The 43,308-nt window shown below is 74.0% G+C and carries 37 protein-coding genes and 3 tRNA genes; 30 read left to right on the plus strand and 10 right to left on the minus strand.

The features are described 5' to 3' along the window. Positions 1 to 4 precede the first annotated feature (4 nt). The 11 genes from A6V29_RS14720 (at position 5) to A6V29_RS14770 (ending at position 12,071) form a co-directional block, all read left to right on the plus strand. Positions 5 to 808: an ATP-binding cassette domain-containing protein gene (locus A6V29_RS14720; protein ID WP_137161030.1), complete on the plus strand. Its 804-nt coding sequence runs from the start codon at positions 5 to 7 to the stop codon at positions 806 to 808. Positions 809 to 818: 10 nt separating this feature from the next. Beyond that, complete coding sequence (locus A6V29_RS14725; protein ID WP_137160999.1) at positions 819 to 1,598, plus strand: enoyl-CoA hydratase/isomerase family protein; 780 nt, start codon at positions 819 to 821, stop codon at positions 1,596 to 1,598. A 10-nt stretch (positions 1,599 to 1,608) separates the two neighbouring features. Next, complete coding sequence (gene cds1 / locus A6V29_RS14730) at positions 1,609 to 2,709, plus strand: L-cysteine desulfhydrase Cds1 (protein ID WP_137161000.1); 1,101 nt, start codon at positions 1,609 to 1,611, stop codon at positions 2,707 to 2,709. A gap of 117 nt (positions 2,710 to 2,826) precedes the next feature. Further along, on the plus strand, positions 2,827 to 3,606 hold the full coding sequence (locus A6V29_RS14735; RefSeq protein ID WP_137161001.1) for an electron transfer flavoprotein subunit beta/FixA family protein: 780 nt from the start codon (positions 2,827 to 2,829) through the stop codon (positions 3,604 to 3,606). Between the two features lie 46 nt (positions 3,607 to 3,652). Continuing rightward, positions 3,653 to 4,615, plus strand: coding sequence for an electron transfer flavoprotein subunit alpha/FixB family protein (locus A6V29_RS14740; protein WP_137161002.1), 963 nt, complete (start codon positions 3,653 to 3,655; stop codon positions 4,613 to 4,615). Positions 4,616 to 4,748: 133 nt separating this feature from the next. Continuing rightward, positions 4,749 to 6,137: an MFS transporter gene (locus tag A6V29_RS14745; RefSeq protein WP_137161031.1), complete on the plus strand. Its 1,389-nt coding sequence runs from the start codon at positions 4,749 to 4,751 to the stop codon at positions 6,135 to 6,137. Beyond that, positions 6,134 to 7,324, plus strand: a complete 1,191-nt coding sequence (locus A6V29_RS14750) for a cysteine desulfurase family protein (protein WP_137161003.1) — start codon at positions 6,134 to 6,136, stop codon at positions 7,322 to 7,324. Before A6V29_RS14745 ends, A6V29_RS14750 begins: the two co-directional genes overlap by 4 nt. Beyond that, positions 7,321 to 8,394 (plus strand): tRNA 2-thiouridine(34) synthase MnmA, encoded by a 1,074-nt coding sequence (gene mnmA / locus A6V29_RS14755; protein ID WP_137161004.1) that lies wholly within the window; start codon positions 7,321 to 7,323, stop codon positions 8,392 to 8,394. The genes A6V29_RS14750 and mnmA overlap by 4 nt, the downstream gene beginning before the upstream one ends. After that, the gene (locus tag A6V29_RS14760) at positions 8,391 to 9,371 is read left to right on the plus strand and encodes a methionine synthase (protein ID WP_137161005.1); all 981 of its coding nucleotides are present in this window, start codon (positions 8,391 to 8,393) and stop codon (positions 9,369 to 9,371) included. The genes mnmA and A6V29_RS14760 overlap by 4 nt, the downstream gene beginning before the upstream one ends. Positions 9,372 to 9,424: 53 nt before the next feature. Continuing rightward, positions 9,425 to 11,566, plus strand: coding sequence for an NAD-dependent DNA ligase LigA (ligA, locus tag A6V29_RS14765; protein ID WP_137161006.1), 2,142 nt, complete (start codon positions 9,425 to 9,427; stop codon positions 11,564 to 11,566). Positions 11,567 to 11,579: 13 nt separating this feature from the next. After that, a complete protein-coding gene (locus A6V29_RS14770) occupies positions 11,580 to 12,071 on the plus strand; it encodes a GNAT family N-acetyltransferase (RefSeq protein ID WP_170977881.1) in 492 nt (163 codons plus the stop codon). 24 nt (positions 12,072 to 12,095) lie between these two features. Here A6V29_RS14770 and A6V29_RS14775 read toward each other — a convergent pair whose 3' ends face one another. The 3 genes from A6V29_RS14775 to A6V29_RS14785 all read right to left on the minus strand — a co-directional run bounded on the left by A6V29_RS14775 (position 12,096) and on the right by A6V29_RS14785 (position 15,540). Next, positions 12,096 to 12,530 carry a PaaI family thioesterase gene (locus A6V29_RS14775; RefSeq protein WP_137161008.1) on the minus strand — a complete coding sequence of 145 codons (435 nt, stop codon included), beginning with the start codon at positions 12,528 to 12,530 and terminating at the stop codon, positions 12,096 to 12,098. A 77-nt stretch (positions 12,531 to 12,607) separates the two neighbouring features. Further along, the gene (locus A6V29_RS14780) at positions 12,608 to 14,647 is read right to left on the minus strand and encodes an HNH endonuclease signature motif containing protein (protein ID WP_137161009.1); all 2,040 of its coding nucleotides are present in this window, start codon (positions 14,645 to 14,647) and stop codon (positions 12,608 to 12,610) included. Between the two features lie 212 nt (positions 14,648 to 14,859). Beyond that, entirely contained in the window at positions 14,860 to 15,540 is a 681-nt protein-coding gene (locus tag A6V29_RS14785; protein WP_137161010.1) for an ACT domain-containing protein, read from the minus strand. Positions 15,541 to 15,713: 173 nt separating this feature from the next. On the opposite strand from A6V29_RS14785, the gene gatC reads away from it, so the two are divergent. The 4 genes from gatC to gatB are packed head-to-tail and all read left to right on the plus strand — an operon-like array spanning position 15,714 to position 19,259. Then, complete coding sequence (gene gatC / locus A6V29_RS14790; protein WP_137161011.1) at positions 15,714 to 16,031, plus strand: Asp-tRNA(Asn)/Glu-tRNA(Gln) amidotransferase subunit GatC; 318 nt, start codon at positions 15,714 to 15,716, stop codon at positions 16,029 to 16,031. Then, positions 16,028 to 17,554, plus strand: coding sequence for an Asp-tRNA(Asn)/Glu-tRNA(Gln) amidotransferase subunit GatA (gene gatA / locus A6V29_RS14795; RefSeq protein ID WP_212719417.1), 1,527 nt, complete (start codon positions 16,028 to 16,030; stop codon positions 17,552 to 17,554). The genes gatC and gatA overlap by 4 nt, the downstream gene beginning before the upstream one ends. Continuing rightward, the gene (locus A6V29_RS14800; protein WP_137161012.1) at positions 17,551 to 17,754 is read left to right on the plus strand and encodes a hypothetical protein; all 204 of its coding nucleotides are present in this window, start codon (positions 17,551 to 17,553) and stop codon (positions 17,752 to 17,754) included. Before gatA ends, A6V29_RS14800 begins: the two co-directional genes overlap by 4 nt. Continuing rightward, positions 17,751 to 19,259: an Asp-tRNA(Asn)/Glu-tRNA(Gln) amidotransferase subunit GatB gene (gatB, locus tag A6V29_RS14805; RefSeq protein WP_137161013.1), complete on the plus strand. Its 1,509-nt coding sequence runs from the start codon at positions 17,751 to 17,753 to the stop codon at positions 19,257 to 19,259. The genes A6V29_RS14800 and gatB overlap by 4 nt, the downstream gene beginning before the upstream one ends. On the opposite strand, the gene A6V29_RS14810 is transcribed toward gatB, so the two are convergent. After that, positions 19,256 to 20,389: a PQQ-dependent sugar dehydrogenase gene (locus tag A6V29_RS14810; protein ID WP_137161014.1), complete on the minus strand. Its 1,134-nt coding sequence runs from the start codon at positions 20,387 to 20,389 to the stop codon at positions 19,256 to 19,258. The two genes, gatB and A6V29_RS14810, sit on opposite strands and share 4 nt — an antisense overlap. A gap of 60 nt (positions 20,390 to 20,449) precedes the next feature. On the opposite strand from A6V29_RS14810, the gene A6V29_RS14815 reads away from it, so the two are divergent. Further along, the gene (locus A6V29_RS14815; RefSeq protein ID WP_212719419.1) at positions 20,450 to 21,397 is read left to right on the plus strand and encodes a 2-hydroxyacid dehydrogenase; all 948 of its coding nucleotides are present in this window, start codon (positions 20,450 to 20,452) and stop codon (positions 21,395 to 21,397) included. Here the strand turns inward: A6V29_RS14815 and A6V29_RS14820 are convergent. Beyond that, positions 21,391 to 21,756, minus strand: coding sequence for a PH domain-containing protein (locus tag A6V29_RS14820; protein ID WP_249933251.1), 366 nt, complete (start codon positions 21,754 to 21,756; stop codon positions 21,391 to 21,393). The two genes, A6V29_RS14815 and A6V29_RS14820, sit on opposite strands and share 7 nt — an antisense overlap. 81 nt (positions 21,757 to 21,837) lie before the next feature. On the opposite strand from A6V29_RS14820, the gene ilvD reads away from it, so the two are divergent. From ilvD to ilvC, 5 genes are all read left to right on the plus strand, one after another. Next, positions 21,838 to 23,562, plus strand: a complete 1,725-nt coding sequence (gene ilvD, locus A6V29_RS14825; protein WP_137161016.1) for a dihydroxy-acid dehydratase — start codon at positions 21,838 to 21,840, stop codon at positions 23,560 to 23,562. Between the two features lie 75 nt (positions 23,563 to 23,637). After that, a complete protein-coding gene (locus tag A6V29_RS14830; RefSeq protein WP_137161017.1) occupies positions 23,638 to 26,262 on the plus strand; it encodes a putative bifunctional diguanylate cyclase/phosphodiesterase in 2,625 nt (874 codons plus the stop codon). Between the two features lie 277 nt (positions 26,263 to 26,539). Beyond that, positions 26,540 to 28,408 (plus strand): acetolactate synthase large subunit, encoded by a 1,869-nt coding sequence (locus A6V29_RS14835; RefSeq protein WP_137161018.1) that lies wholly within the window; start codon positions 26,540 to 26,542, stop codon positions 28,406 to 28,408. Continuing rightward, positions 28,408 to 28,935, plus strand: coding sequence for an acetolactate synthase small subunit (gene ilvN, locus A6V29_RS14840; protein ID WP_137161019.1), 528 nt, complete (start codon positions 28,408 to 28,410; stop codon positions 28,933 to 28,935). The genes A6V29_RS14835 and ilvN overlap by 1 nt, the downstream gene beginning before the upstream one ends. Before the next feature lie 68 nt (positions 28,936 to 29,003). Continuing rightward, entirely contained in the window at positions 29,004 to 30,029 is a 1,026-nt protein-coding gene (ilvC, locus tag A6V29_RS14845; RefSeq protein ID WP_137161020.1) for a ketol-acid reductoisomerase, read from the plus strand. Between the two features lie 64 nt (positions 30,030 to 30,093). On the opposite strand, the gene A6V29_RS14850 is transcribed toward ilvC, so the two are convergent. Further along, positions 30,094 to 30,636, minus strand: coding sequence for a DUF805 domain-containing protein (locus A6V29_RS14850; protein WP_212719422.1), 543 nt, complete (start codon positions 30,634 to 30,636; stop codon positions 30,094 to 30,096). Between the two features lie 151 nt (positions 30,637 to 30,787). Here A6V29_RS14850 and serA point away from each other — a divergent pair, with 151 nt between their 5' ends. Together serA and A6V29_RS14860 are read left to right on the plus strand one after the other, a co-directional pair. Continuing rightward, entirely contained in the window at positions 30,788 to 32,401 is a 1,614-nt protein-coding gene (gene serA, locus A6V29_RS14855; RefSeq protein WP_249933252.1) for a phosphoglycerate dehydrogenase, read from the plus strand. Positions 32,402 to 32,417: 16 nt separating this feature from the next. After that, complete coding sequence (locus tag A6V29_RS14860) at positions 32,418 to 33,440, plus strand: 3-isopropylmalate dehydrogenase (RefSeq protein ID WP_137161021.1); 1,023 nt, start codon at positions 32,418 to 32,420, stop codon at positions 33,438 to 33,440. Positions 33,441 to 33,443: 3 nt separating this feature from the next. Here the strand turns inward: A6V29_RS14860 and A6V29_RS14865 are convergent, their stop codons facing one another. Further along, entirely contained in the window at positions 33,444 to 33,839 is a 396-nt protein-coding gene (locus A6V29_RS14865) for a hypothetical protein (protein WP_137161022.1), read from the minus strand. Positions 33,840 to 34,019: 180 nt separating this feature from the next. On the opposite strand from A6V29_RS14865, the gene cimA reads away from it, so the two are divergent. The 7 genes from cimA to A6V29_RS14900 all read left to right on the plus strand — a co-directional run bounded on the left by cimA (position 34,020) and on the right by A6V29_RS14900 (position 39,445). Then, a complete protein-coding gene (cimA, locus tag A6V29_RS14870) occupies positions 34,020 to 35,606 on the plus strand; it encodes a citramalate synthase (protein WP_137161023.1) in 1,587 nt (528 codons plus the stop codon). 193 nt (positions 35,607 to 35,799) lie between these two features. After that, positions 35,800 to 36,618, plus strand: coding sequence for a fumarylacetoacetate hydrolase family protein (locus A6V29_RS14875; RefSeq protein WP_137161024.1), 819 nt, complete (start codon positions 35,800 to 35,802; stop codon positions 36,616 to 36,618). Positions 36,619 to 36,620: 2 nt separating this feature from the next. After that, positions 36,621 to 38,087 (plus strand): glutamate--tRNA ligase, encoded by a 1,467-nt coding sequence (gltX, locus tag A6V29_RS14880; RefSeq protein ID WP_249933253.1) that lies wholly within the window; start codon positions 36,621 to 36,623, stop codon positions 38,085 to 38,087. Then, positions 38,084 to 39,100, plus strand: a complete 1,017-nt coding sequence (locus A6V29_RS14885; RefSeq protein ID WP_137161026.1) for a CPBP family glutamic-type intramembrane protease — start codon at positions 38,084 to 38,086, stop codon at positions 39,098 to 39,100. The genes gltX and A6V29_RS14885 overlap by 4 nt, the downstream gene beginning before the upstream one ends. Positions 39,101 to 39,110: 10 nt before the next feature. Beyond that, positions 39,111 to 39,182, plus strand: a tRNA-Gln gene (locus A6V29_RS14890). Between the two features lie 13 nt (positions 39,183 to 39,195). Beyond that, positions 39,196 to 39,268: transfer RNA gene (locus A6V29_RS14895), tRNA-Glu, on the plus strand. 104 nt (positions 39,269 to 39,372) lie between these two features. After that, positions 39,373 to 39,445 (plus strand) — tRNA-Glu (locus A6V29_RS14900). Between the two features lie 59 nt (positions 39,446 to 39,504). Here A6V29_RS14900 and A6V29_RS14905 read toward each other — a convergent pair. The 3 genes from A6V29_RS14905 to A6V29_RS14915 all read right to left on the minus strand — a co-directional run. After that, positions 39,505 to 41,955: a glycoside hydrolase family 3 protein gene (locus tag A6V29_RS14905; protein WP_137161027.1), complete on the minus strand. Its 2,451-nt coding sequence runs from the start codon at positions 41,953 to 41,955 to the stop codon at positions 39,505 to 39,507. Positions 41,956 to 41,980: 25 nt separating this feature from the next. Then, positions 41,981 to 42,781 carry a M23 family metallopeptidase gene (locus A6V29_RS14910; RefSeq protein WP_137161028.1) on the minus strand — a complete coding sequence of 267 codons (801 nt, stop codon included), beginning with the start codon at positions 42,779 to 42,781 and terminating at the stop codon, positions 41,981 to 41,983. 54 nt (positions 42,782 to 42,835) lie between these two features. Next, positions 42,836 to 43,308, minus strand: a 473-nt coding sequence (locus A6V29_RS14915; protein ID WP_137161029.1) for an IclR family transcriptional regulator, incomplete at its 5' end; no start/stop codon positions are given.

Below are 43,308 nucleotides of genomic sequence, written 5' to 3' on the forward strand. Positions count from 1 at the left end.
GTCTCTGGGCAGTACATCTAGCGCAGGGGCCGTCGTCCGGATGACCGGTGTCGACGTCGTGCGGGGTGAGACCCACCTGCTGCGCGGCGTCGACTGGCAGGTGGAGGACGACCACCGGTGGGTGGTGCTGGGCCCCAACGGGGCGGGGAAGACGACGCTGCTGCAGCTGGCCGCCGCGCTGCTGCACCCCACCCGGGGCGAGGTGCGGCTGCTCGGGGAGACGCTCGGTGCGGTCGACGTCTTCGAGCTGCGGCCGCGCATCGGGCTCACCAGCGCGTCCCTGGCGCAGCGGATCAGCCCGTCGGAGACGACCGGCGACATCGTCGTCTCCGCCGGCTACGCCGTCGTCGGCCGGGGTCGCGAGCGCTACGACGTCCACGACCTCACCCGCGCCGGCATCCTCATGGAGCAGTGGGGCGTGGCGCAGTTCGCGCACCGGCCCTTCGGCACGCTGAGCGAGGGCGAGCGCAAGCGCGCCCAGATCGCCCGCGCGCTCATGCCCGACCCCGAGCTGCTGCTGCTCGACGAGCCGGGTGCGGGGCTGGACCTCGGCGGCCGGGAGGACCTCGTGGCCCGGCTGTCCGACCTCGCGCGCTACAGCTACGCGCCGGCGCAGGTGCTGGTCACGCACCACGTCGAGGAGATCCCGCCCGGCTACGACCACGCCCTGCTGCTGCGCGGGGGAGAGGTGGTGGCGGCCGGAGCCGCGGACGACGTCCTGACCGCGGCGAACCTGTCGGACACGTTCGGGCTGCCCCTGGAGCTCACCCGCACCGACGGCCGCTTCGCCGCCCGCCGCGCTCGCTAAGGTTCGAGGCATGCCCGACTTCGTGACGCTGCAGGTGGAGGACGGGGTGGGCACGATCCGCCTCGACCGCCCGAAGATGAACGCGATCGACGAGCAGCTCCACCTCGAGGTGCGCGCCGCCGCGGTCGAGGCGGGAGAGCGCGACGACGTCCGCGCCGTCGTCATCTACGGCGGGGAGCGGGTGTTCGCCGCCGGGGCCGACATCAAGGCCATGTCGCAGCTCGACGCCGCCGGCATGCGGACGTGGGGCACGGAGCTGCAGGACTCGTTCCGGGCCGTCGCGGGGCTCGCCAAGCCGGTGATCGCCGCGATCACCGGCTACGCCCTCGGTGGCGGGTACGAGCTGGCGCTGTGCGCCGACTTCCGGGTGCTCGGCACGAAGGCGAAGATCGGGCAGCCCGAGATCCTGCTGGGCGTCATCCCGGGCGCCGGCGGAACCCAGCGGCTGGCCCGCCTGGTCGGCCCGGCCAAGGCCAAGGACCTCGTCTTCACCGGCCGGCACGTCGGTGCCGAGGAGGCGCTCGAGATCGGCCTGGCCGACGCCGTCGTCCCGGACGCCGAGGTGTACGAGACCGCGCTGGCGATGGCCCGCAAGTTCGCCGCCGGCCCTCCGCTGGCGCTGGCCGCCGCCAAGCGGGCGATCGACCAGGGGCTCGACCTGCCCCTCGACGAGGCGCTGACGCTGGAGACCCGGCTGTTCGCCGAGCTCTTCGACACCGAGGACCAGAAGACCGGCATGACCTCGTTCCTCGAGAACGGGCCCGGCAAGGCCACGTTCACCGGCCGCTGAGCAGGCGGGCGTGAGCGACGTCGTCGACAGGTCCGACCCGGCCGGCCGGGCGTGGGTCGACCGGGCCGTCGCGACCGTCGAGGCCGATGCCCGGCGCAGCGCCGACACGCACCTGCTCGCCTATCCGCTGCCGCCCGAGTGGGGCATCGACCTGTACCTCAAGGACGAGTCGACCCACCCGACCGGCAGCCTCAAGCACCGGCTCGCGCGCTCGCTGTTCCTCTACGGGTTGTGCTCGGGGCAGATCAGCGAGGGCAGCACCGTCGTGGAGGCCTCCAGCGGCTCGACGGCGGTGAGCGAGGCCTACTTCGCCCGGATGCTCGGCCTCCCGTTCGTCGCGGTCATGCCGCGCTCGACCAGCCGGGAGAAGGTCGCGCTCATCGAGTTCCACGGGGGCGTGTGCCACTTCGTGGACCGGGCCTCGGACATGTACGACGAGGCGCGCCGGCTGGCCGCCGAGTGCGGCGGCCACTACCTCGACCAGTTCACCTACGCCGAGCGGGCGACCGACTGGCGGGGCAACAACAACATCGCCGAGTCGATCTTCGAGCAGCTCTCCGCCGAGCGGCACCCGGTGCCCGAGTGGGTGGTCGTGGGTGCGGGCACGGGCGGCACGAGCGCCACGATCGGCCGGTACCTGCGCTACCGACGCCACCGCACCCGGCTGGCCGTCGTCGACCCGGAGAACTCGGCCTTCTTCCCCGGCTACGAGGCCGGGGAGCCGGACCGGACCACGGGCACGCCGTCGCGGATCGAGGGCATCGGCCGCCCGCGGGTGGAGCCCTCGTTCGTCCCGACGATCGTCGACCGGATGATCCGGGTGCCCGACGCCGCCTCGCTGGCGGCGGTGCGCCACCTGGAGACGACGACCGGCCGGCGGGCCGGCGGCTCGACCGGGACCAACCTGTGGGGCGCGTTCTCGCTGGTGGCCGAGATGCTCGCCGCCGGGCGCAGCGGCAGCGTGGTCACCCTGCTGTGCGACGGCGGGGAGCGCTACGCGCACACGTACTACTCCGACGCGTGGGTGGCGGCGCAGGGTCTCGACCTCGCTCCGCACGCCGCCACGCTGCGGCGATTCGCCGAGACGGGGCGGTGGGAGGAGGCCGCGTGACGTGGCTCACCCAGCCCTGGTGCGGCGACTCGTCTACCTGCAAGTAACCTCGCAGTCCGGAGCTGGGCGGGCCGACTGCCCGCACCCCCTGACCCCGTCGCGGAGGTAGGTCTGACGATGAACATCGTCGTGCTGGTCAAGCAGGTCCCCGATTCCGGGAGCGAGCGCAAGATGGACCCGGCGGACAACACCGTCGACCGCGCCGCCGCGGACAACGTCGTCAACGAGATCGACGAGTACGCCATCGAGGAGGCGCTCCAGGTGCGCGACCGGGAGGGCGGCGAGGTCACCGTCCTCACCGTCGGCCCGGACGGCGCCACCGACGCCATCCGCAAGGCGCTGTCGATGGGCGCCGACAAGGCCGTGCACGTCTCCGACGACGCCATCAAGGGCTCGGACGCCGTGCAGATCAGCGCCGTCCTGGCCGGCGCGCTGCAGCAGCTGGAGTACGACCTCATCATCTGCGGCGCCGAGGCGACCGACAGCCAGATGAGCGTCATGCCGGCCCTGCTCGCCGAGCGGCTCGGCCTCCCGCAGCTCTCCGGTGCGCGCAAGCTCACCGTCGAGGGCGGCGTGGCCAAGATCGAGCGGCAGACCGACGGCGGCTACTGGGCCGTCGAGGCGCCGCTGCCGGCGATCGTCTCCACCTGGGACACGATCAACGAGCCGCGCTACCCCTCGTTCAAGGGGATCATGGCCGCCAAGAAGAAGCCGGTCGAGACCAAGACGCTGGCCGACATCGGCGTCGATGCCTCGGCCGTCGGGCTGGCCAACGCCACCACCCAGGTCCTCGACTTCGCCGGCCGCCCGCCCAAGGGCGAGGGCGTCAAGGTCACCGACGAGGGCGACGGCGCGCAGCAGTTCGTCGACTACCTCGCCAGCCAGAAGATCGTCTGAGTACGGCCCGGTTCCACAGACCGATTGCAGAGGAGAGCAACTAGTTATGGCAGAGGTCCTGGTCCTGGCCGAGCTCGACCCGGCAGGCGGCGGAGTCCGCAAGACCACCCTGGAGGCCCTCACCGCGGCGCGCGCGCTCGGTGAGCCGTCGGCCGTCGTCATCGCCGCCCCCGGCACCGCCGCGGGCGTGAAGGACAAGCTGGCCGAGTACGGCGCGGCCACCGTCTACGTCGCCGAGGCCCCCGAGATCGACGAGTTCCTCGTCGCCCCGAAGGCCGAGGTGCTGGCCCAGCTCGTCGGAGAGAAGTCCCCGGCCGCCGTCGTCATCCCCTCCTCGCCCGAGGGCAAGGAGATCGCCGCCCGCCTGGCGCTCAAGACCGGCAGCGGCTTCCTGACCGACGTCACCGAGATCGCCGAGGACGGCACCGCGACGCAGGTCGCGTTCGCCGGCGCCGTGATCGTGCACTCGAAGGTCACCACCGGCACCCCGATCTACACCCTGCGCGGCAACTCGGTCGCCGCCGAGCCGGCTCCGGCCGCGGGCGCCGAGCAGGCCGTGTCGGTGTCGATCTCCGACGCCGCCAAGGGCGCCAAGGTGACCGACCGGGTCGTCGAGCAGAAGAGCAGCCGCCCCGAACTCACCGAGGCCGGCATCGTGGTCTCCGGTGGCCGTGGCGTCGCCAGCGCCGAGAACTTCTCGATCATCGAGGCGCTGGCCGACTCGCTCGGTGCCGCCGTCGGCGCCTCGCGTGCCGCCGTCGACTCCGGCTTCTACCCGCACAGCTTCCAGGTGGGGCAGACCGGCAAGACCGTCTCCCCGCAGCTGTACGTGGCCGTCGGCATCTCCGGTGCCATCCAGCACCGCGCCGGCATGCAGACGTCGAAGACGATCGTCGCCATCAACAAGGACCCGGAGGCGCCGATCTTCGAGCTCGCCGACTTCGGTGTCATCGGTGACCTCAACACCGTCGTCCCGCAGGCCACCGAGCTGATCCAGGCCCGGAAGTAACGGCCCGCAGCACGGCCGGTCGTCGAGCGCCGGTCCCCGTACGGGGACCGGCGCTCGACGCATTTCCCGGGGGAAACCGGTGCCACGGAGCGGGAAGCACCGGGGCGACCGCGCGGTTGGGCGCTGCGTGGGAATGTCGGGCTCGCGGGCGAGCATCTGGGACGCGGACCACCGTCGGGCGACGGTCGGACTGCTCACCCTCATCACCCTGGTCGCCTTCGAGGCGATGGCCGTCGGGACGGCGATGCCGACCGCGGTCGACGAGCTCGACGGCGTCGCCTGGTACGCCTGGACGTTCAGCGCCTTCCTCGTGGCGTCGGTGGTCGGCATGGTCATCGGCGGCGAGGTGGGCGACCGGCGGCCACCGCGGCCCGGCGTGCTGACCGGGGTGGCGCTGTTCGCCGCCGGCCTGCTGATCGCCGGGCTCGCCCAGAGCATGGCGGTGCTCGTGCTGGGCCGGGCGGTGCAGGGCCTGGGCGCCGGCATCGTGATCGTGCTGCTGTACGTCATCGCCGGGCAGGCGTTCTCCTCCGAGCTCCGCCCGCGGCTGTTCGGTGCCTTCGCGGCGGGCTGGGTGCTGCCCGCGCTGCTCGGGCCGCTGGCCTCCGGGGTGGTGACCACGCACATCGGCTGGCGTGCGGTCTTCCTCGGGCTGCTGCCCCTCGTCGGCGCCGGGCTGGCGATGCTGGTCAGCGCCGGACCGGGCCACGCCCCCGATCCGGACGCCGTCCGTGCCCGGTCGAGCAACGTCCCCTGGGCCCTGCTGGCCGGGGCCGGCATCGCCCTCTGCCTGTACGCCATGCAGCGCCTCGACCTCGTCGCCGCCGGGCCGGCCGTCGTGGGTGCCGTGGCGCTGGCCGCCGGACTGCGGCGGTTGCTGCCCCGCGGCACCGTCCGCGCGCGGCCTGGCATCCCGGCCGTGATCGCGAGCCGGGGGCTGCTCGCCGGTGCCTTCTTCGGCATGGACGCGCTGCTGCCGTTCGTGCTCACCGAGCAGCACGGCTGGAGCGCCTCGACCGCCGGGCTGCCGCTCACCGCGGGGGCCGTCGGCTGGGTGACCGCGGCCCAGCTGCAGAGCCGCCTCTCGACGATGCCGCGGCCACGGGTGCTGCGGGCGGGTTTCGTGGTGCTCGCCCTGGGGCTCGCCGCGACCGCCACCGTCGCGGTACCGGCCCTGGGCGGGTGGACGACCTACCTCACCTGGGCGGTGGCGGGCATCGGCATGGGGCTGGGCATGCCGAGCGTCGGCGTCCTGCTGCTCGACCAGTCGTCCGAGGCCGAGCGGGGCGCGAACTCCGCGGCCTTCCAGATCTCCGACGTCACCGCGTCGGCGCTGTGCGTCGGCCTGGCCGGCGTGCTGGTGGCCGCGGCGGCCGACGGCGGCGGTGCCCTGTGGGCAGCGGTGCTCACCGCGGTCGCCGTCCTCACCCTGCCCGCGCTCGTGGGCGTGGGGGTGGCCGGTCGCACGGTGCCCGCGGACCAGGGCGCCCCGGCGCCCGCGACTACCCTGGCGGCGACATGACCTACCTGGACCACGCGGCGACGACCCCGGTGCTGCCCGAGGTGCTCGCGGCGATGACCGAGCAGCTGGGCCGCGTCGGCAACGCCTCCTCGCTGCACGCCAGCGGCCGGGACGCCCGCCGGGTGGCCGAGCAGTCGCGCGAGCGGCTGGCCGAGGCGCTGGGCGCCCGCCCGTCGGAGGTGCTGTTCACCGGCGGGGGCACCGAGAGCGACAACCTCGCGGTCAAGGGGCTGTTCTGGGCCCGGCGCGCGGGTGACGCGCAGCGGCGGCGGCTCGTGGTCAGCCCGGCCGAGCACCACGCCGTGCTCGACAGCGTCGAGTGGCTGGTGAAGCACGACGGCGCCGAGGTCACCTGGCTGCCGATCGACACCGCCGGGCGGGTGCACCCCGAGGCGCTGGCCGACGCGCTCGGCGACGGACGCGACGTGGCGCTCGTCAGCGTCATGTGGGCGAACAACGAGATCGGCACCGTCAGCGACCTCGCCGCGCTGGCCGCGGTCGCGCACGCCGTCGGGGTGCCGCTGCACACCGACGCCGTCCAGGCCGTGGGCCAGGTGCCGGTCGACTTCGCCGCCAGCGGGGTGGACGCCCTCACCATGACCGGGCACAAGCTCGGCGGCCCGATGGGCGCCGGCGCGCTGCTGCTGCGCCGGGACGTCGAGTGCACGCCGCTGCTGCACGGTGGCGGCCAGGAGCGCGACGTCAGGTCGGGCACCCTCGACGTCGCGGCCATCGTGGGGCTGGCCACCGCCGCGGTCAGCGCCGTCACCACGCGCGAGGACCGGGTCGCCCGGCTGGCCGCGCTGCGCGACAGGCTGGTGGCCGGGATCACCGAGCAGGTGCCCGACGCGCAGCTCAACGGCGCTCCGGTGGACGACGTCGTCGCCGGGGGGCCGGGGCGGCTGCCCGGCAACGCGCACCTGTCTTTCCCGGGGGCCGAGGGCGACGCGCTGCTCATGCTGCTCGACGCGAAGGGCATCGAGTGCTCGACCGGCTCGGCCTGCAGTGCCGGGGTGGCCCGGCCCAGCCACGTGCTGCTGGCCGTCGGCGCCGACGCCGAGCGGGCGCGCAGCTCCCTGCGGTTCAGCCTCGGTCACACCTCCGCCGACACCGACGTCGACGCCGTCCTCGAGGTCATCGGGCCGGTCGTGGAGCGGGCCCGCCGGGCAGGGCTGGGCCGGCGATGAGGGTCCTCGCCGCGATGAGCGGGGGAGTGGACTCCGCCGTCGCCGCCGCGCTGGCCGTCGATGCCGGCCACGACGTCACCGGGGTGCACCTGGCGCTGTCGCAGAACCGGCAGACGCTGCGCAGCGGCTCCCGCGGCTGCTGCAGCGTCGAGGACTCGCACGACGCCCGCCGGGTGGCCGACGAGCTGGGCATCCCGTTCTACGTGTGGGACATGGCCGACAGGTTCACCGAGGACGTCGTCGACGACTTCGTCGCCGAGTACGCGGCGGGCCGCACCCCGAACCCGTGCCTGCGCTGCAACGAGAAGATCAAGTTCTCCGCGGTCCTGGACCGCGCGCGGGCGCTCGGCTTCGACGCCGTCGTGACCGGCCACCACGCGCGGCTGGCCGACGGCGAGCTGCGCCGCTCGGTGGACGCCGGCAAGGACCAGTCCTACGTGCTGGGGGTGCTCACCGGTGAGCAGCTGGCCGCGGCGATGTTCCCGCTGGGCGGCATGACGAAGGACCGCGTCCGGGAGATCGCGGCCGAGCGCGGGTTCGCCGTCGCCGCCAAGCCGGACTCGCACGACATCTGCTTCATCCCCGACGGCGACACCCGTGGCTTCCTCGCGCGCAGGCTGGGCAGCCGGCCGGGGCCGGTCGTGGACGCGGCCACCGGGGCGACGGTGGGTGAGCACGACGGGACGTACGGCTTCACCGTGGGCCAGCGGAAGGGCCTGGGCGTGAGCGCCGGGGACTCGCGTCCGCGTTACGTCCTGGGTATCGAGCCGGTGTCGCGGACCGTCACGATCGGGACGGCCGAGCTGGCCTCGGTCGAGGAGGTGCGCACCGGGGCACCCACGTGGACAGGTGCCGCGCCGGCCCTGCCGATCCGCTGCGAGGTGCAGCTGCGCGCGCACGGCAGCCCGGTCGCCTGCGAGGTCAGCGGCACCGAGGACGGCGGCCTGCGCATCGCCCTGGCCGCGCCGCAGCGCGGGGTCGCTCCGGGGCAGTCCGCCGTCCTCTACGAGCCGGACGCCGAGCGCGGGGACCGGGTGCTCGGCCAGGCGGCCGTGGCAGCCGCTTCGTGACGTCGCTCGCCGGCCCCGCCACCGGGGTCGGGTCGCTGCCCGGGACCGACCCGGTCGAGGCGGTGCGCCTGGTCACCGGGGAGCTGCCGGAGTTCGCCCACGTGCCGGAGCTGCCCGGACGCGGCGCCGGCGCCGACATGATCGGCCGCACGGGGGCGCTCCTCGTGGACCTGGCCGTCGAGCTGACACCGGCGGGGTGGTGCCTGGTGCCCCGGTCGGGGATGGACCAGCGCCGGGCGGCCGATTTCCTGGCCCGCGACCTCGACGCGCTGACCGACGTCGCCGGCTCCTACAGCGGACCGCTCAAGGTGCAGGCCGCGGGCCCGTTCACCCTGGCCGCCTCCCTGGAGCGGACGCGCGGGGAGCGGGCGATCGTCGACGCGGGGGCGCGGCGTGATCTCGGGCAGTCCCTGGTCGAGGGGCTGGCCGCGCACGTGGCGGAGGTGGCGGCGCGGGTGCCCGGTGCGCAGGTCGTGGTGCAGCTCGACGAGCCGTCGGTGCCCGCCGTCCTGCAGGGCGCGCTGCCGACGGTGAGCGGCTTCGGCAAGCTGCCGGCGCTCGCGGCCGACACGGTGGAGCAGGAGCTGCGGGCGGTGGTCGAGGCGCTGCCGGAGCCGGTCGTCGTGCACTGCTGCGCGCCCCGCACCCCGCTGCGGCTGTTCCGGGCGGCAGGTGCCGCGGGGCTGTCGTTCGACCTCGGGCTGGTGCAGGACCTCGACGCGGTCGGCGAGGCCGTCGACGCCGGTGTCCACCTGGTGCTGGGCGTGGTGCCCGGCACCGACGCGACGCTGCCGGAGCCGAAGGCGACCGCCTCACGGGTGCAGGGGTGGTGGCGCGAGCTGGGTTTCCCTCCGGACCAGCTGCCCGAGGCGGTCACCCTCACGCCGGCGTGCGGCCTGGCCGGCGCGACTCCGGCCTACGCGCGGGCGGCCATGACCCACCTCCGCGAGGCGGCGAAGTACCTGCGTCCCGAGTGAGCCGAGCGGGTGACGGCCGGTTCGGCGTCGTACCCGCCGGATACCGTTCCGCCGTGAGCACCGACGCCGCCGATCTCGTCGAGCCGTCCGTCACGCCCGTGGCCGACCAGGAGGACCTCACGGAGGTCCCCGACGACGCCCGGACGCGGCACCGCGACCTCTCCGAGGAGCTGGACCGCTACGCGTTCGCGTACTACGTCCGCGACGAGCCGCTGGTGAGCGACGGCCAGTACGACGAGCTCATGGGCGAGCTCAAGGCGCTGGAGGCGGCGCACCCGGCCCTGGTGACGCCGGACTCGCCCAGCCAGAAGGTGAACGGCGGGTTCGCCGCCACGTTCGCGCCGGTCGAGCACATCGAGCGCATGCAGTCGCTCGACAACGCCTTCTCCAGCGACGAGCTGTCCGCGTGGGCGGCGCGGGTCGAGCGCGAGGTCGGCGCCGGCGCCCGGTACCTGTGCGAGCTGAAGATCGACGGCCTCGCCGTCGCGCTGCTCTACGAGCGCGGGCGGCTGGTCCGCGCGGCGACCCGGGGCGACGGCGTCACGGGGGAGGACGTCACTGCCAACGTGCGCACGATGGACGACGTCCCGCACCGGCTGACCGGCGACGACCTCCCAGAGCGGCTCGAGGTCCGCGGCGAGATCTACTTCCCGGTCGAGGCGTTCGCCGACCTGAACGCGGCGATGGTGGAGCAGGGGAAGGCGCCGTTCGCCAATCCCCGCAACGCGGCGGCCGGCTCGCTGCGGCAGAAGGATCCCAAGGTCACCGCGACCCGTCCGCTGCGGCTGATCGTCCACGGCATCGGCGTGCACGACGGCTGGCAACCGGAGTTCCAGTCGCAGGCATACGACCGGCTGCGGGAACTCGGACTGCCGGTGAGCGGCCGGTACGAGGTCGTCGACGACCTCGAGGGCGTGTGGACCTACATCGAGCGGTACCGCGAACAGCGGCACTCGGTCGAGCACGAGATCGACGGCGTCGTCGTCAAGGTCGACCAGGTGGCGCTGCAGCGCCGGCTGGGCTCGACGTCCCGCGCGCCGCGGTGGGCGATCGCGTTCAAGTACCCGCCGGAGGAGGCGACGACGAAGCTCCTCGACATCCGGGTGAACGTCGGCCGCACCGGGCGGGTCACCCCGTTCGCGTACATGGAGCCGGTGAAGGTGGCCGGGTCGACCGTGCAGCTGGCGACGCTGCACAACGCGAGCGAGGTGCGGCGCAAGGGCGTGCTGATCGGGGACACCGTCGTCATCCGCAAGGCCGGCGACGTCATCCCCGAGGTGCTCGGTCCGGTAGCCGCGGCTCGGGACGGCTCCGAGCGCGAGTTCGAGATGCCCACCCACTGCCCGGAGTGCGGCACCGAGCTGCGGCCGGAGAAGGAGGGCGATGCCGACATCCGCTGCCCGAACTCCCGGTCCTGCCCGGCGCAGCTGCGGGAGCGGCTGTTCCACGTCGCCGGGCGAGGAGCGTTCGACATCGAGAACCTCGGCTACGAGGCCGCGACGTCGCTGCTGGTGAACGGGTTGCTGCAGGACGAGGGCGACCTGTTCTTCCTCGACGCCGAGAAGCTCGAGCGGTCGGACTTCTACACGAAGAAGGACGGCTCGCTGTCGGCCAACGGGCAGAAGCTGCTGTCCAACCTGCAGACCCGCAAGGACGTCCCGCTGTGGCGGGTGCTGGTGGCGCTGTCGATCCGGCACGTCGGACCCACGGCCGCGCAGGCACTGGCCCGCGACTTCCGCTCGCTCGACCGGATCGCGGAGGCGAGCGAGGAGGAGCTCGCCGCCGCCGACGGGGTGGGCCCGACCATCGCGCGGTCGATCCGCGACTGGTTCGCCGTCGACTGGCACCGCGAGGTCGTCGAGAAGTGGCGCCGGGCCGGCGTGCGGATGGCCGACGAGGGCGAGGACGCTGGTCCGGGTCCGCTGACCGGGGTCACGGTCGTGGTGACCGGGTCGCTGCGGGACTACAGCCGCGACCAGGCCACCGCCGCCATCCAGGAGCGTGGCGGCAAGGTCACCGGGTCGGTGTCGAAGAAGACCGGTTTCGTGGTGGTCGGCGCCGATCCGGGGAGCAAGTACGACAAGGCGGTGCAGGTGAAGGCACCGATCCTCGACGACGACGGCTTCCAGGTGCTGCTCGAGCAGGGCCCGGACGCCGCCCGCGAGGTCGCGACCATCGGCGATGGCTCTGAGTGAGGGTCGCCGCAGGGTGACCGTCCGGCCCTTCGGCTCGGGTGATCTGCCCCGCCTGCTGCTCGGCGCCCGACCGCGTGACCGGTTCCACCATCGAGAGCGGGCCCGGATGCACGAGCGCGGCGAGGCGACCTACCTCATCGCCTGGGACGGCGACGTGCCGTGTGGTCGGGTGTCGCTGTTCCACCGCTCGAAGTACGAGCGGGTCCGCGAGGTGCTGGGCGACATCCCGGAGATCAACGCGCTGGAGGCCACGTCACGCGGAGTTGGTATCGGGTCGCGGCTCATCGCGTCGGCGGAGGAGAGCGCGCGGACGCTGGGGGCAACTCGGATGGGCCTTGCGGTCGAGCACGGGAACGGGGGCGCACGCCGTCTGTACGAGCGACTCGGATACGTCGAGTGGGAGCACGGCGACGTCGTCGACCGCTGGGTGGAGCGCGATGGCGACGGCACGGTCGTCCGTGAACACGCCGACCTGTGTAGCTACCTCGTCCGAAGACTCACGTAGGACGGGAAGGGGGCTCCCGACCGTTCAGCCGGCCACGGGTCTGACGCCGCGCACCGTGGCGGTGGCGACGGCGCTTGCGACGACGTGTCCGTCGGCGTCCTCGAGCTCGCCGGCGAGGAAGGCGACCGTGCCACCGCGCCGCACCACGCGTCCCCGGCCGATCAGCGTCCCGGGCCCCGCCGGCCGGAGGAACTGGACCTGCAGGTTGGTCGTCGGCGCCCACTCGTCGGGTCCGAGAGTCGCCACGAGGGCAGGACCCATCGTGTCGTCGAGCATCGCCGCGAGCATGCCGCCCTGGACGTTCCCCGCCGGGTTGAGGAACTCCGGGGTCGCCGTGAACTCCACGTCGATGGTCATGGCTTCGAGGTCCACGTGTCGAAGACGAAAGCCGAGAAGCCGGGCGATCGGCGGCGGCTCCGCCCGCCCCTCCACGACGTCCCAGAACGGTCCGGTCGGCATGCGGCGCAAGCTAGCCCCGGGTTCCGACACTTCCGAAGCCCTCCTCCCATCACGTGCACCGGGAGGAGGCCGCTCGATCAGTAGGGCGGTGGCTCGGTGGTGGCGGTCAGGCCGCTGGGTGTGGTGACGGTGAGGGTGCCGTCACCGGTGAGGTCGTAGGCCCAGCCGGGTGCCTGGTGCTTGCCGCGGTGGTCGCCGGTGCAGAAGCCGGTGAGGTTGGCGGCGCTGGTCGGCCCGTGTGGCCAGGGGGTGTGGTGGTCGAGTTCGCCTCGGGACACGGGGCGGCGGCAGCCGGGGAAGCGGCAGCGGTTGTCGCGGGCGCGTAGGTAGCGGTCGAGGGCTGTGGCGGGGCGGTAGCCGTCGGTGGGCGGTGGTGGGCCGAGGCCGGGCCGGTCGGTGAGGTCGTGGTGGCACTGCTCGGGTTTGCGGTGGCAGGGCGGGCGGCCGCAGTGGGCTCGGCGGCGGAGTTCGCGGGCGTCGGTGAGGGCGAGCAGGGCGCCGGTGAGTTCGTCGACGACGGCGATGCGGGGCCGGTCGACCAGCCCACCGCCGGCGGTGCGGTCGAGCAGGGCGGCGAGTTCGGCGCGCTGCTGAGCGGTGGCGGCGTGCAGGGCGTCGAGGTCGGTGGCGGCGGTGTCGATGCGGTGGGCGCCGGTGGCTTGGGCGGCGTGTTCGTCGGCGCGTTCGTCCAGCCACGCCCGCCCGGCGGCGGCGGAGGCGCGGCGGACCGCCTGGTCCAGGTCCAGCAGCACCCGGCCGGCCTGCTCGACGGCGGCGCGCGCCGCGGCGCGCACGCCCTCGGCCCTCGGAGCAGTCGTGGTCGTGGCAACCGGCGATTCGGAGTCGTCGGCTGCCGACCGGGCCGGAGCCGGGGCGGGTTCCGGTGCGGTGGGTTGACCGTCGTCGTCGCTGGGCTGGGTGCCGTGCTCGGCGTGCCGTCGGGCTTCCTGGTCCCACCAGCGTTGCTGGACCTCCGGGGGCGGGTCGTCCTCGCCGCCCCACACGCCGGCCAGGGCGCGGGCGTCGAGTTCGGCTTCCCACCGGTCGAAGTCCGCGCGCACCTGCTCGGGCCAGGTGTCGTCGGGCCGCCCGCCCGGGTCCACGAACGGCACCGGCTGCGGGCCCGGGACCTGCGTCTCATCCGCGGGGTCCGCGGAGGTGGCCGCCGCGGCGGCGGTCGGGGTGAGCAGTCCCAGCGCCCGGGCCAGGGCACGGACCATCTCCGCGGGCACCGTGTCGCCGCCGACCTGCCCGGGTGCGCTGCCGCCGAGCAGGGCGCGGACGCCGGCGACCAGGGTCAGCTGCGCCTGCACCGGCGGCAGCTGCGATTCACCCGGCCGCAGCACCAGGTCCAGCAGGATGTCGGCCATCTTCTGCCCACGGGTGCGGCCATCGGCGGGGTCGTCGGGCAGCGCGTCGGCGTACCGGCCCAGCGCGTCGACCAGCGCCTGCGCCTCCGGCGCGGTCAGCAGCGCTTCGAGCACCGCCATCCCGGCCCGCCGGTCCCGGCGCACCCACACGCCGCGGGACCGCAGCGCGGCCACCAGGTCCTCGGCCTCCTGCTTCGGGTCGCGCCCCAGCCCCATCCGCCGCAGCTTGTCGGCCAGCTGCGGCGGTGTGGTGATCTCCCGGCGCGCCGCCCGAGCGGCCACCCAGGCCAGCACGTCGCGCTCCAACTTCGCCCGCTTCGCGTCGTCGGCGATGACCGCCACCCGTTCCCGCAGCGCCCACAGGTGCCCGGGGTGCAGCAGCCCGCACTCCAGCGCCTCCAGCGTGCCCGGCAGCCGGGTCACCAGCGTCAACGACCGCTCCAGATCGAGTCCGGCGGCCGGCTTGCTCACCGCCAGCGCGATCGACAGCTCCGGCACCGCCCATTCGCTCACCTCGGCCAGCACCTGCGGGCGGGCGGCGCGCCGCTCGGCGCTCATCGCCCCCGGCTCCCCGGGCTGCCGATCGGCCGACACCGGCCGGGCCGCGGCGAACTCCGCCACCGCCCGCGCCCGTGCCGCGGTCAGCCGGGCGATCTCCCGATCCAGCTCCTGCACCACACCCAGCGGCCCCGACGCCCACCCCGCCACCGGGGCATCCGTGGCGGCGACGGTCGTCGGGCTGTCCATGTGCTCGATCGTATGTTCGACCGCCGACAGTTTCCGGCCCTCGGCAGGCTCAGCGCGAGAAATCAGTTCGGTCCGTCCGTGATCGCCCGGCCAGGTCGCGATCGGTCGGTCAGGTGCGGCCCGGGCGACGCTGCAGCGACCTCACCCGTCCGTGTCCCGCTGGCATGCGAGACAGGGAGCGGTCAGACCGGGAGCCGTCAGACCGGGAGCCGTCAGGCCGGCGGAAGCTGCTTCACGGTCGCCGCGATGCCCAGCAGGTGCACCAGCCGCAGCAGCTCCGACCGGCGGAACGCCGGCCCGCCCGACCGGCCCACGATCACCGCGCAGGCGTCCCCGCCGTAGGGCGCGGCCATCATCTCGATCGCCATCTCGCGCCAGCGCTCGGGCAGCCACTCCTCGTCGCTGGGCAGCAATCGCGGGGCGCGCAGCGGCATCCAGGGCAGCTCCAGCCCGTCGAACGCCGGCGCCGCGTCCGACGCGGCTCGCACCTCCCACGAGCCGTCGGGACTCCGGTCGAGCAGCACCGCCCACCCGCTGTGGAAGACCCGTGGCAGCTCCGCGGCCAGCAGCTTCTCGGCCAGCAGCTTCTGGGCCCCGTCGCCGGCACGGGCCAGCGTGTCGAGCAGGTCCAGTTCGCGGTGGGTGTCCAGTGCCCCGGTGAAGGGGCGCAGCGACTCCACCACCACGTCCGGGATGCTCTGCGCCACGGTGATGAGGCTGTCGGGGAGCCGGCTCGGCGGCAGCTCGACGACGAGATCGTCGACGGCCACGCCGTTGCCCCGTTCGAGCACGTCCAGCGACACGATGTCGATGCCGGCCTCACCCAGCGCGGTCGCGACCGCGCCCAGGACACCGGGGCGGTCGGGGACGACCAGGCGCAGGAGATGGGACACGGTTCCTCCGGGTGCGTCCTCGGGTGGCCGATCTCCGTTGATCGCGGGCGTCCGCCCAGCGTCTCACGGTGGTGATCGGCGAAGTGGCCCCACGTACAGTGACCGGGTCAGTCCGGCGTCCCCGTTGGGTTCCGACCGGACCGCCGACACCCTGGAGTGGAGTTCCGTCCCGCATGAGCACGCCGTCCCCGGAGGACCGACTCACCCGTGACGAGGTGGCCCACCTGGCCCACCTCGCGCGCCTGGCCGTGACCGACGAGGAGCTCGACCTCTTCGCCGGTCAGCTGGCGGCCGTGCTCGACGCGGTGGCCCAGGTCGGCAAGGCCGACGTCGCGGACGTCGCCCCGACGACGCACGCCGTCCCGATGACCAACGTCTTCCGCGAGGACGTCGCCCGTCCCGGCCTGCCGCGCGACGCCGTCCTGGCCGGTGCTCCGGCCGCCGAGGACGGCCGGTTCCGCGTCCCCCGCATCCTGGGGGAGGAGCAGTGAGCGACCTGACCACCGACCTCACCACCACCGACGCCGCCGAGCTCGGCCGGCTGCTCTCCGCCGGCGAGGTCACCGCCGCCGAGGTCACGCGCGCCTACCTCGACCGCATCGAGGCGGAGGACGGCGAGCTCGGCGCCTACCTGCACGTCGACGCCGAAGCCGCGCTGCGCACCGCCGAGCAGGTGGACGCCGCCCGCGCGAACGGCGACGAGCTCGGCCCGCTGGCCGGGATCCCGCTCGCCCTCAAGGACGTCGTCGTCACCGAGGGCGTGCCCACCACCAGCGGCTCCACGATCCTCGAGGGCTGGCGTCCGCCCTACGACGCCACGGTCGCGGCCCGCCTGAAGGCGGCCGGCACCGTCCTGCTCGGCAAGACCAACATGGACGAGTTCGCGATGGGTTCCTCCACCGAGAACTCCGCCTACCAGGTCACCCGCAACCCCTGGGACGCCGACCGCATCCCCGGCGGCTCCTCCGGCGGCTCCTCGGCCGCGGTCGCCGCCGGGCTGGCCCCCTGGGCCATCGGCACCGACACCGGCGGTTCGATCCGCCAGCCGGCCGCCGTCACCGGCCTGGTCGGCCACAAGCCCACCTACGGCTCGGTCTCCCGCTACGGCCTCATCGCCTTCTCGAGCAGCCTCGACCAGGCCGGCCCGATGACGCGGACGGTCCTGGACGCGGCCCTGCTGCACGAGGCGATCGCCGGCCACGACCCGCTCGACTCCACCAGCATCGCCGCCGGCGTCCCCGTCCTCGCCGAGGCGGCCCGCCGCGGCGCCGAGGGCGAGCTCGCCGGTCTCAAGGTCGGCGTCGTCACCGAGCTCGGCGGCGACGGCCACACCGACGGCTACGAGCCCGGCGTGCTGAGCGCGTTCGCCGAGGCGGTCGCCCTGCTGGAGAGCCTGGGCGCGGAGGTGCGGCAGGTCTCCTGCCCGGCCTTCGACCTCGCGCTGCCGGCCTACTACCTGATCGCCCCGAGCGAGGCGTCGTCCAACCTGGCCCGCTTCGACGGCGTCCGGTACGGCTTGCGCGCCGGGGACGACGGCGACCGCGACCTCGACGAGGTCATGGCGCTCACCCGCGAGCAGGGCTTCGGCCCCGAGGTCAAGCGCCGCATCATCCTCGGCACCTATGCGCTCTCGAGCGGCTATTACGACGCCTACTACGGGCAGGCGCAGAAGGTTCGCACGCTGATCACCCGCGACTTCACCAGCGCCTGGGACGACGTCGACGTGCTGGTCAGCCCCACCAGCCCGACCGTCGCCTGGCCGATCGGGGCGCGGGTGGACGACCCGATCGCCATGTACGCCGCCGACCTGTGCACCCTGCCGGCCAGCCTCGCCGGCGTCCCGGCCATCTCGGTGCCCTGCGGGCTCTCCGAGGGCCTGCCCGTCGGCTTCCAGGTCGTGGCGCCGGCGCTGGCCGACGACCGCTGCTACCGGGTCGCCGCGGCGCTCGAGGCAGCCCAGGACGCCGCCCGGGGCGCCCGCTTCCTCGACCAGCTCGCCGGAGGTGCCGCGTGAGCGGGCCGCTCAAGGCCGCCTGGGGCCTCACCGCGTTCGTCGTCCTCGCCGGCCTGGTCGGCTGGCTGGTCACCGACCGCGCGATCTTCGCCGTCTTCCTCGTCCTCGGCGTGCTGACCGCCGTCGGCGCCGTGGTCACCGGTCGCCTGGAGCGCGCCGCCGATCGGCCCGACGCCCCGAAGGAGGGCCCCACCCCGTGAGCACCGCCACCGCCGACCGGCTCGTCGACTTCGACGAGGTCCTCACCCGCTACGAGCCGGTGATCGGTCTGGAGACCCACGTCGAGCTCGGCACGGCGTCGAAGATGTTCTGCGGCTGCCCGACGACGTTCGGCGCGGAGCCCAACACGCAGACCTGCCCGGTCTGCCTCGGGCTGCCCGGGTCGCTGCCGGTGGCCAACGCCGCGGCGATCGAGTCGACCATCCGCATCGGCCTCGCGCTGGGCTGCCGCATCGCCACCTGGTGCCGCTTCGCCCGGAAGAACTACTTCTACCCGGACATCCCCAAGGGCTTCCAGACGACGCAGTACGACGAGCCGCTGTGCACCGCCGGCCACCTGGACGTCGAGGTGGACGGCGAGACCTACCGGGTCGAGATCGAGCGCGTGCACCTGGAGGAGGACACCGGCAAGAACCTGCACGTCGGTGGCTCCACCGGGCGCATCCACGGCGCCGACCACTCGCTGATCGACTACAACCGCGCCGGCATCCCGCTGGTGGAGATCGTCACCCGGCCCATCGCCGGCGCCGGCGCCAAGGCCCCCGAGGTCGCCAAGGCCTACGTCACCGAGCTGCGGGAGATACTCATCGCGCTCGGCGTCTCCGAGGTGCGCATGGAACAGGGCAACCTGCGCTCGGACGTGAACACCTCGCTCGCTCCGATCGGCAGCCTGGAGTGGGGCACCCGCACCGAGACGAAGAACGTCAACTCGCTGCGGTCGGTGGAGCGGGCGGTCCGCTTCGAGATGCGCCGGCAGGCCGCCGTCCTCGACCAGGGCGGCACGATCCTGCAGGAGACCCGGCACTTCCACGAGGACAGCGGCACCACCTCGCCCGGGCGCAGCAAGGAGGAGGCGACCGACTACCGGTACTTCCCCGAGCCCGACCTCGTGCCCGTCGCGCCCGACGAGCAGTGGGTGGCCTCGCTGCAGGCCGCGCTCCCCGAGCTGCCGGCCGCGCGCCGCGCCCGGCTCTCCGACGAGTGGGGCATCTCGCCGACCGAGATGGCCTGGCTGGTCAACGCCGGCGCCGTCGAGCTGGTCAGCGCCACCGTCGCCGCCGGCGCCTCGCCCGCCGACGCGCGCAAGTGGTGGCTCGGCGAGCTCGCCCGCCGGGCCAACGACGCCGGCGTGGAGCTGGCCGAGCTCGCGGTGACCCCGGCGCAGGTGGCCGAGCTCATCGGGCTCGTCGGCGCCGGCACGATCAACGACCAGCTCGCCCGCCAGGCGCTCGACGGGGTGCTGGCCGGCGAGGGTGACCCGGCGGCCGTCGTCGAGGCCCGCGGACTGGCGGTGATGGGGGAGTCCGACGAGCTGGTCGCCGCCGTCGACGCGGCGATCGAGGCCAACCCCGACGTCGCGGAGAAGGTCCGCGGCGGCAAGGTGCAGGCCATCGGCGCGCTCGTCGGCGCGGTCATGAAGACCACCCGGGGCAAGGCCGACGCCGCCACCGTCAAGCGCATGCTCGAGGAGCGCTTGATCGCCTAGAGCGGCGAGCCGCCTGCCGAGGACGGCGGCTGGATGCGCAGCACCTTGTCGTCGTCCTCCGCGGGGCTCCCGATGCCGTCGCGGTTGGACGTCGTGATCCACAGCGCCCCCTCGGCGTCGGCCACGACGGTCCGCAGCCGGCCGTACCGCCCGCTCAGGAACTCCTCGAGCTCCCCGTCGACCGCGCCGGCCGCGTCCACGGTGACGGCGTGCACCCGCTCGCCGTCCAGCGCGCCGAGGAAGACGCCGTTGCCCAGGACGGCGCAGCCGCCCAGCCCGTCCTCGCCCGGGGGGAACTCCACGACCGGACCGCTCCCACCCGCGTAGTCCCTGCCCTCGGTGAGCGAGTTCAGCTCGTCGGGCCCCTCGCGCGCCGCATCGGCGGCGAACACGCGGTCCTCCTCGCCGACGCACACCGCCGTGACGTCGCGGTGGCCACTGGTGAAGACCGGCCCGGCACCCACCGGGCCGCCGAAGACGTCGACGTGCAGCACCTTGCCCGCCAGCGAGAACGGATCGCTCGCCAGCGCGGGGTCGCCGGTGTCCCCGGTGCCGACGAACAGGTTGCCCGCCGCGTCGAAGACCAGCCCGCCGCCGTTGTGGAACTCGCCGCGGGGGATGCCGGTCACCACGGCGTTCGGCGTCCCGCCGATGGGGAAGCGCACCACCCGGTTGTCGACGGCCGTCGACACGTACGCGTAGAGCAGCCCGTCCTCGAGGATCGTGGGGGAGACGGCGAGGCCGAGCAGTCCGCCGTCGCCGGCGGGGTCGATGCCGGGCACCGTCATCAGCTCGCGGGCGGGGGCGCGGTCCGGGAACACCTGCAGGATCCGGCCGGTGTCCCGCTCACCGACCACCGCGCTCCCGTCGGGCAGCAGCGCCAGCCCCGTGGGGACGGCGAGGCCGGTGGCGACGACGCTGGGGTCGCCCTCCTGCTCCTCGCCGCCGGGCTCCGCCGGCCGGTCGGGGTTCGGCGCGGTGGTCGGCGGCGGGCCGACCTCGGGCGGAGCGCCTTCCGGCAGCGGGCGGAACGGGCCGGAGGGCTCGTAGCCGTCGTTCCCGCAGCCGGCGAGCAGGGCCAGGACCGACGTCAGGGCCAGGAGCAGCGCACCCGCCGACACCCGCCGCATGACGCCCACAGTACGTGCGGGCCGACGCCCGGAGAGCGGGTGCGCCTAGTGTCAGCGGGCGTGACCGAACCGCTGCTGGGCCCCGACGAGGTGCTCGACGTCCTGGTCCCTTCCCGTGCGCTGGCCGCCGCCGCCGAGTCGGTCTCGCCACGCGTCCGCGCCCACCGCTGGGCACCGGCCGACGGCCCGCCCACCGGGGACGCCGCCCGGTCGAAGGTGTGGGTGCCCCGCTCGGGCGGCGCACCGTTCCCCGACGAGGAGTTCTTCGCCGCGCTGCCCGACCTGCGCGTCGTGCAGCTGCTCAGCGCCGGTGCGGAGCGCTTCGCGGGACGGCTGCCCGAGGGGGTCGCGCTCTGCAACGCCCGCGGCGCGCACACCCCCGCCACGGCCGAGTGGGCCGTCGCGGCCACGCTCGCCGCCCAGCGCGGGCTGCCCTTCTTCGTCCGCGAGCAGGACGCCGGCCGTTGGACGCCGCGCACGCACCACTCCGTCGTCGGCGCCAGCGTCCTGGTCGTCGGGGCCGGCGACATCGGCCGGACGATCGGCCGGATGCTCGCCGGCTTCGACGTCGAGCTCACCTACGTCGCCCGCACCGCCCGCGACGGCGTGCACCCGACCAGCGCCCTGCCCGACCTGCTGCCCGACGCCGACGTCGTGGTCGTCATCGTGCCGGTGACAGACGAGACGATCGGCCTGGTCGACGCCGAGTTCCTCGCCGCGATGAAGGACGACGCACTGCTGGTGAACGCCGCCCGCGGGGTCGTCGTCGACACCGACGCGCTGCTCGCCGAGCTGACCGCCGGCCGGCTGCGCGCCGCGCTCGACGTCACCGAGCCCGAGCCGCTGCCCGAGGGGCACCCGCTCTGGCAGGCGCCCAACCTGCTGCTCACCCCGCACGTGGGCGGGGACATCCCGGGCACGAACGAGCGCGCCGCCGCGGCGGTGACCGAGCAGCTCCGGCGGATCCTCGCCGGCGAGCCGCTGGTGAACGTCGTCGGCGACTACTGAACGGGGATCCGGCCCTCCGACGCCAGGCCGATCGCCGGCAGGTCGCGGGCGTGCACCGCGGGCAGCCGCACCTGCGTGCCGCCCGTGGTGACCAGCCAGAGGTCGGCGCGCGGACCGACCCGGATGCCCGCCAGCTCGCTCCACGGCACCGCCCGGCTGCCGACCAGCGAGCGCACGGTGATGCCGTCCTCGCCGATGTCGAAGCCCGTGCGCAGCACCCAGGCCGCCACCACGACCGGCACGAGCAGCAGCAGCAGGAACCAGGGCGAGGCCGCCGTGAGCGTGGTCAGGCAGATGGCGAACGCGAACACCGCCAGCAGCGAGGTGCGGTTCATGCGGAAGCGAGCGGGGGTGTCCACGGACGTCGATCTTCCCAGACCGGGCGGCCGGCCATCCCGGCCGAGGGTCGGCCCCGGTGGGGAACGGCCTAGCATCTCGGCGTGACGATCGGCGAGGACCTCATCCCAGGCAACGACTCGGCCAGCGCGACCCGCAGCCCGCTGAAGCCCCGCAGCTACGAGGTGACCGACGGGGACGCCAAGGCGCCCGCCCGCGCGATGCTGCGCGCCGTCGGCATGGGCGACGAGGACATGACCAAGCCGCAGATCGGCGTCGCCTCGTCGTGGAACGAGATCACCCCGTGCAACCTGTCGCTCGACCGGCTGGCGAAGCGGTCGAAGGAAGGTGTCCGGGCCGCCGGCGGGTTCCCGATGGAGTTCGGCACCATCTCGGTGTCCGACGGCATCTCGATGGGGCACGAGGGCATGCGTGCCTCGCTGGTCTCCCGCGAGGTCATCGCCGACTCGGTCGAGACCGTCATGTTCGCCGAGCGGCTGGACGGCTCGGTGCTGCTCGCGGGTTGCGACAAGTCCCTTCCCGGCATGCTCATGGCCGCCGCCCGCCTGGACCTCGCGAGCGTCTTCCTCTACGCCGGCTCCACGCTGCCCGGCAAGCTCGGTGACCGCGACCTCACGATCATCGACGTCTTCGAGGGTGTCGGCGCCTGCGCCGCCGGGCGGATCACCCGCGACGAGCTCACCGAGATCGAGAAGGCCACCTGCCCCGGCGAGGGCGCCTGCGGCGGCATGTACACCGCCAACACCATGGCCAGCGCGGCCGAGGCCCTCGGCATGAGCCTGCCCGGCAGCGCCGCCCCGCCGGCTCCCGACCGCCGTCGCGACGCCTACGCCGTCGCCTCCGGCGAGGCCGTCGTGAACATGCTCCGCAAGGGCATCACCGCCCGCCAGATCATGACGAGGAAGGCGTTCGAGAACGCCATCACCGTCGTCATGGCGCTCGGCGGCTCCACCAACGCCGTCCTGCACCTCATGGCCATCGCGCACGAGGCGCAGGTCGACCTCACCCTCGAGGACTTCAACCGCATCGGCGACCGCACCCCGCACCTGGCGGACGTGAAGCCCTTCGGCCGCTTCGTCATGACCGACATCGACCGGATCGGCGGCGTCCCGGTCGTGATGCGGGCGCTGCTCGACGCCGGGCTCCTGCACGGCGACGCGCTCACCGTCACCGGGAAGACCATGGCCGAGAACCTGGCCGAGATCGCCCCGCCGGACCCCGACGGCGCGATCATCCACGCGATGGCCGACCCGATCCACCGGACCGGTGGCCTGGTCGTCCTGCGCGGTTCGCTGGCCCCCGAGGGCGCGGTGGTGAAGTCCGCCGGCTTCGACGCCGAGAGCTTCGAGGGCACCGCCCGCGTCTTCGACGGCGAGCAGGGCGCCATGGACGCCGTCACCGAGGGCACGCTGAAGCCCGGCGACGTCGTCGTCATCAGGTACGAGGGCCCGCGCGGCGGGCCCGGGATGCGCGAGATGCTCGCCGTCACCGGCGCGATCAAGGGCGCCGGCCTGGGCAAGGACGTCCTGCTGCTCACCGACGGCAGGTTCTCCGGCGGGACCACGGGCCTGTGCATCGGTCACGTGGCCCCGGAGGCCACCGACGGCGGGCCGATCGCGTTCGTCCGGGACGGCGACCGCATCCGGCTGGACCTGACCACCCGGCAGCTGGACCTGCTGGTGGACGACGAGGAGCTGGCTCGCCGCAAGGAGGGCTGGGAGCCGCTGCCGCCGCGCTACACCACGGGCGTGCTCGGCAAGTACGCCAAGCTGGTCGGATCGGCGGCGCAGGGCGCGATCTGCGGCTGATCGGGGGACCCCCCAAGGGGTGAGCCCGGCCGCGTCCGGCTTGGCCGCGCCCCGCGCCGTGCCGAGACAGCCGGTGTGGACCCCCGTCGATGGTGGCTGCTCGCGGTAGCCGTGCCGGTGCTCGTCGCCTGCACGGCGGCCGCGACGACCCCTGCGCTGGACGAGCTCGGCGACGCCTCCGTGGCGCTCGCCGGGCTCGTCGCCGCGGGCGTCGTCTGGTTCGCCGCCGGGCGGACCGGCCGACCCGCGGGCTGGCGGATGCTCGCCGTCGCACCGCTGTTCCCCGTCCTCGGGGCAGTGCTGGCCGCCCTGGTGGATCCGGCCGACCCGGTCGAGCGGGTCATCGTCCGCTGGCTGCCCACCCTGCCCGGCTACCTGCTGGCGATCGCCGGGCTGCTGTGCCTGGTCGAGCGCCGCCGGCTCCGGACCGGCCGCCGCGTAGCCGCGGAGATCGCGCTCTTCCTCACCGCGAGCATCGTGTCGGTCCGGCTGCTCGTCTCCGGCTCGGTCCGCGACTGGCACGCCTTGCCGCTGGCCGAGCAGTTCGTCCTCGGCTGCGCCGTCGTCGTCACCTCGGCGACCATGGCCGCGGCCCTCGTCGTGCTGGCCCTCGCGGAGCCGGCCCGCCGGCGCATGGGGGTCGTGCTCCTCGTCGGGGCGGTGCTGCTGACCACCGGCCGCGGCCTGGGCACCACGGCGATCCTCTCGGGGGCCGAGGCGTTCGTCGCCCCCTCCCGGTTCCTCGTCGCCGGAGGCCTGCTGCTGCTCGCCTTCGCGGTCACCCTCGATCCCGGCCGCACCCCGTCGCCGGCGGCGGATGCCGTCTCCGCCCGCGTCGACGTCGGCCAGCTGCTGCCCATGGGCGCCCTGCTGGTGGCGGTCGCGGCCGCCGGAGCCGTCCGCTTCGGCGGCGGTCACCTCGACGTCATCACCTGGGTCGGGCTGCTGCTCGCCGTCGGACTCGCGATGGTGCACCGCTGGTTCACCGCCTGCCAGGAGCTCCACCTGTCGACCCGGCTGCGTCGCAAGGAGGCGTACTTCCGCTCCCTGGTCCACTCGGGCGTCGACGCCGTCGTCATCCTCGACGGCGACCTCCGGGTCACCTGGACCTCGGCTGCGCTGGACCGGGTCCTCGGCCCGGCCGCCGCCGGGCTCGAGGGGCAGATCCTGCTCGACGCCGTCCACGCCGAGGACCGGGACCTCCTCGGCGAGGCGCTCGCCGGACCGGGGACGCACGGGCTGGTCGCTCTCCGGCTGCAGGACGCCGACGGCGTGTGGCGCTGCATGGAGGCCGGGATCGCCGACCTCCGCGGCGACGCCGACGTCCACGGCGTCGTCCTCCAGTGCCGCGACATGACCGAGCGGCAGGCGCGCGAGCACGCGCTGCGCAGCATCGCCTACACCGATCCGCAGACCGGGCTGCCCAACCGGGCCGGGATGCTCCAGCTGCTCGCCGACCGGCTCGCGTGCGAGTCGCCGGGCGAGGAGGGCGCGACGTTCCTCCTGGTCGAGCTCGACGGGCTGCTGTCGGCCCGCGAGCACACCGGCCGCGACGTGGTCGGCGCCGTCGTGGCCGAGACCGGTCGTCGGCTGCGCGACACCGTGCGGGCCGAGGACGTCGTGGCGCGCATGGGCGGCGGTGCCTTCGCGGTGCTCGCCTCCGGGACCGGTGCCGACGTCGACAGGCTGGCGGGGCGGATCCTGTCGGTCGTCGAGCAGCCCCTGGTGACGACGGCCGGCATCGTGGACCTGACCGCGACGGTCGGGCTGGTCGAGCTCGACCCGGCCCACGACGTCGAGGAGCACCTCGTCCGCGCCGACCTCGCCGTCCGGGCCGCGCGCGCCGCGGGCCCCGGTACGGCCCAGCGCTACGGAGCGGCCCTCGGCGAGGCCGCGGCGCGCCGGGAGCGGCTGCGCGACGACCTCCGCACGGCACGCGCCCGCGGTGAGCTCTTCCTGGTCTACCAGCCGGTGGTCTCCCTGTCCGAGCAGCGGGTGGCCGGCGTCGAGGCGCAGCTGCGCTGGCGGCACCCGGAACTGGGCGACATCCCGCCGGCCGAGTTCCTGCCGATCGCGGAGCAGGCCGGGCTGATCGGCGACCTGCAGCGGTTCGCGCTGGAGGAGGCCGCCCGGGCCGCCGTCGCGCTGCCGGAGACGCCGGAACCGATCCGGATGGGCGTCGACGCCCCTGCCGGGTACGTGGCCGCCGGCTCCCTGGTGACCGACGTGGAGGAGGCGCTGCGCCGGTCCGGGCTGGCGCCGGAGCGGCTGGTGCTGGAGATCGGCGCCGACACCGTCACCTCGGCCGAGGACCGCGCCGGTCTCGACATCGCGACGCTCCGGCTCATGGGCGTGCTGGTGACGCTCACCGACTTCGGCGGCGACACCTCGACGCTGACCCATCTGACCCGGCTGCCGATCGACATCGTCAAGCTGGACAGGGGCCTGGTCTCCCGGATCGACAGGGACCACCGCAGCAAGGCGCTCTGCAAGTCGATGGTGGGCATCGGCCGTGCCCTGGGCATGCTGGTCGTCGCCGAGGGCGTGGACACTCCCGCGCAGCTCGCCGCGCTCGGCGACTTCGGGTGCGACCTCGCGCAGGGCTTCGTGCTGGCCCGGCCGATGCCGCTCGAGCAGCTGGTGGCCCTGGTCCGCGACCAGTCGGGCGCGCTGTGGCCCGGTCTGACCGCCGCGCGCTGACGCCGCGGCTGTCGATCTGGACACATCCGTCCAGCCAATGGGACGGGTTGGTTGACGACCGACCCTCCGGAGGCGCACAGTGGGCGGGTGCCCCACGTCTGCCTGCTCGTCGACGGCTGCTCGCGCAGCCTCCTCGTAGTCGCCTAGCGCGTCGGTCTCCCGACCGACGCGCTGACCCCTCCGTGCCCGCGGCACGAGGGGTTTTTTGTTGTCCGACAGCTGTCGACCACCCCGCGGGCAGCCGCACTCGACCAGCACCGCCCAGGAGATCCGAGAGATGACCACCACCCCGAGCGAGTCAGCCACCCGTGAGGCAGCCGCCGCTCTCACGGGCGTCGAGACCACGGCCAGCTCCGTCGAGGAGGCCGCGGTCGCGCCGGCCACCGGCATCACCGGCGCGCAGAGCCTCGTGCGCTCGCTCGAGGCGATCGGGGTCGAGGTGATCTTCGGCATCCCCGGTGGGGCGATCCTGCCGGCGTACGACCCGCTGTTCGACTCCACGGTCCGGCACGTCCTGGTCCGCCACGAGCAGGGCGCCGGGCACGCGGCGACCGGCTACGCGCAGGCGACCGGCAAGGTCGGCGTCTGCCTGGCGACGTCCGGCCCGGGCGCGACCAACCTGGTCACCCCGCTGGCCGACGCGCACATGGACTCGGTGCCGATCGTGGCCATCACCGGGCAGGTGCCCAGTGGCGCCATCGGCACCGATGCCTTCCAGGAGGCCGACATCCGCGGCATCACGATGCCGATCACCAAGCACAACTTCCTGGTCACCGACGCCGCGGACATCCCGCAGCGGATCGCCGAGGCGTTCCACCTCGCCGCCTCCGGCCGCCCGGGACCGGTCCTCGTCGACATCCCCAAGGACGTGCTGCAGGCGACCACCGACTTCAGCTGGCCGCCGCGCCCGGACCTGCCCGGCTACCGGCCCACCACCCGCCCGCATGGCAAGCAGGTGCGCGAGGCCGCGGCGCTCATCGCCCGCGCCAGCCGGCCCGTGCTCTACGTCGGCGGCGGGGTCCTCAAGGCCGGCGCCACCGAGGAGCTCGCGGAGCTCGCCGCCCTCACCGGTGCCCCGGTGGTGACCACGCTGATGGCCCGGGGGGCGTTCCCCGACAGCGACCCCCAGCACCTCGGCATGCCCGGGATGCACGGGACCGTCGCCGCGGTGACGGCGCTGCAGAAGTCCGACGTCCTGGTGGCTCTCGGCGCCCGCTTCGACGACCGCGTGACCGGGCAGCTGTCGAGCTTCGCGCCCGACGCGCTCGTCGTGCACGCCGACATCGACCCGGCCGAGATCGGTAAGAACCGCAAGGCCGACGTGCCGATCGTGGGTGACGCGAAGGAGACGATCGCGCAGCTGGTCACCGCGCTGCGCGGCGAGCACGAGGCCGGCCGCACCCCGGACCTGAGCGCCTGGTGGACCCAGCTGGACAGCTGGCGGGACAGGTACCCGCTCGGGTACGACGAGCCCGAGGACGGCAGCCTGTCGCCGCAGTACGTGATCGAGCGGCTGGGCGCGATCGCCGGCCCGGACGCGATCTACACCTCCGGCGTCGGCCAGCACCAGATGTGGGCCGCACAGTTCATCAAGTACGAGAAGCCGGGCACGTGGCTCAACAGCGGCGGCCTGGGCACGATGGGCTACGCGGTGCCCGCGGCCATGGGCGCCAAGCAGGGCCGCCCGGACGTCACCGTGTGGGCCATCGACGGCGACGGCTGCTTCCAGATGACCAACCAGGAGCTGGCCACCTGCGCCATCGAGGGCATCCCGATCAAGGTCGCCGTCATCAACAACGGCAACCTCGGCATGGTCCGGCAGTGGCAGACCCTCTTCTACGAGGGCCGCTACTCCAACACCAAGCTCCACCCGCTGGACGAGCACGGGAAGCCCAAGCCGGTGCGCATCCCGGACTTCGTGGCCCTGGCCGAGGCGCTGGGCTGCGTCGGCCTGCGCTGCGAGAGCAAGGACGACGTCGACGCCGTCATCGAGAAGGCCATGGCGATCGACGACGCCCCGGTGGTCATCGACTTCGTCGTCGGCCACGACGCGCAGGTGTGGCCGATGGTGGCCGCGGGCGCGAGCAACGACGACATCCTGGCCGCGCGCGACGTGCGGCCCGTCTTCGGAGAGGGTCAGGTCTGATGCCCCGCCACACGCTCTCGGTGCTGGTCGAGAACAAGTCGGGTGTCCTGGCCCGCGTCTCGGCGCTGTTCAGCCGCCGCGCCTTCAACATCGAGTCGCTCGCCGTCGGGCCGACCGAGAACCCCGGCCTGTCGCGCATGACGATCGTCGTGGACGCCGAGCCGCAGCCGCTCGAGCAGATCACCAAGCAGCTGAACAAGCTGGTGGAGGTCATCAAGATCGTCGAGCTGGACGGCGAGGCCGCGGTGCAGCGCGAGCTGCTCCTGGTCAAGGTGCGGGCGCCGATGGCCGAGCGCACCCAGGTCCTGGAGACGGCGAACCTGTTCCGCGCCCGGGTCGTCGACGTGAACCCGGAGACGGTGACCCTCGAGGCGACCGGCACCCCGGACAAGCTCCAGGCGCTGCTCGCCGTCCTCGCGCCGCTGGGCATCAAGGAGATGGCCCAGTCGGGCACCGTCGCCCTGGGCCGCGGCCCCCGCTCGATGTCCGGCACAGGTACGTTGCGCCCGGTCGAGCGCTCCGCCTGAGTCCGCTCCACCCCCGGGGCCAAAAGCACGATTTTGGCCCTTCACTACCGAAGGGAACACCACACAGCATGGCCGCCGAGATCTTCTACGACGACGACGCCGACCTCTCGATCATCCAGGGGCGCACCGTCGCCGTCCTGGGGTACGGCAGCCAGGGCCACGCCCACGCGCTGTCGCTGCGCGACTCGGGCGTCGACGTCCGCGTCGGGCTGCCCGAGGGCTCCAAGAGCCGGCCGAAGGCCGAGGCCGAGGGGCTGCGCGTCGTGACGCCGGCCGAGGCGGCCGCCGAGGCCGACCTGATCATGATCCTGGCGCCGGACCACGTGCAGCGGACCCTCTACGCGGAGTCCGTCGAGCCGAACCTGCAGGACGGCGACGCGCTGTTCTTCGGCCACGGCTTCAACATCCGGTTCGGCTACATCAAGCCCCCGACGGGCGTCGACGTCGCGATGGTCGCTCCCAAGGGCCCGGGCCACCTGGTGCGCCGCGAGTTCGAGAACGGCAAGGGCGTGCCCTGCCTGATCGCCGTCGAGCAGGACGCCACCGGCGGCGCGCAGGCGCTCGCACTGTCCTACGCCAAGGCCATCGGCGGCTCGCGCGCCGGCGTCATCAAGACGACGTTCGCCGAGGAGACCGAGACCGACCTGTTCGGCGAGCAGGCCGTGCTCTGCGGTGGTGCCAGCGCGCTGATCACCGCCGGGTTCGAGACCCTGACCGAGGCCGGCTACCAGCCCGAGGTCGCCTACTTCGAGTGCCTGCACGAGCTGAAGCTGATCGTCGACCTCATGTACGAGGGCGGCATCGCCAAGCAGCGCTGGTCGGTCTCCGACACCGCCGAGTACGGCGACTATACGTCGGGCCCGAAGGTCATCGACGCCCGCGTCAAGGAGTCGATGAAGGAGGTCCTCGGCGCGATCCAGGACGGCTCGTGGGCCGCTGCCTTCATCGCCGACCAGGACGCCGGTGCGCCGGACTTCAAGGCCAAGCGCGCCGCCGCCGAGCAGCACCCGATCGAGGAAACCGGGCGCAAGCTCCGCGGCCTCATGAGCTGGGTGTCGGCCTCCGACGACTACACGGGCACCGCCGCCCGCTGACCCTCGTCACGCAGAACGGGCCCCGTCACCGCGAGGTGACGGGGCCCGTTCCGTGCCTGTCGGCTCAGTATCCGTAGCCCGCGGCCTGGTACTTCGGCGAGGGGCCGTGCTGGTTGGGAGCCGGGTCGCCGTCCTGGGCCCACCAGACGATCAGCAGGATGATGCCGACCAGCGGCACGAGGGCGATGAGCTGCCACCAGCCGGACTTGCCGATGTCGTGCAGGCGCCGGGCGCCGACGGCGATGCTCGGGATCAGCAGGCCGAGGCCGACGACGATCTGGAGCAGGGGTACACCGGTGATGCCGTCGACGATCCCGGCGACGATCCCGGCCAGCACCTGGAAGAGGTAGAAGAACCAGAACTCCGAGCGCCGCGCCCGGCCGGTGAAGACGGCGTACTGGCCGAGGACGCTGCGCACCGCCGTCGCGAAGTCCAGCTGCGGGCTGGCCGGCGAGGGAGCGCTGTAGCCGGGTGCCGCGGGGTAGCCGTAGCCGGGTGCCTGGCCGTAGCCGGGAGCCTGGCCGTAGCCGGCCGGGGGAGGGGTGCCCCAGCCGGGCTGCGAGCCCTCCTGCGGTTGGTCGGGGCCGCTGCCGGTCGGGTTCGTCACGGGCGTGTTCCTCCTGGTCACGTGGCCCCGTCGACGCGACGGAGCACTGGCGCGCGGAGTCTAGGGCGCGCCTCGCGACCCTGGGCCCGAACGACGCGGAACCGCAACCTGGCCTGCCCGGCGGGCCCCGCCGTCCCTAGGCTGTCGATCCGTGACAGCCACCGTGCCGGGGACCCCGCCCGTCGTCCTGATCGCCGAAGAGCTCGCCCCGAGCGTCCTGGAGGTGCTCGGTAGCGACGTCGAGATCCGGCACGTCGACGGCGCCGACCGCGCAGCGCTGCTGCCGGCGCTGGCCGACGCGGCCGCGGTGATGATCCGCAGCGCCACGCAGATCGACGCCGAGGCCCTCGCGGCCGCACCGAACCTGCGGGTGGTCGCGCGCGCCGGCATCGGCCTGGACAACGTCGACGTCCCCGCCGCGACCGAGCGCGGCGTGATGGTCGTGAACGCGCCGACGTCGAACATCGTCAGCGCCGCCGAGCACGCCGTCGCCCTGCTCCTGGCCGCTGCCCGGCACATCCCCGCGGCCGACGCGTCCCTCCGGGAGGGAACGTGGGCCCGCTCGAGGTTCACCGGCGTCGAGGTCACCGAGAAGACGGTCGGCGTCGTGGGCCTGGGCCGGATCGGGCAGCTGGTGGCCCAGCGGCTGGCGGCGTTCGACGTGGAGCTGATCGCCTACGACCCCTACATCCAGCCCGGGCGCGCCGCCCAGCTCGGCGTCCGCCTGGTGTCGCTGGAGGAGCTGCTCCGGGAGTCGGACTTCATCACCATCCACCTGCCCAGGACGCCGGAGACCCTGGGGCTGATCGGCGCCGAGGAGCTGGCGACCACGAAGCGCGGCGTGATCATCGTCAACGCCGCCCGCGGTGGGCTGGTCGACGAGGCGGCGCTGGCCGAGGCGCTCCGGTCGGGGCAGGTGGGAGCCGCGGGCCTGGACGTCTACGCCACCGAGCCCACGACCGACAGCCCGCTGTTCGAGCTGCCCAACACCGTCGTCACCCCGCACCTGGGCGCCTCCACCACCGAGGCGCAGGACAAGGCCGGCACCGCCGTCGCCCGCTCGGTACGGCTGGCCCTGGAGGGCGAGTTCGTGCCCGACGCGGTCAACGTGCAGGCCGGCGGCGTCGTCGCCGAGGACGTGCGCCCGGGCCTGCCGCTGGCCGAGAAGCTGGGCCGGGTGTTCACCTCCGTCGCCGACGGGCTGGCGCAGTCGCTCACCGTCGAGGTACGCGGCAAGCTCGCCGAGTTCGACGACTCGGTGCTGCAGCTCGCCGTCCTGAAGGGCGTCTTCTCCGACGTCATCGAGGAGCAGGTCACCTACGTCAACGCGCCGCTGTTCGCCGAGCAGCGCGGGCTCGAGGTGGCGCTCACCAGCGACCTGGACAGCCCCACCTACCGCAACCTGATCACCGTGCGCGGTGCGATGGCCGACGGCCGGCAGCTCACCGTCTCCGGCACGCTCTACGGCAAGAACCAGGTGCCCCGGCTGACCGAGGTGGCCGGCTTCGAGATCGACCTGGCCGCGAACGGGCGGCTGCTCTTCTTCACCTACGCGGACCGGCCCGGCGTCGTCGGCATCGTCGGCGCCGCGCTGGGGGAGGCGGGCATCAACATCGCCGGAGCCCAGGTCAGCCGCACGACCGAGGGCGGCGAGGCGCTCATGGCGGTCACCGTCGACAGCCCGGTCCCCGCCGAGCTGCTGGAGCAGATCGCCGGCCGCATCGGCGCGCGCGAGGCCCGCGCCGCGGATCTCGACACCCTCTGACCTAGGGTCGGTCCCCATGCGCTTGGCAGTGATCCCTGGAGACGGCATCGGCCCGGAGGTCGTGGCGGAGGGGCTCAAGGTCCTCCGCGAGGTCGCCCCGGACCTCGAGACCACCTCCTACGACCTCGGCGCGGCCCGCTGGCAGCGGACCGGCGAGCTGCTGCCCGACACGGTGCTGGACGAGCTGCGCCAGCACGACGCGATCCTGCTGGGCGCGATCGGCGACCCCAGCGTGCCGCCGGGCATCCTGGAGCGGGGCCTGCTGCTGCGGCTGCGCTTCGAGCTCGACCACCACGTCAACCTCCGCCCGGCCCGGCTCTTCGACGGCGTCCGCGGCCCGCTGGCCGACAGCGGCCCGATCGACATGCTGTGCGTCCGCGAGGGCACCGAGGGTCCCTACGTCGGCAACGGCGGCGTGCTCCGCAAGGACACCCCGCAGGAGCTCGCCACCGAGGTCAGCCTCAACACCGCCTTCGGCGTGGAGCGCGTGGTGCGGTACGCGTTCGAGCGCGCCGTCTCCCGGCCGCGCAAGCACCTGACGCTGATCCACAAGACCAACGTGCTCACCTTCGCCGGGAACCTGTGGTCGCGGATCGTTGAGGAGGTGTCCGCGGAGTTCCCCGACGTCACGGTCGCCTACCAGCACGTGGACGCCGCCTCGATGTTCTTCATCACCGACCCGGGCCGCTACGACGTGATCGTCACCGACAACCTGTTCGGCGACATCGTCACCGACATCGCCGCGGCGGTCACCGGCGGCATCGGCCTCGCGGCGAGCGGCAACCTCGACGCGTCGGGCACCAACCCGAGCATGTTCGAGCCGGTGCACGGCTCGGCTCCGGACATCGCCGGCCAGGGCATCGCCGACCCGACCGCCACGGTGCTCTCCGTCGGGCTGCTGCTCGAGCACCTCGGCCGGAGCGAGCAGGCGAAGAAGGTCAACGCCGCCGTCGCCTTCGATCTCTCGACCCGCGCCCCGCAGCAGCCGGTGCGCACCGCGGAGGTCGGCGACCGGCTCGCCGCCCTCTCCTCCGGCTGACGGTCACGGGGGCTCCTCCCGGAGGAGATCGCCGACGGGCACCGGCAGCACCGCCCGGCCGGTCTCGCCGGGCGCCGGCCACTCGGGCCGCACGGTGCAGCCGCCGGGGGAGGACTCGACCAGCACGACCGGCTGCCAGGACCAGTCCTCGTGCGGCTCGGCCGCCGCGGTGAGCCCCGCGGGCAGGCGCTCGGGAAGCCGCGCCCACCAGCGGCGGTCCAGAGCGGCCAGGCCACGACGCCGGAGCAGCGCGGCGGCGTCGTCGACCGGTAGTGCGGCCTCCAGCGGGGCGCCGGTCAGCAGCAGCGGCACCACGCGCCCGGCGGCGCCGTCGGGTGCCAGCCAGCCGACGAGCTCGCCGTCGGCGCGGTGCACGGGGCTCCAGTCGGTCGGGATCACGACGGCGGAGCCTGCCACGGCTGCCGTGACGACCGCGCGTGCTTTACTCGTGCCGATGCACACCACCGGCACGATCATCATCGCCTAGCGCGCAGTCACCTCCCGACTGCGCGCAGACCTCCCGTACCCGGGGGGTCTTCTTCGTGTCGGGGCCAGGTAGCCGATCCGAAAGACACCACCGTGACCACCAGCGAGACCGACTTCCACGTCTTCGACACCACCCTGCGCGACGGCGCCCAGCGCGAGGGCGTGAGCTACTCGGTCGCCGACAAGCTCGCCGTCGCGCGGCTGCTGGACGAGATCGGGGTCGGGTTCATCGAGGGCGGCTGGCCCGGTGCGCTGCCGAAGGACACGGAGTTCTTCGCCCGGGCGCGCACCGAGCTCGACCTGAAGCACGCGCAGCTCGTCGCGTTCGGGTCCACCCGCAAGGCCGGCGTCCGGGTGGCGGACGACCCCCAGGTGCGGGCGCTGCTGGACGCCGGGACGCCGGTGGTCTGCCTGGTCGCCAAGTCCGACGTCCGGCACGTCCGCGAGGCGCTGCGGACGACGCCGGAGGAGAACCTCGCGATGGTCGCCGACACCGTCGCGTTCCTCGTCGCCGAGGGCCGGCGGGTGTTCGTCGACTGCGAGCACTTCTTCGACGGGTACGCGGCCGACCCCGACTACGGCGTGCGGGTGCTGCAGACGGCGTTCGACGCCGGCGCGGAGGTCGGCGTCCTCTGCGACACCAACGGCGGCATGCTGCCGATGGGCGTCGGCCGCGTCGTGGCCGACGTGCGGGCGCGGGTGAGCGGGAAGCTCGGCATCCACTGCCAGGACGACACCGGCTGCGCGGTGGCCAACACCCTCGCCGCCGTCGAGGCCGGCGTCACCCACGTGCAGGGGACGGCGAACGGGTACGGCGAGCGCGCCGGGAACGCCGACACCTTCGTGCTGATCGCCAACCTGGTCACCAAGATGGGCATCCCGGCGGTCCCGGGCCAGTGCCTGCCGGAGCTGCAGCGGGTGAGCCACGCGATCGCGGAGCTGGCCAACATCGCCCCCGACGAGCACCAGCCCTACGTGGGCGCCTCGGCCTTCGCGCACAAGGCGGGGCTGCACGCCAGCGCGATCAAGGTGAGCCCGGAGCTGTACAACCACCTCGACCCCGCCGTCGTCGGCAACGACATGCGCATCCTGGTCACCGAGATGGCCGGTCGGGCGTCGGTGGAGCTCAAGGGCCGCGAGCTCGGCGTCGACCTCGCCGGCCACACCGACGCCATCGGCCGCGTCGTCGACCAGGTCAAGGTGCTGGAGGCCGACGGCTGGTCGTTCGAGGCCGCGGACGCCTCCTTCGAGCTGCTGCTCCGGGCCCAGCTGCCCGGCGCCCCCGAGCCGCTGTTCGAGCTGGAGAGCTACAAGACCTCGGTCGAGCACTGGGGCAACGGCGTGGTCGTCAGCGAGGCGACGGTCAAGGTGCACGTCGACGGGCGCCGGATCATCAGCACCGCCGAGGGCAACGGCCCGGTGAACGCGCTGGACAACGCGCTGCGGCAGGCGCTGGTCGACCGCTACCCGCAGCTGGCCGACGTCGCGCTCGCCGACTACAAGGTCCGCATCCTCGGCTGGAAGGGCGGCACGAGCGCGACCACCCGGGTGCTCATCGACACCACCGACGGGGTGGGGGAGTGGACCACCGTCGGTGTCCACGCCAACATCGTCGAGGCGTCCTGGCACGCGCTGGTCGACGCGATGACCTACGCCGTCCTGCGCCGGCCCACCGGCTGACGACTGCGTCGGCGGACTCGACCTCGCCGGGTGGCAGCCGACCGCGCGGTACACGGCGGCTCTCGCTGCCGTACGACGAGGCTCGCGCCCTACAGCGGGTCGACGGCGGGTCCGGACCCCTCAGCCGGGCCGATCCGAAGCGGCAGGCCATGGGCGCCCGGTAGCCCGTCCCCGGCGCGACTAACCTCGCGATGTGCGCATCGTCCGTTTCGCCTCACCCCAGGGCATGTCCTTCGGCGTCCTCGACGGAGACGGTCAGGTGGCCCAGATCGAGGGCCACCCGTTCGGCCAGCTCTCCTTCACCGGCGCCCGGTTCGCCCAGGCCGACGTCCGGCTCCTCTCGCCGATCCTGCCGAGCAAGGTGGTCTGCGTCGGGAAGAACTACGCCGACCACATCGCGGAGATGAAGGGGCAGACGGGTGACGCCCCGAGCGAGCCGCTGCTGTTCCTCAAGCCGTCGACGTCGGTGATCGGCCCGGGGGACGCCATCCGCATCCCGCCGCGGAGCACGAACGTGCACCACGAGGCGGAGCTCGCCGTCGTCATCGGCGCCCGTGGCGCGCGCAACGTGTCGCCCGAGCAGGCGCCGGCCAGCATCTTCGGCTACACGATCGGCAACGACGTGACCGAGCGGGACATGCAGAAGAGCGACGGGCAGTGGACCCGCGCCAAGGGCTTCGACTCCTTCTGCCCGCTGGGCCCGTGGATCGAGACCGACCTGGCCGGGGTCGGGCTGGACCCCGCCGACCTCGCGATCAGCTGCACCGTGGACGGCGAGCCCCGCCAGAACGGCCGCACCAGCCAGCTGATCTTCGGTGTCCCGACGCTGATCTCCTACATCTCGCGGGTGATGACGCTGCTGCCCGGCGACGTCGTCCTGACCGGCACCCCGGCCGGGGTCGGCCCGATCCGGCCCGGCCAGCGGGTCGAGTGCACGATCGAGGGCCTCGGCACGCTGACCAACTCGGTCACCGGCGCCGACGCCGTCTCCACCGCCGGCGGCAGCCGGTGAGCGTGCGCACCCGCTTCTGCCCGTCCCCGACCGGGCTGGTCCACGTCGGCCTGATCCGGACGGCGCTGTTCAACTGGGCGCACGCCCGGCACCACGGCGGCACGTTCGTCTTCCGCATCGAGGACACCGACGCCTCCCGCGACTCCGAGGAGTCCTACCGGCACCTGCTGGACAGCCTGCGCTGGCTGGGGCTGGACTGGGACGAGGGCCCCGAGGTCGGCGGCCCGCACGGCCCCTACCGGCAGTCCGAGCGGCACGACGTCTACCGCGAGGTCGCCGCCAAGCTGCTCGAGTCCGGGCACGCCTACGAGTCCTTCTCCACCAACGAGGAGGTCGACGTGCGCCGCCGCGCGGCCGGCCAGGACCCGAAGCTGGGCTACGACAATCACGACAGGTACCTGACCGACGCGCAGAAGGCCGCCTTTCGCGACGAGGGCCGGCAGCCCGTGCTGCGGCTGCGGATGCCCGACGAGGACCTCGTCTGGACCGACCTGGTCCGCGGCGAGGTCCGGTTCGCCGCCGGTGCGGTGCCGGACTTCGTCCTGGTGCGCGGCAACGGCGCGCCGCTGTACCCCTTCGTCAACCCGGTGGACGACGCCCTGATGGGCATCACCGACGTGCTGCGCGGCGAGGACCTGCTGCCCTCCACCCCCCGCCAGCTGGCCCTCTACGCGGCGCTGACCGACATCGGGGTCGCGCAGGGCACCCCGCGGTTCGGGCACCTGCCGCTGGTGACCGGTGAGGGCACCAAGAAGCTCTCGAAGCGCGACCCCACGTCGAACCTGGACGTCTACCGCGAGCGCGGCTTCCTCCCCGAGGGCCTGGTCAACTACCTGGCGCTGCTGGGCTGGTCGATCGCCGAGGACCGCGACATCTTCACGACCGCCGAGCTGGTCGAGGCCTTCGACGTCACCCGGGTCAGCGCCAACCCGGCCCGTTTCGACCTGAAGAAGGCCGAGGCGATCAACGCCACGCACCTGCGCGCGCTGCCGGTCGAGGAGTTCACCGACCGCGTCGTGCCGTACCTGGCCGAGGCCGGGCTGGTCGGGCAGCCGCCCACCGAGGAGCAGCAGCGGGTGCTCGCCGCCATCGCGCCGATGGCGCAGGAGCGGATGGTCGTGCTGTCGGAGGCCGTCGGACTGCTCGGCTTCCTGTTCGTCGACGACGTCGAGATCGACCCGGCCGCCGCCGAGAAGCAGCTCACCGGCGAGAACGCCGTCGCGGTGCTCGACGCCGCCACGGCGTCGCTGGGCGAGCTGGCGGAGTGGACCACCCCGGCCATCGAGGCGGCGCTGAAGGCCGCGCTCGTCGACGGGTTGGGGCTCAAGCCGCGCCAGGCATTCGGGCCGGTCCGCGTCGCGATCAGCGGCCGCACCGTCTCGCCGCCGCTGTACGAGTCGATGGAGCTGCTCGGCCGGGAGCGCAGCCTCGCCCGGCTGACCGCGGCGCGCGCCCTCGCCGGCGGATGACGGGGGAGGAGGCGGTCTACACCGGGCCGCCGCCCACGCTGCGGCCGCCCGCCGACGTGGCGGTGGCGACGCCACCCCGGCAGGACGACGTCGCGGAGGAGCCGGCCCCCGCCGAGCCCACGCCCTACCTGCTGGTCATGCGGGACGCGTCCTGGGCGTGGTGGCGCCCGGTCGCCGGGCTGCTCACCATCGCGCTCCTGCTGGGCGTCGGCTGGATCCTGACGCGGATCGTCGACGTGTTCACCCGCGTCGGCACCGACGTCGACGGCGTGCCGCTGGACTGGCGCAGCCTGCTGGTGACCGACCTGCTCCTGGCGATCGCGCTCCCCGCGGTCCTGCTCGCGTGGCCGCTGGTGCACGGGGTCGGCCCGGGTCGCGGCATCTCGTCGGCCGGGCGCCTGCGTCGGCCGCTGCTCGCGCGGGCGGCCCTCGTCGCCCTGGTCACCGCCGGCGCCGGCGTCGCACTGGCCGCCGCGGGCGCGGTCCTCCTGGCCGACCGCGAGACGACCGGGCCGGTGCCCGACCTGGCCTGGGTGCTGGTGGTGGGCCTGCTCACCGTGCCGCTGCGCGCCGCCGCCGAGGAGGTGCTGTTCCGCGGCTACCTGAGCCAGGCGGTGGCCGGGTGGATCGGCCGCCCGCGCGCCGGCGCCGCGGTCGCCGCCGTCGTCAGCGCGGTGCTGTGGGCGGCCCTGTACGGCACCGACGACCTGACCGGGTTCCTCGCCCGGGTGGCGTTCGGGCTCGCCGCATCCGCCGCCGTCCTGCTGACCGGAGGTGTCGAGGCAGCGGTGGCGCTGCACGCCGTCTGCGGGGTGGTGGTGCTGCTGCTCGGTGCGGGTCTGGGGGAGGACGCCGTCCCCGGCTTCGTGCCCGCGGGGCCGGGCGAGGCGTTCGTGCTGCTCGGGGTGCTCGGCCTGGGCGCGTTCGTCGGTCTGGGGGCCCGGGGCGCGCTGCGCGGAGGGGGGTCCGGCCGCGAGTCGGAGCGTCAGGTATCGTCTTCTCCGGCGCCGTGAGAGCGGCCCATGGGGTATGGGGTAATTGGCAGCCCGACGGTTTCTGGTTCCGTTAGTCTAGGTTCGAGTCCTGGTACCCCAGCGCAGTACCGCACGGCCCCGTCGTCTAGCGGCCTAGGACGCCGCCCTCTCACGGCGGTAGCGAGGGTTCGAATCCCTTCGGGGCTACGCACCGAGAGCCCCCGACCCACTGCGGTCGGGGGCTCTCGTCGTGTGTGACCGAGCCCGCACCCGTGCACCGGGCCCGGCATGGCAGAATCGGTGCGCACCACGGCCCCGTCGTCTAGCGGCCTAGGACGCCGCCCTCTCACGGCGGTAGCGAGGGTTCGAATCCCTTCGGGGCTACACCACGCGAGCCCCCGACCGAGTTCCGGTCGGGGGCTCGCGCCGTCTCCGGGTGGGGTTCAGAGGGTGAGGGTGGTCTCCAGCGGCAGGTCGACGGCGCTGGTGCCGATCCGCAGCCGGTAGGCGCCCCGCTCGTACTGCCAGCCGTCGGCCCAGTGCGCGAGATGCCGGGTCGGGACGTCGACCTGCACTCGGGCGCTCGCTCCGGCCGGCACCCGCACCGGCGCGGAACCGACCAGCCAGCGCACCGGCCGGTCCACCGCGGAGCCGGCCCGCTCGGCGTAGACCTGCACGACCTGCTTGCCGTCGCGCTCCCCGCGGTTGGCGACGGTGACGGTCAGCGGGACCACGTCCTCGGGGTGAGCGCTGGTCGCGGCCTCGACCCCGGTCAGCTCGATCCGGGTGTAGCCCCGGCCGGCGCCGAACCAGTAGGCGGGTGGGGCGTCCTGCCGGAGCCAGGCGCGGTAGCCGATGTGGATGCCCTCGGCGTACTCGAGCGCGCCGTCGACCGGCGTGCAGGAGAGCACCGGCACGTCGGCCTCCTCGGCCGGCCACGTGGTCGGCAGCCGCCCCCCGGGCTCGGCCACGCCCAGGAGGACGTCGGCCACCGCGGCGCCGAACTCCTGCCCGCCGAACCAGCCGACGAGCAGGGCGGCGACGTCGTCCCGCCACGGCAGCAGCACCGGGGCGCCGGCGTTGACCAGCACGACGGTGCGGGGGTTGGCGGCCACGACGGCGCGGACCAGGTCGTCCTGCCGGCCGGGCAGGGCCAGCGTCGTCCTGTCGTAGCCCTCGGACTCGACGACGGAGTTCGTCCCGACGACGACCAGCGCCACGTCGGCCGCCGCGGCGGCCGCGGCCGCCTCGACGACGAGCTGGTCCCCGTCCACCTCGGCGGGTTCGGTGCCCAGCCGCAGCGACATGGCCCGCGCGGTCGCGCCCTGACGGCGGCTGAGGTCGAAGTGCACCCGCAGGTCGACCGGCGTGCCGGCGGTGACCCGGATCTCCGCCGACGCCGTGGGCGGATTGGTGAAGGCCGCGCCGAGGGCGTCCGCGGCGGGACGGATCCGCTCGTCGAACAGCAGCTCGTCGTCGGCGTACAGCCGCGCGGTGCCCACCAGGGCCACGCCGATCCGCACCACGCCGCTGTCCGACGGCGTCCAGCAGGTGGTGAGCTCGAACTCCGCGGCCTGCTCGATCGGCACGTCGCTGCCGAAGTAGACGAGGTTGCTGGCGAACCGGTCCTCGGCGAACAGCTCGGTGCCGTTCTCGTCGAGGAAGCGGGCGTGCAGGCCGGGCTCGCCGGTGGAGGGGTTGGTCAGCTCGCGCAGCGGCAACTCGACGACGCCGTCCTGCACGACCGCGCCGACGGAATAGGTGACCTCGACGCCCGGGAGCGCCGCGCGCACGCCCTCCAGCGGGGAGACGGTGTGCTCGGGCACCACCGTCGCGCTGCCGCCGCCCTGGGTGCGGGCGGCCGCGGCGTTGTTGCCGATGACGGCCACCGAGCTCAGGGCGGCGCCGTCCCACGGCAGCTCGCCCCGGTTCTCCAGCAGCACGATGCCCTCGACGGCGGCCTGGCGGGCGAGCTGCCGGCCGTCCTCGACCACCACCGGCTCGGCCGGTGCGGCGTCGCCGAGCGCGCCGACGCGCCGGGCGAGCCGCAGGATGCGTAGCACCTTGCGGTCGACGACGGCCTCGTCGATCTCGCCCGCCCGGACGGCGGTCACCAGCGCCTCGCCCCACGGTCCCTGCGGCCCCGGCATCACGAGGTCCTGGGACGCCGTCGCGCTCGCCAGGCTGCGCACCCCGGTCCAGTCGCTGACGACGACGCCGTCGAAGCCCCACTCGCTGTTCAGCGGCGTCTCGAGGAGATCGTTCTCCGAGGCCGTGACCCCGTTGACGGAGTTGTAGGAGCTCATCACCAGCCAGGCGCGGGCCTCCACCACCGCCTTCTCGAACGCCAGCAGGTAGAGCTCGCGCAGCGTGCGGTCGTCGGCGCGGACGTCGACGGTGAAGCGGTCGGTCTCGAAGTCGTTGGCGACGTAGTGCTTGAGGGTCGCGCCCACGCCGTTGTCCTGGACGCCGGACACGTAGGCGGCGGCGAGCTCCGCGGTGAGGACCGGGTCCTCGCTGAAGCACTCGAAGTGCCGGCCGCCCAGCGGGGAGCGGTGCAGGTTGATCGTGGGCCCGAGGACGACGTCCACGCCCTTGCGCCGGGCCTCGACCGCGGCCGCGGCGCCGTACCGCCGGGCGACGTCGGGGTCCCAGGAGGCGGCGAGCGCGGTGGCCGACGGCAGGTTCAGCGACGGGTCGCGCTCGTCCCACACCTCGCCCCGGACCCCGGAGGGGCCGTCGGACAGCAGCATCCGGCGTAGGCCGATCGTCTCGAGGGGCCAGGTGGTCCAGAAGTCGCGACCGGTGAGCAGCTGCACCTTCTCCTCGAGGGAGAGCGCGGCGAGGGCGTCGGTGAGCTCGGTGTCGGAGGTGGTGCTGCGCGCGGTAGTCATGGTGCGTGGAGTGGACCACACCACCTCAGCGCGCGGGAGCGTCCATCAGCTCGTCGTCCGCCGGGAGCCCGTCGCTGCCGTCCGGCGCTCCGCCGCGGAAGGCCATCGGCCGCCCGCACGCCCCCGCCACCCACGCCGAGTCGGTGAGCTGCACGTGCAGGTGCGGTTCGCTGCTGTTGCCGGAGTTGCCGCACTCGGCGAGCGGCTGCCCGGCCCGCACCCGGTCGCCGCGCCGCACGGTGACCGAGCCGCGGCGCAGGTGCGCCAGCACCGCGCAGGTGCCGTCCTCGGTGGCGACGACGACGTGGTTGCCGAGGACCCAGCGGGCGCCGGCCACCTGGCGGACGAAGCCCTCGACGACGAGCAGGTAGACCACTGACCCCCACCCGCTGCGGGCGCGGTGGTCGCGGCGCCGGTCGTGCGCGCGGACCACGGTGCCGGTCACGGGGGAGTGCACCGGCAGTCCGAACGCGGGGTAGTCGGTCGCCGGCCGCCACTGGCCTCCGGAGCCGAAGGCCGGCCGTGGCCGGCCCTCGGGCTCGGCGACCAGGTCGATCGCCCAGGTCTGCCCGAAGCCGTTCGTGCCGTGCGACGGGACCTTCGTCGCGGGGGAGTTGAGTGCCCGCCAGGGGCCGGTCACCGGTGGTTCGACGAGGCGCACGGGTGCTTCCGGTGGGCGGATCCGGTCCAGGGCGATGCCGGCGAGGAGCAGGACGAGGCCGATGAGCTCGCCCAGCACCAGGCCCAGCCCTCCGGCGAGCACCAGCAGCACGCCCAGCGGGATCAGCACCGGCCGGATGCGCGCCATCGCCACCCGTGCGCTCATGCCGGCGGGACCGCGGCGTCGGAGCTCAGCCCGTCCAGCACCCAGAACCGGCCGTCAGCGAGTGGCGCGCGAGATGGCGGCGGCCGCGTCGAGGACCGCCCCGACGACCTCGGGAGCGGGCCGCCGGCCGAGGCGCTCGACCGGCCCGGAGATGGAGACCGCCCCGAGTACCGCGCCGGCGCCGTCCCGCACCGGCGCGGAGAGCGAGGCGACGCCCGGCTCGCGTTCGGCGATGCTGTGCGCCCAGCCGCGGCGCCGCACGTCGAGCAGCGTGCGGGCGGTGAAGCTGGCGTTGGGCAGCAGTCGGTTCACCTCGTCGACGGGGGTGAAGGCCAGCAGCGCGTGCGCGGCGGAGCCGGCCGTCATGGGCAGCCGCGCGCCGACGGGGACGGTGTCGCGCAGGCCGCTGGTCCGTTCGGCGGCGGCGACGCAGACCCGGCTGGCGCCGTCACGCACGTAGAACTGGGCGCTCTCCCCGGTCGCGTCCCGCAGTGCGACCAGGTGCCGCCCGGCCAGGTCGCCGAGGT

Source organism: Blastococcus sp. CCUG 61487 (genome assembly GCF_005222955.1).
GTDB lineage: Bacteria > Actinomycetota > Actinomycetes > Mycobacteriales > Geodermatophilaceae > Blastococcus.

What these genes read in the sequence shown, in the direction of transcription:
- A6V29_RS14725 (WP_137160999.1), top strand. Translation starts at nt 819, where the DNA reads ATGCCCGACTTCGTGACGCTGCAGGTGGAGGACGGGGTGGGCACGATC.
- A6V29_RS14735 (WP_137161001.1), top strand. Translation starts at nt 2,827, where the DNA reads ATGAACATCGTCGTGCTGGTCAAGCAGGTCCCCGATTCCGGGAGCGAG.
- A6V29_RS14740 (WP_137161002.1), top strand. Translation starts at nt 3,653, where the DNA reads ATGGCAGAGGTCCTGGTCCTGGCCGAGCTCGACCCGGCAGGCGGCGGA.
- A6V29_RS14745 (WP_137161031.1), top strand. Translation starts at nt 4,749, where the DNA reads ATGTCGGGCTCGCGGGCGAGCATCTGGGACGCGGACCACCGTCGGGCG.
- A6V29_RS14750 (WP_137161003.1), top strand. Translation starts at nt 6,134, where the DNA reads ATGACCTACCTGGACCACGCGGCGACGACCCCGGTGCTGCCCGAGGTG.
- mnmA (WP_137161004.1), top strand. Translation starts at nt 7,321, where the DNA reads ATGAGGGTCCTCGCCGCGATGAGCGGGGGAGTGGACTCCGCCGTCGCC.
- A6V29_RS14775 (WP_137161008.1), bottom strand. Translation starts at nt 12,530, where the DNA reads ATGCCGACCGGACCGTTCTGGGACGTCGTGGAGGGGCGGGCGGAGCCG.
- A6V29_RS14780 (WP_137161009.1), bottom strand. Translation starts at nt 14,647, where the DNA reads ATGGACAGCCCGACGACCGTCGCCGCCACGGATGCCCCGGTGGCGGGG.
- gatC (WP_137161011.1), top strand. Translation starts at nt 15,714, where the DNA reads ATGAGCACGCCGTCCCCGGAGGACCGACTCACCCGTGACGAGGTGGCC.
- A6V29_RS14810 (WP_137161014.1), bottom strand. Translation starts at nt 20,389, where the DNA reads ATGCGGCGGGTGTCGGCGGGTGCGCTGCTCCTGGCCCTGACGTCGGTC.
- A6V29_RS14835 (WP_137161018.1), top strand. Translation starts at nt 26,540, where the DNA reads ATGACCACCACCCCGAGCGAGTCAGCCACCCGTGAGGCAGCCGCCGCT.
- ilvN (WP_137161019.1), top strand. Translation starts at nt 28,408, where the DNA reads ATGCCCCGCCACACGCTCTCGGTGCTGGTCGAGAACAAGTCGGGTGTC.
- ilvC (WP_137161020.1), top strand. Translation starts at nt 29,004, where the DNA reads ATGGCCGCCGAGATCTTCTACGACGACGACGCCGACCTCTCGATCATC.
- A6V29_RS14860 (WP_137161021.1), top strand. Translation starts at nt 32,418, where the DNA reads ATGCGCTTGGCAGTGATCCCTGGAGACGGCATCGGCCCGGAGGTCGTG.
- A6V29_RS14885 (WP_137161026.1), top strand. Translation starts at nt 38,084, where the DNA reads ATGACGGGGGAGGAGGCGGTCTACACCGGGCCGCCGCCCACGCTGCGG.
- A6V29_RS14905 (WP_137161027.1), bottom strand. Translation starts at nt 41,955, where the DNA reads ATGACTACCGCGCGCAGCACCACCTCCGACACCGAGCTCACCGACGCC.
- A6V29_RS14910 (WP_137161028.1), bottom strand. Translation starts at nt 42,781, where the DNA reads ATGAGCGCACGGGTGGCGATGGCGCGCATCCGGCCGGTGCTGATCCCG.